47 protein-coding genes (1 of these 47 running past the window's edge) are annotated in these 57,671 nt (G+C 53.9%); 37 read left to right on the top strand and 10 right to left on the bottom strand.

Annotated features, from left to right (window positions below):
* Positions 1–507, bottom strand: partial view of a SpoVR family protein gene (locus tag AAIR21_RS00235; RefSeq protein ID WP_020883440.1) — the 5' portion only. 1,026 nt of this gene lie to the left of the window's left edge; 507 of the gene's 1,533 nt are visible here — the first part of the coding sequence; the start codon lies at positions 505–507; its stop codon lies off the left edge, out of view.
* A gap of 321 nt (positions 508–828) precedes the next feature.
* On the opposite strand from AAIR21_RS00235, the gene AAIR21_RS00230 reads away from it, so the two are divergent.
* A complete protein-coding gene (locus AAIR21_RS00230; protein WP_020883441.1) occupies positions 829–2,127 on the top strand; it encodes a D-amino acid dehydrogenase in 1,299 nt (432 codons plus the stop codon).
* A 9-nt stretch (positions 2,128–2,136) separates the two neighbouring features.
* Positions 2,137–3,207, top strand: coding sequence for a catabolic alanine racemase DadX (dadX, locus tag AAIR21_RS00225; RefSeq protein WP_434679529.1), 1,071 nt, complete (start codon positions 2,137–2,139; stop codon positions 3,205–3,207).
* Between the two features lie 60 nt (positions 3,208–3,267).
* Here the strand turns inward: dadX and AAIR21_RS00220 are convergent, their stop codons facing one another.
* Together AAIR21_RS00220 and ldcA are read right to left on the bottom strand one after the other, a co-directional pair.
* Positions 3,268–5,001: a potassium/proton antiporter gene (locus AAIR21_RS00220; RefSeq protein WP_014170573.1), complete on the bottom strand. Its 1,734-nt coding sequence runs from the start codon at positions 4,999–5,001 to the stop codon at positions 3,268–3,270.
* Positions 5,002–5,097: 96 nt separating this feature from the next.
* Positions 5,098–6,012, bottom strand: a complete 915-nt coding sequence (ldcA, locus tag AAIR21_RS00215; RefSeq protein ID WP_014170572.1) for a muramoyltetrapeptide carboxypeptidase — start codon at positions 6,010–6,012, stop codon at positions 5,098–5,100.
* 107 nt (positions 6,013–6,119) lie between these two features.
* Between ldcA and emtA the strand changes: the two genes are divergently transcribed.
* Positions 6,120–6,731 carry a membrane-bound lytic murein transglycosylase EmtA gene (gene emtA, locus AAIR21_RS00210; protein ID WP_014170571.1) on the top strand — a complete coding sequence of 204 codons (612 nt, stop codon included), beginning with the start codon at positions 6,120–6,122 and terminating at the stop codon, positions 6,729–6,731.
* A 37-nt stretch (positions 6,732–6,768) separates the two neighbouring features.
* Here emtA and ycgR read toward each other — a convergent pair whose 3' ends face one another.
* Positions 6,769–7,500: a flagellar brake protein YcgR gene (gene ycgR, locus AAIR21_RS00205; protein ID WP_020883443.1), complete on the bottom strand. Its 732-nt coding sequence runs from the start codon at positions 7,498–7,500 to the stop codon at positions 6,769–6,771.
* A gap of 207 nt (positions 7,501–7,707) precedes the next feature.
* Between ycgR and AAIR21_RS00200 the strand changes: the two genes are divergently transcribed.
* The gene (locus AAIR21_RS00200) at positions 7,708–7,962 is read left to right on the top strand and encodes a GlsB/YeaQ/YmgE family stress response membrane protein (protein WP_010432765.1); all 255 of its coding nucleotides are present in this window, start codon (positions 7,708–7,710) and stop codon (positions 7,960–7,962) included.
* A gap of 111 nt (positions 7,963–8,073) precedes the next feature.
* Positions 8,074–10,176 (top strand): TonB-dependent siderophore receptor, encoded by a 2,103-nt coding sequence (locus AAIR21_RS00195; RefSeq protein WP_183516246.1) that lies wholly within the window; start codon positions 8,074–8,076, stop codon positions 10,174–10,176.
* Between the two features lie 72 nt (positions 10,177–10,248).
* On the opposite strand, the gene AAIR21_RS00190 is transcribed toward AAIR21_RS00195, so the two are convergent.
* Positions 10,249–11,934 (bottom strand): alpha,alpha-trehalase, encoded by a 1,686-nt coding sequence (locus tag AAIR21_RS00190; RefSeq protein WP_025203879.1) that lies wholly within the window; start codon positions 11,932–11,934, stop codon positions 10,249–10,251.
* A 362-nt stretch (positions 11,935–12,296) separates the two neighbouring features.
* Positions 12,297–13,253: an AraC family transcriptional regulator gene (locus tag AAIR21_RS00185; RefSeq protein WP_063156550.1), complete on the bottom strand. Its 957-nt coding sequence runs from the start codon at positions 13,251–13,253 to the stop codon at positions 12,297–12,299.
* 115 nt (positions 13,254–13,368) lie between these two features.
* Between AAIR21_RS00185 and AAIR21_RS00180 the strand changes: the two genes are divergently transcribed.
* Positions 13,369–14,556, top strand: coding sequence for an MFS transporter (locus AAIR21_RS00180; RefSeq protein WP_032678410.1), 1,188 nt, complete (start codon positions 13,369–13,371; stop codon positions 14,554–14,556).
* A gap of 70 nt (positions 14,557–14,626) precedes the next feature.
* On the opposite strand, the gene gap is transcribed toward AAIR21_RS00180, so the two are convergent.
* Together gap and AAIR21_RS00170 are read right to left on the bottom strand one after the other, a co-directional pair.
* Entirely contained in the window at positions 14,627–15,637 is a 1,011-nt protein-coding gene (gap, locus tag AAIR21_RS00175; RefSeq protein WP_040017756.1) for a type I glyceraldehyde-3-phosphate dehydrogenase, read from the bottom strand.
* A gap of 78 nt (positions 15,638–15,715) precedes the next feature.
* On the bottom strand, positions 15,716–16,696 hold the full coding sequence (locus tag AAIR21_RS00170) for a GlxA family transcriptional regulator (RefSeq protein ID WP_183516247.1): 981 nt from the start codon (positions 16,694–16,696) through the stop codon (positions 15,716–15,718).
* Between the two features lie 165 nt (positions 16,697–16,861).
* Here AAIR21_RS00170 and AAIR21_RS00165 point away from each other — a divergent pair, with 165 nt between their 5' ends.
* The 4 genes from AAIR21_RS00165 to rdrB all read left to right on the top strand — a co-directional run bounded on the left by AAIR21_RS00165 (position 16,862) and on the right by rdrB (position 23,839).
* A complete protein-coding gene (locus AAIR21_RS00165) occupies positions 16,862–17,833 on the top strand; it encodes a fatty acid desaturase (RefSeq protein WP_183516248.1) in 972 nt (323 codons plus the stop codon).
* The gene (locus AAIR21_RS00160; protein ID WP_113655990.1) at positions 17,826–18,617 is read left to right on the top strand and encodes a phosphate/phosphite/phosphonate ABC transporter substrate-binding protein; all 792 of its coding nucleotides are present in this window, start codon (positions 17,826–17,828) and stop codon (positions 18,615–18,617) included. The genes AAIR21_RS00165 and AAIR21_RS00160 overlap by 8 nt, the downstream gene beginning before the upstream one ends.
* 132 nt (positions 18,618–18,749) lie before the next feature.
* Positions 18,750–21,287 (top strand): antiviral RADAR system adenosine triphosphatase RdrA, encoded by a 2,538-nt coding sequence (gene rdrA / locus AAIR21_RS00155; protein ID WP_113655989.1) that lies wholly within the window; start codon positions 18,750–18,752, stop codon positions 21,285–21,287.
* A gap of 8 nt (positions 21,288–21,295) precedes the next feature.
* Positions 21,296–23,839, top strand: a complete 2,544-nt coding sequence (rdrB, locus tag AAIR21_RS00150; protein ID WP_113655988.1) for an antiviral RADAR system adenosine deaminase RdrB — start codon at positions 21,296–21,298, stop codon at positions 23,837–23,839.
* 56 nt (positions 23,840–23,895) lie between these two features.
* On the opposite strand, the gene AAIR21_RS00145 is transcribed toward rdrB, so the two are convergent.
* Positions 23,896–24,801, bottom strand: coding sequence for a LysR family transcriptional regulator (locus tag AAIR21_RS00145; RefSeq protein WP_113655987.1), 906 nt, complete (start codon positions 24,799–24,801; stop codon positions 23,896–23,898).
* A gap of 23 nt (positions 24,802–24,824) precedes the next feature.
* Entirely contained in the window at positions 24,825–27,113 is a 2,289-nt protein-coding gene (locus AAIR21_RS00140) for an FdhF/YdeP family oxidoreductase (protein ID WP_183516249.1), read from the bottom strand.
* Between the two features lie 1,002 nt (positions 27,114–28,115).
* Between AAIR21_RS00140 and AAIR21_RS00135 the strand changes: the two genes are divergently transcribed.
* The 27 genes from AAIR21_RS00135 to AAIR21_RS00005 all read left to right on the top strand — a co-directional run bounded on the left by AAIR21_RS00135 (position 28,116) and on the right by AAIR21_RS00005 (position 57,474).
* Positions 28,116–28,610, top strand: a complete 495-nt coding sequence (locus AAIR21_RS00135) for a hypothetical protein (RefSeq protein ID WP_014170557.1) — start codon at positions 28,116–28,118, stop codon at positions 28,608–28,610.
* 23 nt (positions 28,611–28,633) lie between these two features.
* Positions 28,634–29,137, top strand: a complete 504-nt coding sequence (gene tssJ / locus AAIR21_RS00130) for a type VI secretion system lipoprotein TssJ (protein WP_014170556.1) — start codon at positions 28,634–28,636, stop codon at positions 29,135–29,137.
* A 28-nt stretch (positions 29,138–29,165) separates the two neighbouring features.
* The gene (gene tssK / locus AAIR21_RS00125) at positions 29,166–30,509 is read left to right on the top strand and encodes a type VI secretion system baseplate subunit TssK (protein ID WP_020883454.1); all 1,344 of its coding nucleotides are present in this window, start codon (positions 29,166–29,168) and stop codon (positions 30,507–30,509) included.
* 17 nt (positions 30,510–30,526) lie between these two features.
* A complete protein-coding gene (locus tag AAIR21_RS00120) occupies positions 30,527–31,765 on the top strand; it encodes a DotU family type VI secretion system protein (RefSeq protein ID WP_014170554.1) in 1,239 nt (412 codons plus the stop codon).
* A 2-nt stretch (positions 31,766–31,767) separates the two neighbouring features.
* A complete protein-coding gene (gene tssM, locus AAIR21_RS00115; RefSeq protein ID WP_183516250.1) occupies positions 31,768–35,388 on the top strand; it encodes a type VI secretion system membrane subunit TssM in 3,621 nt (1,206 codons plus the stop codon).
* Between the two features lie 16 nt (positions 35,389–35,404).
* A complete protein-coding gene (gene tagF / locus AAIR21_RS00110) occupies positions 35,405–36,121 on the top strand; it encodes a type VI secretion system-associated protein TagF (protein ID WP_020883457.1) in 717 nt (238 codons plus the stop codon).
* An 11-nt stretch (positions 36,122–36,132) separates the two neighbouring features.
* On the top strand, positions 36,133–37,149 hold the full coding sequence (gene tssA, locus AAIR21_RS00105) for a type VI secretion system protein TssA (RefSeq protein WP_121339487.1): 1,017 nt from the start codon (positions 36,133–36,135) through the stop codon (positions 37,147–37,149).
* Between the two features lie 75 nt (positions 37,150–37,224).
* Entirely contained in the window at positions 37,225–37,749 is a 525-nt protein-coding gene (gene tssB, locus AAIR21_RS00100; protein ID WP_059312799.1) for a type VI secretion system contractile sheath small subunit, read from the top strand.
* Between the two features lie 3 nt (positions 37,750–37,752).
* Positions 37,753–39,252 carry a type VI secretion system contractile sheath large subunit gene (gene tssC / locus AAIR21_RS00095; RefSeq protein WP_014170549.1) on the top strand — a complete coding sequence of 500 codons (1,500 nt, stop codon included), beginning with the start codon at positions 37,753–37,755 and terminating at the stop codon, positions 39,250–39,252.
* Between the two features lie 65 nt (positions 39,253–39,317).
* Positions 39,318–39,824 (top strand): type VI secretion system amidase effector protein Tae4, encoded by a 507-nt coding sequence (locus tag AAIR21_RS00090; RefSeq protein ID WP_020883459.1) that lies wholly within the window; start codon positions 39,318–39,320, stop codon positions 39,822–39,824.
* A complete protein-coding gene (locus AAIR21_RS00085) occupies positions 39,821–40,246 on the top strand; it encodes a T6SS amidase immunity protein Tai4 family protein (protein WP_434679512.1) in 426 nt (141 codons plus the stop codon). The genes AAIR21_RS00090 and AAIR21_RS00085 overlap by 4 nt, the downstream gene beginning before the upstream one ends.
* Positions 40,247–40,426: 180 nt before the next feature.
* On the top strand, positions 40,427–40,909 hold the full coding sequence (locus AAIR21_RS00080) for an Hcp family type VI secretion system effector (protein WP_014884229.1): 483 nt from the start codon (positions 40,427–40,429) through the stop codon (positions 40,907–40,909).
* Positions 40,910–40,968: 59 nt separating this feature from the next.
* The gene (locus AAIR21_RS00075) at positions 40,969–41,460 is read left to right on the top strand and encodes a type VI secretion system amidase effector protein Tae4 (RefSeq protein WP_020883461.1); all 492 of its coding nucleotides are present in this window, start codon (positions 40,969–40,971) and stop codon (positions 41,458–41,460) included.
* Positions 41,457–41,810: a T6SS amidase immunity protein Tai4 family protein gene (locus tag AAIR21_RS00070; protein WP_032678399.1), complete on the top strand. Its 354-nt coding sequence runs from the start codon at positions 41,457–41,459 to the stop codon at positions 41,808–41,810. Before AAIR21_RS00075 ends, AAIR21_RS00070 begins: the two co-directional genes overlap by 4 nt.
* A 479-nt stretch (positions 41,811–42,289) precedes the next feature.
* Positions 42,290–42,682, top strand: coding sequence for a hypothetical protein (locus AAIR21_RS00065; RefSeq protein WP_183516252.1), 393 nt, complete (start codon positions 42,290–42,292; stop codon positions 42,680–42,682).
* Between the two features lie 133 nt (positions 42,683–42,815).
* Positions 42,816–44,600, top strand: a complete 1,785-nt coding sequence (gene tagH / locus AAIR21_RS00060) for a type VI secretion system-associated FHA domain protein TagH (protein ID WP_183516253.1) — start codon at positions 42,816–42,818, stop codon at positions 44,598–44,600.
* Positions 44,597–45,394 carry a PP2C family protein-serine/threonine phosphatase gene (locus tag AAIR21_RS00055; protein WP_014170545.1) on the top strand — a complete coding sequence of 266 codons (798 nt, stop codon included), beginning with the start codon at positions 44,597–44,599 and terminating at the stop codon, positions 45,392–45,394. The genes tagH and AAIR21_RS00055 overlap by 4 nt, the downstream gene beginning before the upstream one ends.
* 16 nt (positions 45,395–45,410) lie before the next feature.
* The gene (locus AAIR21_RS00050) at positions 45,411–46,397 is read left to right on the top strand and encodes a hypothetical protein (protein WP_183516254.1); all 987 of its coding nucleotides are present in this window, start codon (positions 45,411–45,413) and stop codon (positions 46,395–46,397) included.
* A gap of 9 nt (positions 46,398–46,406) precedes the next feature.
* A complete protein-coding gene (locus AAIR21_RS00045) occupies positions 46,407–47,219 on the top strand; it encodes a type VI secretion system accessory protein TagJ (protein ID WP_041162721.1) in 813 nt (270 codons plus the stop codon).
* Positions 47,212–47,775: a type VI secretion system baseplate subunit TssE gene (gene tssE / locus AAIR21_RS00040; protein WP_010432861.1), complete on the top strand. Its 564-nt coding sequence runs from the start codon at positions 47,212–47,214 to the stop codon at positions 47,773–47,775. The genes AAIR21_RS00045 and tssE overlap by 8 nt, the downstream gene beginning before the upstream one ends.
* 2 nt (positions 47,776–47,777) lie before the next feature.
* The gene (gene tssF, locus AAIR21_RS00035) at positions 47,778–49,649 is read left to right on the top strand and encodes a type VI secretion system baseplate subunit TssF (protein WP_434679508.1); all 1,872 of its coding nucleotides are present in this window, start codon (positions 47,778–47,780) and stop codon (positions 49,647–49,649) included.
* Positions 49,646–50,689, top strand: coding sequence for a type VI secretion system baseplate subunit TssG (tssG, locus tag AAIR21_RS00030; protein ID WP_183516255.1), 1,044 nt, complete (start codon positions 49,646–49,648; stop codon positions 50,687–50,689). Before tssF ends, tssG begins: the two co-directional genes overlap by 4 nt.
* A 34-nt stretch (positions 50,690–50,723) precedes the next feature.
* The gene (gene tssH / locus AAIR21_RS00025) at positions 50,724–53,339 is read left to right on the top strand and encodes a type VI secretion system ATPase TssH (protein ID WP_183516256.1); all 2,616 of its coding nucleotides are present in this window, start codon (positions 50,724–50,726) and stop codon (positions 53,337–53,339) included.
* Positions 53,340–53,363: 24 nt separating this feature from the next.
* Complete coding sequence (locus AAIR21_RS00020; protein ID WP_059305778.1) at positions 53,364–54,800, top strand: serine/threonine protein kinase; 1,437 nt, start codon at positions 53,364–53,366, stop codon at positions 54,798–54,800.
* Between the two features lie 36 nt (positions 54,801–54,836).
* Positions 54,837–56,255, top strand: coding sequence for a hypothetical protein (locus tag AAIR21_RS00015; protein WP_020883471.1), 1,419 nt, complete (start codon positions 54,837–54,839; stop codon positions 56,253–56,255).
* 35 nt (positions 56,256–56,290) lie between these two features.
* Positions 56,291–57,013, top strand: a complete 723-nt coding sequence (locus AAIR21_RS00010) for an ankyrin repeat domain-containing protein (protein ID WP_194372989.1) — start codon at positions 56,291–56,293, stop codon at positions 57,011–57,013.
* Entirely contained in the window at positions 56,989–57,474 is a 486-nt protein-coding gene (locus AAIR21_RS00005; protein WP_224212625.1) for a hypothetical protein, read from the top strand. Before AAIR21_RS00010 ends, AAIR21_RS00005 begins: the two co-directional genes overlap by 25 nt.
* The last annotated feature ends 197 nt before the right edge of the window (positions 57,475–57,671 follow it).

Raw genomic sequence — 57,671 nt, 5'->3', positions numbered from 1 at the left:
CACTTCATCGACGCCGTAGCGCTCTTCGCAGTCGGTAATGTATTTACGGGCGAAGATCAGGTAATCGACGATCGAACTGGCGTCCGTCCAGCTGCGGAAAAGATAGTTATTCTTGAAGAAAGAGTTGTGCCCGTAGCAGGCATGCGCCATCACCAGCGCCTGCATGGTAATGGTGTTCTCTTCCATCAGGTAAGCGATACACGGGTTGGAGTTGATGACGATTTCATACGCCAGCCCCTGCTGGCCGTGTTTATACAGCCGTTCCGTTTCAATAAATTTCTTACCAAACGACCAGTGCGGATAATTGATCGGCATCCCGACGCTGGAATAGGCATCCATCATCTGTTCGGAGGTTATGACTTCAATCTGGTGAGGATAGGTATCCAGGCGATAGAGTTTTGCTACCCGGTCGATTTCAGCGAGGTAGACATCCAGCAACTCAAAGGTCCAGTCGGGTCCATCGCTGAGACGTGTGTTGTCCTTGTTCAGGGAATCAATAGTAGCCATTAGCGCGCCCTCGTTGTGGGTGCTCTCTCTGTCTGGAGAGCCTCCTTTCAAGCATAGATCAACGTGTTAAAAAGCGTGCTGGAGCAGAAATTTTTTCTTTACGATTTCCCGTTTTCAATACGGTAAAAAAAGCGGTTCACGCAGAGTTTTATACTGGTTAAAAATAACGCGCAGCAGGAGATCCCAAATAAGTCCTTTCCCCGCCAGTAGGGGAAGATGTGAGATAAGTCACCATAAAAAAGTCGTATGTTGAATAATATTTTCAACTAGGTTATCAATCTGTAATTAGAAGATTGTTCTTTTGCACATTATGGAGTGGCTATGCGTGTTGTCATACTGGGAAGTGGTGTGGTTGGCGTAACCAGCGCCTGGTATTTAAGTCAGGCGGGGCATGACGTAACCGTTATCGATCGTGAGCCAGGCCCTGCGCTGGAAACCAGCGCGGCGAATGCCGGGCAAATCTCTCCGGGCTATGCGGCACCGTGGGCGGCTCCCGGCGTGCCACTGAAGGCGATTAAATGGATGTTCCAGCGCCATGCGCCGCTGGCCATTAGCCTCGACGGCACGCAGTTCCAGCTTAAGTGGATGTGGCAGATGCTGCGCAACTGCGACACCCGCCATTACATGGAAAACAAAGGGCGTATGGTGCGTCTGGCGGAATACAGCCGTGACTGCCTGAAAACCTTGCGCGCCACCACCGGCATTGAGTACGAAGGCCGTCAGGGCGGTACGCTGCAGCTGTTCCGCACGGCGCAACAGTACGAAAACGCCACCCGCGATATCGCCGTGCTGGAAGATGCCGGTGTTCCGTACCAACTCCTCGAGGCCAGTCAGCTGGGACAGGTTGAACCGGCGCTGGCGGAGGTGTCCCACAAACTGACGGGCGGCCTGCGTTTACCCAATGATGAAACCGGCGACTGTCAGCTCTTTACCCAGCGTCTGGCGCAGATGTGCGAGCAGGCAGGGGTAACATTCCGCTTTAACACGCCCGTCGATAAATTGCTGTCGGAAGGCGGTAATATTTACGGCGTGAAATGCGGCGAAGAGGTGATCAAAGCGGATGCCTACGTCATGGCCTTTGGCTCTTACTCCACCGCCATGCTGAAGGGCATTCTGGACATTCCGGTCTATCCGCTGAAGGGGTACTCCCTGACCATCCCGGTGAAAGAGGACAGCGGTGCACCCGTCTCCACCATTCTGGATGAAACCTATAAAATCGCCATTACCCGTTTCGACAACCGTATCCGCGTAGGCGGCATGGCGGAGATTGTCGGCTTCAACACCGAGCTGCTGCAGCCGCGTCGTGAAACGCTGGAGATGGTCGTGGGCGATCTCTTCCCACGCGGCGGTTTTGTCGAGCAGGCCACGTTCTGGACCGGTCTGCGTCCAATGACGCCAGACGGCACGCCGATTGTGGGTCGCACTCCGTTCAAAAACCTGTGGACGAATACCGGACACGGCACCCTCGGCTGGACAATGGCCTGTGGCTCAGGTCAGCTGTTGAGCGACTTGATTTCCGGGCGCACCCCGGCAATTCCGTTTGACGATTTAAGTGCCGCGCGCTATCAATCTGGGTTCACCCCCTCGCGTCCACAGCACCTGCACGGCGCGCATAACTAAGGAGTTGTCATGTCCCGTCCTGTTCTGGCTCAGCTGGACTTGCAGGCCCTGAAGGATAACCTGCAGATTGTTCGCCGTGCTGCGCCAGGTTCACGCGTCTGGTCGGTGGTGAAAGCGAACGCCTACGGCCACGGTATTGACCGCATCTGGAGCGCGCTCAGCGCGACCGACGGTTTTGCGTTACTGAATCTGGAAGAGGCCATTCTGCTGCGCGAGCGTGGCTGGAAAGGCCCTATCTTATTGCTGGAAGGGTTCTTCCATGCCGACGATCTGCCGTTGCTGGATAAGTACCGGCTGACCACCAGCATTCACAGCAACTGGCAGGTTAAAGCTCTGCAGGACGCCAGACTGCATGCTCCGCTCGACATTTATCTCAAGGTGAACAGCGGCATGAACCGCCTGGGCTTCCAGCCCGAGCGGGTACATACGGTATGGCAACAGCTGCGCGGCATCAAGAATGTGGGCGAAATGACGCTGATGGCGCACTTTGCCGACGCGGAAAAACCCGATGGCATCGCCGAGGCGATGGTGCGGATTGAGCAGGCGGCTGAAGGTCTGGCGTGTTCGCGCTCGCTCTCTAACTCGGCGGCCACGCTGTGGCACCCGGAGGCGCACTACAGCTGGGTACGCCCGGGGATCATTCTGTACGGCGCGTCACCGTCAGGGCAGTGGCAGGATATTGCCAACAGCGGCCTGAAACCGGTGATGACCCTGCGCAGCGAAATCATCGGCGTACAAACGCTAAAGGCCGGTTCCACGGTGGGCTACGGCAGCCGTTACCGGGCGACAGGCGAACAGCGAATTGGCATTGTGGCGGGAGGCTATGCCGATGGCTACCCGCGCATCGCTCCGACCGGCACGCCGGTGTGGGTGGATGGCGTTCGCACGGGTACCGTGGGGACGGTCTCAATGGATATGCTGGCGGTAGACCTCACGCCGTGCCCGCAGGCGGGGATTGGTTCACCGGTTGAGCTGTGGGGAAATGAAATTAAAATTGACGATGTGGCCGCTGCTGCAGGGACCTTTGGCTATGAGCTGATGTGCGCTCTGGCGCCGCGCGTACCGGTTGTGACGGTGTAACTATGCGATGTGCCGGGGGGCGATAACGCCTTCCCCGGCCAGTAAGACATGAAACCTAAACTACTCTGACTCTTCTTCCATCGGCCTTACGCCGACTTTGCGTACCGCGTTATCTTCTTTCTCGGCCACCGTCCAGATCATCCCGGCAAACTCGACCTGGTCACCAACAACGGGTGCTGCGCCAAGCAGTTGCTGGATAATTTCCCCCAACGTTTGCTGCTTATCGCGATACTCCAGCCCTTCATCCAGACCGTAAATCAAGGCAACATCTGCAAATTTGGCGCTCGCTTCCAGAATAAAATCGCCGAAGAAACGCTGATCCAGCGCCACCGGTGGCGACTGGCTGAACAATTTACCCAGTGCGGGCAGGTCGCGCTCGCGGCCAATCACGCACAAAATATCCCCTTCACGCAGACGGGTGCTGCCGGTAGGGTGAAGCAGAACATTGTCGCGGAACAACGCGGCAATCCGCGTTTCGGCGGGCATATGCAGATCGCGCAGCGACGCGCCCACGCACCATTTGTCTTCGCTAAGTTGATACACAAACTGTTCCCACGGGTTTTCCGGATGAATATCCAACCCGACGCGGGAGACGGGCCAGCCAACGGGGGGGATCACCACTTTTGCCTTTTTCGCCGCCCAGCCGAGTGACGTGCCCTGGAACAGGAGTGAAATCAAAACAACGAAGAATGCGACGTTGAAGAACAGTCGGGCGTTATCGAGACCCGCCATCATCGGGAACACGGCAAGGATAATCGGCACCGCGCCGCGCAGACCCACCCAACTGATAAAGATACGCTCGCGCAGGTTAAAGCCGCGAAACGGCAGCAGGCCTGCAAACACCGACAGTGGACGGGCGAAGAAGATCATCCACGCCGACAGCATCAGCGCCGGTACGGCGATAGGCAGCAGGTCTGAAGGGGTAACCAGCAGGCCAAGCACCAGGAACATGCCAATCTGCGCCAGCCAGGCCAGTCCGTCGAAGTTCTGCAAAATGGCGTGACGGTTGCGAATAGGGCGGTTACCCATCAGGAAGCCGCAGAGGTAGACGGCAAGAATGCCGCTGCCATCCAGCGCGGTGGTGACGGCAAAAATCAGAATGCCCCCGCTCAGCGCCAGCAGAGGGTAAAGCCCGGCGGGAAGTGAAATCCGGTTGATCATCTGCTGCAGCAGATAGCCGCCGCCGAGGCCAAGAATAATCCCCAGACCAAACTGCTGCAGGATATGCCAGGCAAACATCCAGCTCAGCCCGCTTTCGTGCTGCTGGATCATCTCAATCAGCGTGATGGTGAGAAACACCGCCATGGGATCGTTACTGCCGGATTCAATCTCAAGCGTGGAGCCAACACGTTCGTTAAGCCCTTTACCGCCAAGCAGGGAAAAGACCGCCGCCGCATCGGTTGAACCGACAATAGCGCCAATCAGCAAGCCTTCCATGATATTGAGATGGAACAGCCAGGCGGCCATCATCCCGGTCAGGCCGGATGTGATTAATACGCCTACGGTCGCGAGCGACAGCGCCGGCCCTAAGGCGACGCGGAACGAGCTCGCCTGAGTGCGCATCCCGCCGTCCAGCAGGATCACTGCCAGCGCGAGGTTACTCACCATGTAGGCGAAAGGGTAGTTATCGAAAGGGATACCGCCGATGCCATCGATGCCAGCCAGCATGCCGATAGCAAGGAAAATAACGAGAATAGGTATGCCGAGACGCGATGAAAATGAACTTAATAATATACTACAGGTTACAAGCACAGAACCCAGAATGAAAAGGCTGATTATCGCTGCGGCATCCAATGTTGTCTTACTCCCACCTCAATGTTAACGCTGTTACTAAAACCCTAACATATTAACCACGGCAACAGCGTTTTATTAAGGGGTTTAACGGCTTTTTTATGCCTTTATGACCGGATGACCGCTTATTGTTAACCGACTGCCTGAATCATCATGTATCAGGGACGCATGTGCCCCCAGCGCAAGGGTTACGGTTTGTTGCTCATGGCCAAAATCCAGACCGGTGATAACCGGGATATCGAGACGGGAACGGATGAAATCAACCATCGTTTCAAGGGAGTAACCGGCGTCGTAATCATTGGGTGCCGCACCGCTAAAACTGCCCAGCACGATTGCTGACTGACGTTCAAGGATCCCGGCATGATAAAGCTGCAATAACATGCGCTCGACGCGGAACGGATGTTCGTTAATATCTTCCAGCACCAGAATGCCGTCTTCGATGTCCGGCAGCCACGGCGTACCGATGAGCGAGACCAGCATTGCCAGGTTACCGCCCCAGAGTTGGCCTTCACAGGCCCAGTGCGGCCCCTGGCCTTGCCACGTTATGCTGTAGGTTGGGTTTCGCAGGGCGCGCCAGAAATGCTCAAGGGTAAACGCATCGAGCGCCGGCGCACCAAAATTTCCGGCCAGCATCGGGCCGCTGAAGGTTATGACGTTATGCAGCGCCAGCAGCCCAAGCTGGATCACCGTGAAGTCGCTGTGGCCGCATATCAGCAGCGGGTCCTGCTGTTGACGCTGTGCCAGACCTTGCCAGTCAATGCTCTCCAGTAACCGGCTCGCACCATAGCCCCCCCGCACCGCAAGCACGATCCGATCCTCACCCTTTAGGTTCACCAGGCTGTTGATATCATTCAGTCTCTGGGCCTCGGTTCCGGCAAAACGCTGCTGGCGGCGAGGGATAATCGTCTGATTTTCTACCTGGTGGCCGAAGCCCAGTAAGCGCTGAACGCCCCGTTGTGCCGCGTCCTGATTGATGCAGTAGCCCGACGGTGCGATAAGATGAAACTGAGACATGGCAATTCCTTGCTGAATGAGAAACTAATTGTCTATATCATGCCGCTTATACGCTGCCTGCTTCAAGGGGCGGCGCACTGCGATGACCGGCTATAAGGATAGATGACGTGAAATTGAGATGGTTTGCTTTTTTGATTGTGTTGCTTGCGGGCTGTAGTTCCAGACATGACTATCAAAATCCGCCCTGGAACCCGGAAGTGCCGGTGAAACGGGCCATGCAGTGGATGCCGATCAGCGAGCAAGCCGGGAAGGCGTGGGGCGTCAGTCCGCGTCTTATCACCGCGATCATTGCCGTTGAATCCGGCGGTAATCCCACGCTTGTCAGCAAATCAAACGCAGTGGGGCTGATGCAGCTCAAAGCGTCTACCGCAGGTAAAGAGGTCTACCGCTACATGGGCTGGAGCGGTCAGCCGTCGACCAGCGAGCTGAAGAACCCGGAGCGTAATATCTCCATGGGGACAGCCTATCTCAGCATTCTGGAGCATGGCGTACTGAAGGGCATCGACGACCCGGAAGTGATGCAATACGCGCTGGTGGTCTCTTACGTCAACGGGGCCGGGGCGCTGTTGCGAACCTTCTCCTCTGACCGTAAAGAGGCGATAGAAGAGATTAACGGCATGGACAAAGATGAATTCGTTGAACATGTGGCGAAAAATCATCCGGCACCACAGGCTCCGCGTTACATCTGGAAAGTACAGAAAGCGATGGATGCCATGTAATGCCGCAGGCGGGCGGCGGTCACGCTGCCCGTTTTCCTCACAGAACTTTATTCGCACGTTCCCGTGCTTCGCGCTCCAGTGCAAAGATAATGCGCTGCAGTTCGCGCTCTGAACCGGGTCCGACGTTCAGGAAGCGGAAACTCAAACGTGGCGTGGTAATCGTTTCGTTTTTGCTGTCCACCACCTTCCGCTCGCTGATGGCAATCAACTGGGCATCAAAATAAAACCGTCCCCAGCCGGCCATATCCAGTTCAATTTGCGAGAATCGCATGCCTTCGACCAGTCCGTCAGGTTTCGGCGTATCCATCAGCGCGCCCATACCGCCCAGCGACAGGTCGAAGAGGCGGAAACGGAGCTCTTTTTTGTCCGGCATTTTAGCCTTACAAAAATAGGCAGGGTGAAGGGGGGCGCTGATGCGGAAATATTCCCGGCGCTGCACAAACCACAGGTTGGCAGGCAGCGGTGTGACAAACGCGGGAAGACCCTGGTATTCGCTCATCTCAAGGCGCGGGAGCACAAATTCCACTTTTGCACCGTGGGTCTCTGCCATCACCGCGAGTTTCTCTGCTTTCAGTGCAGCGCGGTTTTCATACTCCTGACTGCCCAGATCGATAACCAGTCGCTCCTGCGAGACGTCGAGGATCTTGCTGATGAACTGATTGTTTGACCAGCTGATGCGCAGCGGCACTTCACCTTTTTGCAGGTCACGCAATACCCCTAATACAGCCAGCGGATTTTGCTTGAGGAACTGCTCACTGTAATTACTCACGCCGGATGGCTCCTTGATAGATGACAGACTGTCTTTGCGTTATCGGCACTGCACAATGAAACTTAATACAAACCGATGAGTTTTTTTTCAGATTGCAGAGAAGATAAGTCGGTGAGATGAAATTAGTTTTCCAGGGATGACCTATACTTAAGTTACCTGCGCAGAAGGTTTTCTGCGCATGCATTAAACCTGCAAGAGGGCATCGCTATGGGTATTATCGCCTGGATTATCTTTGGTCTAATTGCTGGCGCTATCGCTAAACTTATCATGCCGGGAAATGATGGCGGCGGCTTCATACTGACGTGTGTGCTCGGTGTCGTGGGGGCGGTTGTAGGCGGCTGGCTGGCGACGATGTTTGGCTTTGGTGGCAGCATTAGCGGTTTTGACCTGCACAGTTTCCTGGTGGCTGTCGTGGGTGCCATTGTGGTGCTGGGCATTTTCAGGTTACTGCGACGGGCATAACTTCACTAAAACGGCTCTCAAGGAGGGCCGTTTTTTTACGTGCATATTGATTTGCTAATCGAAATGATAATAATTGTCGTTCCTGATTACATTTAATCACAAGACGACTTTATGAACCCCTCTCGTTTCACGTTATGCGCGTTGGCAGGAGCCGTGACGCTGGCATTGCAGGTACAGGCGTTTGCCGAAGAATCAACCATCGTAGTTACGGGCTCAGAGCAGGGCAGCGTACTGCCCGACTGGACGAACAGCGCAACCAAATCAGCCGTTGCCGAGAGTAAAACCCCGCAGGTGATCAATACCCTGTCGGCACAGGAAATCGATAAGCGTCACGCGAACTCCGTGAATGAGATCCTGCGCTATGCACCGGGTGTGTCGACCGAGGTGCGCGGAAACACCTCCTACATGAGCGAATATAAAATTCGCGGATTTACCGTCGATCAGGAGTTCTACAACGGGCTGCAGTTACCCTATAACGTCACCGGCAATACCAAAGCGCGTATCGATCCGCTGTTGGTTGAAAGCGTTGATATTCTCAAAGGTCCCTCATCGGTACTGTACGGCGGTGCCTCGCCGGGTGGGCTGGTGAATATTCAGAGTAAAAAACCGCAACAATCCGCCCGGACCGAACTGGGTTTTAACACCGGCAACCGTAACCTGAAAGAGGGGTATCTGGATTCGACCGGGCAAATTGCCGATAGCGACTGGAACTACCGTCTGCTGGGGAAAGCGACGGAAAGTGACGATCAGCCGCACACCTCCCGGTATGAAAACTACCTGGTTGCGCCGTCTGTCACCTGGCAACCGGACAACAAAACGCGTCTCACCCTTGATGCGCTGGCGCAAAACTCCCCAAGCCTGACGCCGTCTAACCCGCTGCCGCTCGCCTGGCTGCGTTCGAAATATGCGGGCAAGCGGGATTATGCCGGCGACGAATGGAGCGGGTTTAAACAGCGCCAGTGGATGCTGGGTTACAGCTTTGAACATGAATTTGACAGCGGCTGGGGCTTTAACCAGAAGGCACGCTATTTTGACATCGATACCCACCAGCGCAGTATTTATGCAACCGGGCCGGGCAGTGAAGTCAATCAGCTTAACCGCTTTGCCTACACCACGGATGAAGATCTCCGGAGCGTCAACATTGATAATCAGGTGACCAAAACCGTTGCGCTGGGTGAGTGGAAACACCATCTGCTGGCCGGGTTTGACTACCAGAAGTTGAATTCCCACTTCCACTACCGCTATGCCTCGACAACACCGGGGATTGATATGCGCAATCCGGACTATTCACAGGTCCATGAGGATGCGCTGGGGCTGTATACCGCGCAGAAAAACCGTCTGAGCTATCAGCAGAATGGGTATTACCTGCAGGATCAGGTGGAGTTTGGCGGCTTAAATCTGTTGGGCAGCCTGCGCTATGATGATTATCGCTCCGTCACCACCGATTATCTGCATAACGGCGACAAGGCGTGGGTATCGCAGGATCGCGTTACCAAACGACTGGGTGCGCTCTACGCCTTCGACAACGGTCTCTCTCCGTTTATCAGCTATTCAGAAGGGTTTGCCCCGGTCTCGCCGCAGGGAACCCTGACGGCGAAAGAAGTCAAGCCGACCACCAGCAAGCAGGTGGAGGGCGGGGTGAAATATCTGCTGGCAGAGTACGCCACCACCTTTACCGCCTCAGTGTTTACTATTCGCCAGAAGAATGTCGTCACCTCCGATCCCGGCTTCCTGAACTATCGTCAGACCGGCGAAGTGGAGTCTAAAGGGGCGGAGTTGTCTGTGATTGGCCGTCCGACAGACAATCTGAACCTGATTGCCAACTACGCATACACTCACGCCATCAATACGCAGGACGATAAGTATCAGGGCAAACACCCTACGCAGGTGCCGGAAAATGCATTCAACCTGTGGGGGGATTACACCTTTGAGAATACGCCACTGAAAGGATTGATGCTGGGAGCCGGGGCGCGCTACACCGGGCCGATGGAGATTTCACCGGCGAACGACGCGGGTAAACTCGGTGGCACCACGCAGTACGATCTGGCGGCATCCTATCGGATGGGCGAAATTCTGCCTTCGCTTGAAGGGCTGACCCTGAAAGCGAGCGCGCAGAACATCACCAATAAAGAGACGTTGACCTGTTACGATGCGACCAACTGCTGGATTGGGCGTGACCGAACCTATCAGTTAGGCGCGAGCTACAGCTTCTGACGCCCTGTTAAACCCCGTAAGACGGCCCATTCACCCTCTCCTGGTGGGAGAGGGTGAGGGAATGCGGCCGCTTTATTGCGCCGTACTTTTCGCCGGCGCGACAGCATCGTTTGCCGCCGGCTGATTCTCCGGCACGCTGTCGCACGGTTTCTCTTTCGGACACACCAGATCCAGCATTTTCAGCGTCACGCCGTTGCTCCAGCCGAAGCCATCCTGCAGCGGATATTCGCCGCCGCCGCCCCCTGTACCGGTACTCGAAACGTCGTACTTCTCTACCAGCTTCTGTTCGCGGTCATAGGTATGCTGAACATTTTTCAGGAAGCGCCAGGTCACATCCATTGCCACCTTATCCTGCCCGTAATTCTGCAACCCTTCCGTCGCCACCCACTGCAGCGGTGCCCAGCCGTTAGGTGCATCCCACTGCTGGCCGCTGTTGATGGTGGTGGTGGAAATGCCGCCCGGCTTGAGCAGGCGTGACGATGCCGCTGCAGCGACCTTATCAGCGCGATCCTGCGAAGCCGCCTTCACATAGAGCGGATAAAGTGCGGCTGCCGTAAGCTGATTACGCACCTTTTTGCTCTTAAGATCGTAATCCGCGTACCAGCCCTCTTTATCATTCCACAGATGGCTCTCGATCGCTTTCTGACGCGCGGTCGCCAGCGCGTCATACTTGCTGGCAGCGGAGGTATCGCCGGATGCCTGGCTTGCCCTGGCCAGCAATTTTTCCATCTTATACATCAGGGCGTTAAGATCGACAGGCACAATGCTGGTGGTGCGGATCGTGCCCAGTTTTTGCGGATCGTCCATCCAGCGGGAGCTAAAGTCCCACCCCGAGGCGGCCGCTGAGCGTAAATCGCGGTAGATCTCCGTGGCCGGTCGGTTAGGATTGCTTTTAGCGGTGGTCATATCATCGAGCCAGGATTCAGGACGCGGCGTATCGCGGTCATCCCAGTAGCGGTTGAGCACTGAGCCATCGTCCAGCTTCACCACACGTTTGTTGGCTTGTCCGGCCTGCAGCGTGTCGGCCCCCTCCATCCAGTAGGCGTACTCTTTCTCCATTTGCGGACGGTATTTCTTCAGCGCATCGCTGTCATGGGTCGCCAGTAACTCGACCATCAGCGCGAAGAACGGAGGCTGGGAGCGGCTCAGGTAGTAGCTGCGGTTGCCGTTCGGGATATGTCCCCAGCTGTCCAGCTCGTAAGCGAAGTTGTCCACCATATCGCTGATTTTGTCCCAGTGGCCACTCTCAGCCAGCCCTAACATGGTGAAATAACTGTCCCAGTAGTAGACCTCGCGAAAACGTCCGCCAGGCACGACATAGGGTTTAGGCAGCGGCAGAAGGGAATCCCACTTATTACTCGCTTTATCGGTGGTGCGGGTCAGTACGGGCCAGAGGTCATCAATGTGTGCACGTAAAGTTTGCCCGGCAGGCGGGACGTATTTTTCACCCTCCGCTGGCAGCGTAAAGTTCATTTCCACAAAGTGCTTCAGATCGAAGCCAGACTGGGTGCGCTGCATACGATAATCCGCCAGAATCATCAGCGGATCGCTTTTTGGCACGGCGTCAGCAAAGGTCTTTTGATCGGGAAACAGTTTGGCACTTTGCACATCATTAAAGAGAGGACCAAGTAAAATATCGGGGGAGCTTGTCTGGGTGGTGAGTTGTTCTTCCGCATAACCCCATGTTGTCACACCGAGTAACGCGCCGCCCAAAGCCAGGTGCAAAAGAGCAGGGCGTAGTGTACGAGGTCTTATCATCAGTTCATCTCCTGTATTCGCTGAGCAGCGTTGCCGCTGTTATCAATCACCTGAAAACCTTAGACGAATATTGGCCGCTTCGCGTGTCGAATATCCCATTTTGCGCATAACCAGACAATTTACCGTCTGGTTATGCGCCGGAAGGAATTGGGAGAATTTGCTATCTCGATGAAAGGTAATTCTTTTTTATGATAAATAATTATATTGCTTTTAATTTAATCAATGGGAGCAAATCATGGCGCGATAATAAAATGCGCGGAATGCTCTTTTATTCTGTAATAGCGCCAGGTGCTCCCTTAGAACGCCCCATAATTAAATCGCGAAAGGCGACTGGCAAAAAATACGTAGCGCTAACGCCTGGCTCAGACCTCTTCCGGGGTCTGGCTGGTCTCGCGCAACGTGCCCGGTGCATGCCCAATAATGCGCTTAAATGCCCGACTGAACGCGGCCAGTGAACCGTACCCCAGACGCAACGCGACGGTTTCAATGGGCTGATTTTCGTGGCGGATGTATTGAATGGCCAGCCGCATCCTCAGTTCGCTGAGATATTTTGCCGGTGTGGTTCCCGTGGCTGCCAGAAAACGTTCAGCAAACACGGAGCGGGAAGTGCCCGCTTCTTTCGCCAGATCCGCCACGCTCCAGTTCAGGCCTGGCTGCTGATGCATGGCGTAAATGGCCCGGCTCAAACGCGGGTCGCGCAATACCTGCACCCAGCCGGTAGCTTTGCCGCAGCCTCCTTCAACCCAGCCACGCACGATCAACGCGGCCACCACGTCGGCAAGTCGCGCGAGGATCCCGGCGAATCCGGCCTGGCGGGTCATTGATTCCCGCTCCATCGCTGCCAGCAGCGGATGAATTTCCGGCCATGTGGACATCAGTCGGCTCACCATCATCACTTCCGGCATCGCCTTGATCAGCGGCTGCATCCCGCCCAGTTCAAAATCCATGCATCCACTGAAGATGATGGTGTTCTCGCTTTCCGGACACGGCTCACAGGTGATCGCACAGACCGAACCGCAGATAGGCTCGCTGGGGAACGCACTGACCGGGGTAATGCTGGCGTGCTCGTCAGAGAGCAGGGCATGGGCGTTGCCGTTCGGGATAAAAAGGGCGTCGCCGCCATTCAGCGTGAAGGTGGCGCCACTCTCCATACGCAAAAGGGCGCTGCCGTGGCTGACAAAATGGAACTGGGCTTTGCCGGGCGCCTGGTGAAACGCCACGCCAAACGGCGCGCTGGCCTCAATTCGACGGTATTTCACGCCCGACAGGCGCATGCCGCGCAAAAGTTCGCTGATCAAATCGGGTGACTGAGCGGTCATGTCGCAACTCCGGACGAATAATCAATAAGTGGAGATTATATGTCATAGATCGTCCAGGGTGAACCCACTATGCTTTTGCGACAGTTGTCACATTTTTATAACGGGAGAACAACAGATGAATTCATGTGTCGTGGCGAGAGAGGCGGTCACGCCTGCAAAACCCGCCTGGCGAGCCGTCTACTCACTGGGGCTTGGCGTATTCGGCCTGATCACAGCAGAATTCCTGCCCGCCAGTTTGCTGACGCCGATGGCCGCGAGCCTGGGGGTGTCCGAGGGGATGGCCGGACAAGCGGTGACGGCCACGGCGCTGGTGGCGCTGGTCACCGGGTTGCTCATCACGCCGGCCACCAAAAATATCGACCGTCGCTGGGTATTGATGTTCTTCTCGGTGCTGCAGATCATCTCCAGCCTGCTGGTGGCTTTTGCGCCCACGCTGCACGTCCTGCTGATGGGCCGGCTGTTGTTGGGTGTGGCGATCGGGGGATTCTGGGCGATGTCGACCGCCACGGCGATGCGCCTGGTGCCCGCCGATAAAGTGCCGAAAGCGCTGGCGGTGATCTTCTCCAGCGTCTCGATTGCGACGGTGGTGGCGGCGCCGCTGGGAAGCTATCTGGGTAGCCTGATTGGCTGGCGTAACGTCTTTATTCTCTGCATTCTGCCGAGCATGCTGGCGCTGCTATGGCAGCTCTGGGTACTGCCGTCCATGAAGCCGGAAAGCAGCGGCAGCCTGAGTACGCTGTTCCGCGTGCTGCGTCGTCCGGGGATGATTGGCGGCATGCTGGCGACCATTCTTATCTTCAGCGGCCACTTTGCCTTCTTTACCTACCTGCGTCCGTTCCTTGAAACGGTGGGGCAGGCGAGCGTGGAGAGCATCTCGCTGATCCTGCTGGGCTTTGGGATTGCCAACTTCATCGGCACCTCCGTCGCCGGGCATCTGCTGGCGCGTAATCTGCGCCTGACGCTGGCACTGGTACCGTTCGCGATGGGCGTGCTTGCTCTCACCATGGTGGCGTTTGGTCATCTGGCGATGCTGGACGGGTTACTGGTCGCGCTGTGGGGCTTTGCGTTTGGTCTGGTACCGGTGGGCTGGTCAACGTGGCTTGCCACCACCGTGCCGGATGAAGCCGAAAGTGCGGGTGGTTTGCTGGTGGCCTCTATCCAGCTGGCGATAAGCGCCGGTGCGGCAGTGGGTGGTGCGGTATTCGACCTCAACGGTGCCAGCGGCGTCTTCGCGGGCAGCGGTTTCCTGCTGGTGACAGCCATGGTAATTGTGTTTATGGGCGTGAAAGTCAAAGCAGAGTGACGAACGCGTGCCCGGTCAGCGAAAGGCTACCGGGCAGCGATACCCACTCAGAGTGGGAACGGGGGGAAGGTTACAACCCTTTCTTATCCATCAGCACCGCCAGATCCACCAGACGGTTTGAGAATCCCCACTCGTTGTCATACCACGCCAGGATCTTCACCATTTTGCCGCCAATCACGAGGGTGGAGAGCCCGTCGATAATTGACGAGCGCGGGTCGCCCTGATAATCACTGGAAACCAGCGGTTCATCGCTGTAACCCAGAATGCCTTTCAGGGGGCCACTGGCAGCGGCTTTCCGGAAGGCGTCATTCACCTCCTCGGCGGTAACGTCACGGCTCAGGGTTACCGTCAAATCCACAATCGACACCACCGGAACCGGCACGCGCAGGGAATACCCGGTCAGTTTACCGTCAAGTGAGGGGATCACTTTCCCCAGCGCTTTCGCCGCACCGCTGGAGTAAGGCACAATCGACAGCGCTGCCGCACGTGCACCGCGCAGATCCTTCTCTGGCTGATCGTGCAGTGCCTGACTGTTGGTATAAGCGTGCGTGGTGTTCATCAGGCCATGCTCAATACCGAACTGCTGATGCAAAACCTGAGCGGCGGGGGCCAGGCCATTGGTCGTACAACTGCCGTTACTCACTACGTAATGCTGAGCCGGATCGTACTGTTCATGGTTGACGCCCATGACCACCGTCAGGTCATCGTTTTTGCCGGGGGCAGAGATGATGACGCGCTTAGCCCCACCGTGCGTGATATGCACGGCTGCTTTTTCCCGCTCCGTAAAGAAGCCTGTGGCTTCTATAACCACGTCAACGCCGGCATCACGCCACGCGATATTCGCCGGATCGCGTTCGCTAAAGACGACGATCCGCTGGCCATCGACCTGCAGCGCACCGTCCGCGGCTTCAACGGGAGCCGGCAGCGTGCCGAGAAGGGAATCATGTTTGAGCAGATGGGCGAGGGTTTTGCTGTCCGTCAGATCGTTAATTGCCACAATCTGCACATCCGGGTTACCCAGCGCCGCGCGCAGGAAATTACGTCCGATACGGCCGAAACCGTTAATGCCGACCTTAACCATAGTGCACTCCTTATCTCTGTTGTCTGGCGTCACTGTAGGCGTCAGTCCGGATGGCGTAAACGACAAAAAAGGATCACATTATGCCATTTTGCGACAGTGGAAGCGCTGACGATACTCGCCAGGCGTGAGGTGGAGTTGTTTCTCAAAGACGCGACGCAAATTGATGCTGCTGCCAAACCCGCTCTGCTCAGCAATGCGTTCGAGAGGGTTGCTGGTCTGTTCAAGCAGTTGCCGGGCGGCGGCAAGGCGTGCTTCGGTGACATAACGCGCCGGAGAGGCGCCCGTTTCACGGGTGAACACGCGGGTGAAATTGCGCGGGCTCATCGCCGCTTTTTGCGCCAGATTTTCCACGCACAGGTCAGCGGTCAGGTTCTCCAGGATCCAGGTTTGCAGGTCGCTTATCGGGCCGGAGGTGCCGGGCTGCTGAAGATTATAGCGACTGAACTGCAGCTGCCCGCCGGGGCGGCGCAGATACATCACCATATCCTGCGCCACCTCGCGAGCGAGGGTAAAACCGTAATCGTCTTCCACCAGCGCCAGGGTCAAATCAAACCCGGAGCTAACCCCACCGGAGGTCCAGATGGGACCGTCCTGAATATACAGCGGGCCACCTTCCACATGGATGGCCGGGTACTGGGTTTGCAGGGTCTCCAGCAGCCGCCAGTGGGTGGTCGCCCGGCGTCCATCAAGCAGGCCAGTCTGGGCCAGCAGCATCGCGCCGCCGCAAATGGAGGCTATCCGCCGCGCGTGTGGCGCAGCCAGGTGCAGCCAGTCCCCCACCGCCGTGCTCTCCTGCTCGTTCATTCCGCGGCCGGTGATAATAATCGTATCAAGCGGTTCACGCGGATCCAGCTCCGGCAGGCGATAATCCGCCAGCAGATTGAGGCCGGACTGGCCGTGGATCACCTGGTGAGGCTGGGTGGTGGCGATGATAATGCGGTAACAGGGATGGGCTAGGCCTTCCGGATGCAGCCGGTTCGCCTGCATCAGAATGTCTGCGATACCGGCGGCTTCAAACAGCATGCCGCCGTCAGGGACGATAATCAGGATCTTCTTCATGTCCTGAAAAGTACCTTTATTGCAAAATAAGTCAAGTTGCGAACGAGAGGGAGATCTCGCGCTGCCCGCGTTTCTGGCAAAGCAAAGCGATATAAGTTCTTTGTTATTTCAGGCGTTTTCCCCGATCGTCAGGGCATTCTCTCTGGCGAAACGGCGTCTGAAGGCATGGGTAAACGAAGCTCCCTCTATTTACATCCGCAACAACGCGATCAAATTCACCACCTCGCCTCGGGGTTTTTGTGGCGAAGCGAACTGCCCACGTGGATCGTCATCATCACCCTTTACAGTGGCTGGTTTGCCACGCTGGCGTACTGGAAAACGCTGGGATTGCTGCCCGCCACGCTGCTGCTCATCGGATTTACCACCTGGTATATGTCACTCCAGCATGAACTGATCCACGGCCATCCCACGCGGTTTGCCTGGCTTAACGCGCTGTTTGGCACGCTTCCGCTGGCGGTGTGGTATCCGTATGGTCTGTACCGGGACTCTCATCTTGCCCATCATCGCCACGATAGCCTGACGATCCCGGTGGATGACCCGGAGTCGTACTATTTTACCGAGGAGAGCTGGGCACGTTTTTCGCCCTGGCACAAGCGCGTGATCCATGCACGGAATACCTTCTGCGGCCGGCTGTTGCTGGCACCGCTGCTGGATATCCTGCAGACGCTGGCCAGCGCCGTAACGGCGTTTCGCCATCTTCACCTGCGCGCAATGGCAATGTGGCTCGTCCACGCGGCGCTGCTGGCAGCGCTGTTTGCCTGGATGATGCACAACGGTTTCTCACCCGTCTGGTTTGTGCTGGCGGTAAGTTATCCGGCGCTGGCGCTGACCAAAGTGCGCTCCTTTTATGAACATCGCGCGGCGGATGATCCGCTGGCGCGTTCTGTCATCAACGAAGCAGGGCTGTTCTGGCGGGTGCTGTTTTTAAATCTTAACTACCATTCAGTCCATCACGATTTACCGGGTGTTCCGTGGTATGGGCTAAAAAGCGTCTATCTGCAAAACCGGGCGGCGTACCAGAAGCGTAACCATGGCTTTGTGGTCAGGGGCTACGGCGAATGGCTACGCCAGTTCTTGACCCGGCCAGTGGCGGTCACCGCTCATCCCGGAAAACAACAAGAGGAAGGATATGAATAACCTGCTGGCGTTTCCCATGTATGCCGTGGATCGCGCCGACACTCGCGCGCTCTGGCTGGCGGTGCAACAACTTCTGGTCGACCGGGGCGTGTACGTCGAGCGTGTCCCCGGCTGGCCGGAATCGGACCTGCTGATCCACTGGCAGCAGCCAGAGCTTATTCTCAGCCAGACCTGCGGCTACCCGCTGGTCACGCAGCTCCCGGAGGTGCAGGTGGTGGGCTGTTTTCACTACACGGCAGCGGGATGCGAAGGGAGTCACTACCGCAGTTTTCTGGTGACGCGTGCGGAGGAGCGGCATCTTACGCTGGCGGATTTCCGCGGACGTCGGGCTGTGTGTAATTCTCCTGACTCGCAGTCCGGCTATCACGCGCTGCGAAAAAAAGTGGCACCGTGGGTGACCAGCGCCTCTTTCTTTTCGCAAACGTCATTCAGTGGCAGCCACCGTCAGTCGCTGATTGACGTCAAACGCGGGAAGGGGCATATCGCCGCTATCGACTGTGTCACCTGGGCACTGCTGCAGCGTCATGAGCCGGAAACGTTGGCGGGTCTGACGTTGATTGACCAAACTCCGCTGACGCCGGGCCTGCCCCTGATCTCCGCAGGCGCTACTTCACCCACGACGCTCAATGCCATCCGCGATGCACTGACGACGCTGGTCAGCGCAGCGGAATACCGTGCCGTTTGCGAGGCGGTACTCATTAACGGTTTCAGCGTGGTTGAGAGGCAGGGCTATTCTCAGTTGCTGAACAACGTCGTTCCCGAAGCGTTCCTACATTACATATAGGCTTATGAGGTGTATCTCTCCATTTTGTAAATAAGAATTGTCTTTAAAAGTAGTCATGGGCGTAAGTAATTGATAAGATAAAGTTGCAATAAAAACCATTCTAATGTTGATTATTATATTTTGTGAGGGACTATGCCAAGCAGTATTATACTTAATCTTGATGCACCTGAATATAAAGATGACTTTCACTCAGCAGATGAGAACAATGAGCAAAGTGAACTATGGCAACAAGATGCTAACATTCGATTGATTTCTTTATTAGATAAAATGGGTAGAGAGGCTAGAAAATATAAAAAAGAGCATGAATCGAGATGTACGCAATATCCCAGTAAACTGCATAGCTATCATCATGCAATTTTCGTTAGTGGAGCCAGAGGAACCGGTAAAACTGTATTTTTACGTAATGCACAAGCAATCTGGTCTAAAAAGGGGAAAAGTCAAAATGATACCCCTAACCTTCACTTTATAGATGTTATCGATCCTACTCTGTTAAACATTGGTGACAGATTTTCTGAGGTCATTATCGCTTCGGTCTATGCTTCTGTAGAAAAAGTATTAAGGAGGCCTGAAAGTAATCAATTACATAAAGATAATTTCTTTGAAGCTTTAAAAAAACTCTCTGGTTCACTTGGGGAATCAGCAGAGCTAAATGAATTAAGAGGAATAGATAGGATTCAGAAATACCGCTCTGGAATACATATTGAACGCTATTTTCATGAGTTTTTAATTGCAAGCGTAAATTTATTAAATTGTGATGCATTGGTATTGCCGGTCGACGACGTTGATATGAAAATTGATAACGCATTCGGTGTTCTTGATGATATCAGATGCTTATTGTCTTGCCCATTAATACTTCCTCTGGTGAGTGGTGATGATGAATTATATAGACATATTACCACAATGCAATTTGAAAATGCCTTAGCAGCAGGAAGAATGTCAACGAGAGTTAAAAATGCCGCAGAGCAACTTTCTTCAGCCTATCTGACCAAAGTTTTTCCATTCCACGATCGCTTGCCATTGCTGCCGGTTCAGCAACTCCTGCCAAATTTAGTGATAAAATATGGAATGCAGCAGATAAGCTATCCGGGTTATGAAAAACTGATCAAAAGTGTATTTTATCCACTTTGCAACGGTAACGAACGTAGTACCATTTGGCCGCAGCCCGATAGCGCACGTACCGTTTCGCAACTTGTCAGATTACTCCCTCCTGAAGAACTTTATTCGAGTAAGGAAAAATCAGAATCTCTGTGGAGTAACTTCTTTGTCTGGGCTGAAGATCGTCGAGATGGCATTGCAATCACTAATGCTGAATCGTATCTGAAAATTATGGAAATGTCCTCAGCCAGTCAGCTAGATTTTCACAATTTATCGGCGTTTAATCCATTATTACAAAAAGAACGATATACCTGGGCCGATAAGGATTTTTATTCTCAGCAGTATGCCAAAATAAAAGAGCTACGGGCCCATGATACAAACTTTGAAATTTTAGAAACAGTTTTCCCTCAGGCAATGGTAGGTGCTTCTTCAGAGGAAACTAATATCCTGAGGAGTATGCCAGAGTTAGAGTTTATAATGGAACCAATGTTTATTAGTAAAACGACGGCTGAAAATAAACATGGTAATAAGGAATTACTCGCAATTTATACGCATAGGGATTACTATAGTCAGCAACAAAATCGAAGGTATCATATATTTTTTAGTCGTGCTTTTGAATTATTATCATGGTCCATGTTAGCTATTACAAATAACTTACCTGACGTTTTTCTTGAAGAAGGGAAATTCAAGGAGAGTTTTATGTCAATTTTTTCAAAAGCGCCTTTTTATTCAATTTTTGCTGTTAATCCAACAAAAGTTATTACTGAAGATAGCAGTGAAAGTGGAACGGATGATAATTTGGTTGAGTATGATGAAACTGTTTCTAAATTTGCCAGTGAATTATATGAATGGTTTAATGATAATCGGTTGCCTTCACTTCAGGGTCTTAATTTAATACCACTAATCAGTATGGTGTTCAATAAGGTATTCTCACAGCTTAATGTGCTAAAGTTAAACTTGTTGGATAAGAAAAAGATTAAGGATGAACATCTTTCTGATTTGGCTCGTAGATTCCAGTATATTTATATTAATGCACTAACAACCTTCCTAAAAGAAGGTTTAATCATTAATGCTAACGTCGCGACGGGTGCCCGTTCTGATGTTGTGAGAAAATTCTCGGAATTTTCTAAAGCTGATCGAACGTTGTTCAGAAACATATCTGGAGTAGTTTCAGCTAGTGGGAATACAGCCCTTACTATCAAACTATTAACTGATTCTGATTATGCAAAATTAATACAAGCGATGTGGTGCAACCCGATATTTTTTTCTTCGGATGTTAATGAATACCCTATCGGTGATACTATTTTTGAGGGGGATGCGAGTCATAGTTTAAAGAATGATTTTTTATCTGCGACATCTTTTGAAGAAATTAGAATTCTGTATGGAATGGATTCAGGGAATGAAAGTATTATAACTGCTGAAGTGGTTGAGTGGGCCAGGGATAAAATAGATATTGCCAATGTAATCTTAGATAAAATAATGAGCAGTTCAAAAATGAAATCAAAGATTCAAGGTAATAATTTTATTGCCAGAATGTACAATGGTCTTACATTTGCAATTGAACATTACCGTTAGGGGATAATATGTTTAATCAAGATCCTTATTGGTTGATCCCTGTGACGACATTGTCTTCAGATCGCCTTTTTTATCACCATTTGATGAATCATGCAAATCAACATTCAACTTATACAAATGGTCAACAAAATGAGAACACTATACTTGCTTCAGCCGCACGTGATTATCAACATTATCATGGAGGGCGGCTTCGAAACGAAGACATTGTCAACAATATTAACCATTGGTGCTATAAAGAGTCACATATCAATGTGTTAGATATTCTTACAGAATTGGCCAACCATTTTTTACTGTGGCAGGGAGATTGTTTTGAAGTTAAGGGAGAACGACTCGAATCATGGTTGATGATCTGTTCTTTACTGGATCCAGCCTGGATAATATCCACCGCGTATACTCAATTAGTAAAACAGAAAGTTCTATCAGAGGATGATCTGATATCACTACTGACGGGAAGACAATGTCCTTTTGCTTTTCCAGGAGAAAGGAACGATACTGTTTATGCCGATAATCACGTTCATTTTAATGGGCATGGATATACCTCATTATCAATGCTCAGTTTCATAGATGGTGATTTCAAACTTAATAAAAAAATTAAATGGCCGAGAAGAGAAGAGTATACTCTTTTTGAAAGTGGACTTTTAAATAAACAAAAAATCCCAGATTATTTGTCTGGTTATGTATCCTGCATTATTAAGTTTTTATCTCATTCTGATAAGAATAAAGCTATAGAATATAGAGTGCTAGAAGATGCTTTACATGGTTCTTCTAATAATGAAGATGTGTGGAATATACAGCAAGTTAAACAATTTCTGCCTTTTGTGACTATGCAGCAAAGGTTGTTACATGCATCTGTTAACGAGCGTTTTCGTGGGCATCACCGCTGGTTACTATTTTGTATTGCCGTTCTGACTGATACTCACAATACAGACTATCGGAATTGTTTAATGAATTTCGTTCGCTGCAGCAATGTCTTGCGAAATTATATGGTTGTATCTTCTGTTGGATTAGGGCAATTTGTAGAGTATTTTACCTCAGGTGTCAGACGAGCAGATAAAAAATATTTTGAAAGCGAAGGGATGAAGTATGATTTTCTTGAAGGGGTTTGTCGAGAATATCGTGTATCCCCTGATTACGTTCTTGGTAAAAATAAGCCTAATATTTACCATAATAAAATCATGGACTTCTATGCTAGGCATGAAAAAGAAAACATTCTCGAAAAATCGCATTTAGTTGTTCATTTTACTCGTGGTTACCCCGATAAAAAACGACCAAACGACAAAAGATTAGAAAGTTATAGGGCTAATCTTTTGAGCCAAGTGCGTGGTCTTGAAATGTTTAATTCTTCTGTGACTTTGCAGGAAGAGGCATACAAAAGTAATATTGGCGATATGCCCCAAACAGTAGATGTCAGGCGCTTAGTCCGGGGATATGATGTAGCGGGAAATGAAAATGAATTACCAATAGAGGTATTTTCCCCAATACTTAGAGTGCTTAGGGCAGGAAAACATCCAAAAGGACTTTCATTATCAACACGACTCCAGCGTCCCTTTATTACAGTACATGCCGGTGAGGATTATAGTCACTTGCTAAGCGGACTTAGGGCTTTGGATGAAGCCGTCGAATATTGTTTACTAAGCGTAGGTGATCGGTTAGGGCATGGCCTTGCGCTTGGTGTTAAACCAGCGAGTTGGGCAAAACGTCAACGGCGAGCTTATTTGACAGCGGGACAACACCTCGATAATTTAGTATGGGCTTATCATCAAGCTGTTCAGCTTTCACAACTTACGGTTGAGCATATTCCTGTGATGCATGAGTTACGTGATAAAATTCACTACTGGTCGCATCGACTTTACAACGCCGTTTCGACACCTGGCTTGTTATATCAGGCGTGGCTATTAAGACGAAACTGGCCCGATTTCAAGACGATGCAACCTGAACTTGCTAATTTTTATGAGTGGGTGCCCGATGCAGATTTGTTAATGAATGATGATGATCATAAAGATTTGAGTCCGAAAACGCTTTGGCAACGGTATCTTGATAGTGGTCTCGAAGAGAATAATCCTTTTAATCATATAATATCAGTAAATTGTCAGCCAGATGGTGGTGATAAATTCGCTGGTGGACGTTCCGACACTGATGTCATTTCTTGTGGAGAATTACGATTATATGAGGCTATTCAGGATTTCTTGATGGAAAAATATTCAAGAAAAGGGTTGGTGATTGAAGCTTGCCCGACATCCAACATATATATTGGGCGGTTCGAAAAATATCAGGAGCATCCTTTATTTCGCTGGAATCCACCCAACCCGGATTGGCTAAAACCCGGTGAGCAATGCAATCGTTTTGGGTTAAGAAGCGGTCCATTAGCGGTGTGCATAAATACTGACGATAGTGCGCTCATGCCAACCACAATCGCAAATGAGCATCGCTTAATGAGAGAGACAGCCATCCAAAGTTTTGGTATTGGATCATGGATGGCTGACATGTGGATAGATGCTATTCGAAGGAAAGGAATTGATATATTTAACAAAAACCATATGAATCAATATTGAAAACCATTGTGGTATATAATTAACTTTAAGGAGAGATATGCTATTAATGTTTCTCCTTAGCAACAATTGCCTTCATGAACAGGGCTATAAATCGCCTGCGCATCGGTAAAACAGCGCAGCGCGAGTGAGGAGAGGGGTTTCTGCTTGCGCATTATCAGGCCAATGGGCGCCTCAATATTCGCGTCGGCGATGGGGACAATCCTGAAATGGCTGTTCAGCGTCTCAAGCCCGTTGTTCAGCGGCATCACGGCACAGCAGACGCCGCTTTGTACCGCCTGAATGATCTGGAACGTGGAATCGCTTTCAAAGACAGACTCGGGATTAATGCCGGCAGATTTAAAGCTCACCTCCATATGCTCGCGATAATGCATCCCCTTGGTCAGAAACCCCAGCGGAAATGCCATCAGTTCCTGCCAGGTCAGCGTCTCCTGATCCAGCTGGAAATGGCGGATATCGTGCAGCAATCCCATTTCGGTTTTTGGCAGCTGGATAATATCAAACGGACGGGTGTCGATGCTGTTCAGGTAGCAAATCCCCAGTTCAAGCTGATTCCGGCTGACGCCGTCGGCAATTTGTTGCGAGGACATTGAGTAGAGGCTGTAGGTCAGCTCCGGGTATTTTTGCGTCAGCTGGCGGATAAAGATCATCGGATCCACGCTGGCCAGCGGCACCATTCCCAGACGCAATTCACCCACCACTTGCCCTTTGCACAGCGAGGCTTCGGCCTGCAGGCCGTCGTGAGCGGCCAGCACCGCGCGCGCCCATGCCAGAATGCGTTCGCCTTCGGGCGTAAAGCCTTCAAAACGTTGCCCGCGAGTAATCAGCACCAGGCCCAGCTCCTCTTCCAGGCTGCGAATACGCATGGAGAGGGTCGGCTGGGTGATGTTGCACTGCGAGGCTGCTTTACCAAAATGCCGGGTCTGATCGAGTGCGATTAAGTACTTTAACTGTTTTATATCCATCGTATTTCTCTGAGTTGAAAGCCTTACAGCACGCGGATCTCTTTCGAACGCAGGATGAGGCGGACCGGAACCGATTTATAAGACGGCGTACCGCTGTCCTTATCCAGATAATCAAGCGGAACCAGTACGTTGGCCTCCGGGTAGTAAGCTCCGACGGAACCCGGCGCAATGCTGTAGGCCACAACGGTAATGTCTTCCAGACGCTGAACGCTCCCCGGCAGGGCGGTTTCGATATCCACGCGATCGCCATGCTCCAGGCCTGACTGCGCCATATCGTCTTCATTCATAAACAGCACATCGCGACGGCCAAAGACGCCGCGGTAGCGGTCATCAAGGGCGTAAATGGTGGTGTTGTACTGGTCGTGGCTGCGCAGCGTGATCAGGCGCAGCACATTATCGCCTTCACCACTGGCGTTCTCATTGACGCCGTCGAAAACCGAAAACATCGCTTTGCCCGTCGCCGTTGGCCAGATACGTTCTGTGGGCGGCAGCGGCATGCGAAAACCACCAGGAATGCGGATCCGTTCATTGTAATTCTCGAAGCCCGGAATGGTCTGCTCAATCAGGTGGCGGATACGGTCATAATCCTCAACCAGCGTCATCCAGTCCACGCGGGTCTCCCGCAGGGTGGCTTGCGCCATTCCGGCGACAATGGCCGGCTCAGCGCGCAGGCGCGGAGAGGCGGGTTTCAGCTTGCCAGAAGAGGCATGCACCATCGACATCGAGTCTTCCACGGTAATAGACTGGCGTCCGGTGGCCTGGACATCCAGCTCGGTACGACCGAGGCACGGCAAAATAAAGGTCTCTTTACCCACCAGCAAATGGGTGCGGTTGAGCTTGGTACCGATGTGCACGCTCAGATCCAGCGTATTCATTGCCGGAAAACCGTTCTCGTGATCGGGCATCGCTACCGCAAAATTTCCCCCCAGACAGATCAGCGCTTTTGCACGTCCGTCGATCATGGCCTGCGTTGCCTGCACCGCATCATGGCCGTGGTGAGCAGGGGGCTCAAAACCGAATACCTCCTTCAGGCGGTTGAGAAATGCCGGTGTCGGTTTCTCGCTTATGCCCACGGTGCGGTTACCCTGAACGTTCGAGTGGCCGCGCAGTGGGCATATCCCCGCGCCGGGTTTGCCAATGTTACCGCGCAGCAGCAACAGATCAGCGATCAGGCGGACATTCGCGGTGCCTTTATTATGCTGGGTGATGCCCATCCCGTAGGTGATGATGGTGGCATTCGATTTTGCGTAGGCCTCGGCCACGGATTTGAGCGCTGCCCGGCTCAACCCGGATTCACGCTCAATGGCCTCCCAGTCGGTTTGCGCAATATCCGCAGTAAACGCCTCAACGCCCAGGGTGTGTTCAGCAATAAAGGCGCGATCGAGCACGTTTCCGCGTTCGTTCTCCATCTCCAGCAGGTGTTTTGCGATCCCTTTTAACGCAGCGGCATCGCCCCCGGCTTTCACCTGGAAATAGGTGGAGGCGATATCGGTAGAGCTGTATGTTGCCATCTCAATAACGCTTTGCGGATCCGCGAAACGTTCCAGCGCGCGCTCGCGCAGGGGATTAAAGACGATAATCGGTACGTTGCGGCGAGCCAGCTCATGCAGCGTGCCCATCATCCGCGGATGGTTGGTACCAGGGTTATGACCAATGGAGATAACCAGCTCCGTTTTATCGAAGTCATCAAGTGAGACGGTCCCTTTCCCGATACCAATGGAACGGGGTAAACCGACGCTGGTGGCTTCATGGCACATATTCGAGCAGTCGGGGAAGTTATTGGTACCGTACTCGCGGGCGAACAGCTGGAACAGATACGCTGCTTCGTTCGAGGCTCTGCCGGAGGTATAAAATTCGACCTGGTCAGGCTCAAGCCCGCGCAGCACCTCACCGATACGCTGGAAAGCGTCGTCCCATTCCACTGGCTGGAAGGTATCACTTGCCCGGTCATAGCGCAGAGGATGGGTGAGACGACCGTAACCTTCCAGCTCAAAGTCAGATTTAGCCAGCAGCGAGGACACGCTGTTTTTGGCGAGAAAATCCGTGGTGACGCGTTTATTGGTGGCTTCCCAGGTGACGGCTTTCGCCCCGTTCTCACAGAACTGGAACGTGGATTTGTGTTCTTTATCGGGCCACGCACAGCCAGGGCAGTCAAAACCGTCAGGCTGGTTTGTGCGCAGCAGAGTTGTGGGGGCATCCAGCGTATCCATTTGGGTACGTACCGCAATGGCCGTCGCCTTTAACGCCCCCCAGCCACCGGCTGGGCCGTCATAGTGCCTGATACCGGGAACTGAGCGTCTTTTCTTATTCATACCAACTCCTGACTTGTGCGGTCATAACATCACCTGCGCCCATAAACCACCGGGTTTGCCAATAAGCGAAAACAATGATGGCGTCTGTTACCAGAGGCCAGAGCAAAGTTAAATGCATTGAATTGAATGGCTATATTTTACAGTGGCTTACAAGCTAATCGGCGTAAACATTTAAAGAAATTATAACGAAATTTTATCATTTTTATAATAAATCTTATCTATCACCTGTTCACTCTGCGCTATGGCGAAAGCGAAGCGATGATGAAGTCAGCGTTAAATTTCAGATGAAGGTGGCTGAAGGGCAGGGCGACGAAGACCCCTGCAGACAGGAGGAATCGGTGCAAATTAATCGTCGCTTTAACCAGGAATATGTAGCTGTGCTTAATTGTTAATATCGGAAAATTACCAGATTAAATCCGAAAGGGAGATTAAAAGACAAACTTATTTTGAGGTGTAAAATTAACTTTTCTCAGTTTCCCTGAAACAATTTCATATATTGAGACAGGTCTGGCTGAAATTGAAAGTTACCTCGATAATGCAACAAATAATTCATATTGGATATATTTTCTTCGCCCCCCATAAAGCCAGATTCTACTAATTATGGTAGTAGCAGTAATAGGGTTATTGCGTTAATGAAAGTGATTCTCTTTTGTGTAATTTCATTTTAAATCATATGGATATGTGATTTTGGCTTGAGGGAAATAGACGATTTTAGCTAAATCGTATTTTTTTCTCAGATTAATCCTATAATGTCTCGAGTGCTTCATTAACCATCAGTTATGAAGCGGTAAATATTGAATTGGTGGCAAGCTCATGTAAACTTGCTTACCGTTTGTCAAAATATGTCAGGAAGACGCTGGGCCTTATTCTGAAGGGCTCGTGCGGTAGCTATGCCCTTAAATAGTAACGCCCCGAAAATATACTGACTATTTTAACAATAGCACCTAAGTCAAACTTCATCCCCTTTATCTCCATCATCGAAATATCGCTACGGAAAAGCATATGAAAATGCGCGTACTGTTTTCACTTCTGTTTGTAATGGCGGTGGCGGGCTGTAAAGCGCCGCAGAAACCTGTGATCAACGACGACACGATCGTGACCAGCCAGGTCAATGGCGTCACGTTAACCCACCGTCATGCTGTTTTACCTCCAGCAGAGTTTACTCAGCTCAATGAGCCGTATCGTGCCATGTATCCGGCCTCGCTGATGAGCCGTCCTGACTTCGGCGGAAAGGTTATCCGTACCCTGGAAACCGGTAAAACGTATGTGGTCCTGGGTCAGGTTGAGCACTACTGGATGGCGCTTGCCGATGAGGGAAATGATCAGCTGATTGGCTACGTCCCGATGCGTGCAGTGATCAAAGCCGATCAGTACGAAGCGACCGTCCGTAAGCAGGCCCAGCGTGCGAAAGTGCGTAAGAAGGCAACCTGTGTTGATGTGGACGGTAACAGCAAAGCCTGCAAAGACAGCGCTAACGGTACCTGGATCCTGAACTAAACCGCGTCCCTGAGCGTATTTTTATGAATAATAAAAATTTTCATTGGTTGTGGTCCGTCTTTTACGCGGCGATTTTCGCCCTTGTCAGTGGTTGTACGTCGTCTTCACACAGCGACCCTTCCCGCTACAATCTGCAGTTTCAGGCTCATCCACAAATCAATGAATCTGCGCCGCTAAAAGTCAGAGTGCTGTTGCTGAAATCCGATGCGGATTTCATGTCCAGCGACTTCTATTCCCTGCAGAACAACGCGTCAGCCACGCTTGGCGCGAATCTGCTGAACAGCGATGTTTTCTTCCTGATGCCGGGTCAGCTCTCGAAAACCCTGAGTGGACAGAGCTCTCCCGACGCCCGCTACATTGGTGTGATGGCGGAATATCAGATGCTGGATGGCAAAAAATGGCGCGTTTCACTCCCTCTGCCTGTGCCAGGCGAAAACCATATCTACCAGTTCTGGAAATGGTCAGCGGATGAACTCCAGGCCAACGTTTTTCTCGACGTGAATGGCATCCGGGTCATCAGCCAGTAACGCGCTTCATAACAGGAATTACATCATCATGACGAAAGCAGAAAAGGTCGTCTGGACCGAAGGCATGTTCCTGCGCCCACACCATTTTCAGCGGACTGAAAGCTATCTGCTCAACCACGTTCGTGAATGGGGTGCGCTGCAGCGTTCATACCTTTGGGGCTTTCTCGACGTTGAGCTGGACGAAGCGATGCTGCGCCAGGGATGCATTGCCCTGAGTTACTGCAGCGGACTGCTGCCTGACGGAACCTTTTTCCAGGTGCGCAATGGCCGCAATGGTCCGGTGCCGCTGAAAATCCCTGACAATCTCACCAATGAAAAGGTGGTGCTCGCACTGCCGGTTCGCCGTGGAGAGAGAGAAGAGGTGATCTTCAGTGAAGAGCCGGCCTCGCTGGCGCGCTTCATCGCCTTTGAGCAAGAGGTGGAAGACGACAACGCCATGTCGGTAGGCGATGCCACCGTACAGTTTGGCCGCCTGCGTCTGACCCTGATGCTGGAAAAAGATGTAACGGCAGAGTGGACCGCTATCGGCGTGGCGTTTGTGACCGAGAAACGCAACGATAACCACGTGCGTCTCGATAGCAGCTACATTCCGCCGATGCTGAACGCCAATAACAGTCCGCAGATCTACAGCATGATTAACGATCTGCACGGCTTACTGGTGCAGCGCAGCCAGCAAATTGGCGGTCGTCTGCGCCAGCCTGGCCGCTTTAATACCTCGGAACTGATTGAATTCACGCTGCTCTCACTGGTGAACCGTCATCTGGGCGAGGTTTCGCATTTAAAAACGCTTCCGCTGCTGCATCCGGAAACACTCTGGCGCAGCTGGCTGCCGTTTGCGACCGAGCTCGCCACCTGGGCGTCTCAGCGTACCGCTGAAAGCGTGTTGCCAATTTACGATCACGACGACCTCGCGGGTTGCTTCAGCAAACTGATGATGCTGCTGCGTCAGGGGCTGTCTCTGGTGATGGAAGACCATGCCATCCAGCTGCCGCTTAACGAGCGTTCCCACGGTCTGAACATCGCGACCGTGCCGGAAACCAGCATGGTGCGTGAGTTCGGTTTCGTGCTGGCAGTCAAAGCCAACGTGCCGGGCGAACACCTGCAAACCCATTTCCCTGCCCAGATGAAAGTGGCGCCGGTCTCGAAAATTCGCGATCTGGTTCAGCTGCAACTGCCTGGCATTATGCTGCGAGCCATGCCGGTCGCACCGCCGCAGATCCCCTGGCATGCAGGCTACAGCTACTTCGAGCTGGAGAAGGGGAGCGAGCTGTGGCACGAGATGGATAAGTCCGGCGCTTTCGCCCTGCATCTCGCAGGCGAGTTCCCGGGACTTGATATGGAGTTTTGGGCCATCCGTAGCCCGACTGAATAATAAAGCGAGCGCTTAATATGCAGGAACGACAGGATACCGGCAGTGATGCCGCGTTTACCGGAGCCAGTAGCAACAATCAGCTGGTGGCGGCCGCCAATCCGCTGCTCAATGCGATTCCGCAAATCCGTCATTCGGTATCACATGACGATCAGGTGGCGTTGCGCCAGCGCCTGATCGATGAGATCCGCCGGTTCGAAGTGCGCTGTCAGCAGGCCGGTCTGGCCTATGAGGTGATCGTCGGGGCACGTTACTGCCTGTGTACGGCACTTGATGAGGCCGCCGCGCTCACCCCCTGGGGCAGCAGCGGCGTCTGGTCCAGCAATGGTCTGCTGGTGACGTTTCATAACGAAACCTGGGGCGGCGAAAAGTTCTTCCAGCTGCTGGCGCGTCTGTCGCAAAACCCGCGCGAACATATTCTGCTGCTGGAGATGATCAACTACTGCCTGCTGCTCGGCTTCGAGGGGCGCTATCGGGTGCTGGATAATGGCCGCACCCAGCTTGAAACCATCAAGCAACGGCTGTGGCAGATGATTCGCGGCGTGCGTGGCAGTTACCCGCCACAGCTCTCACCGCATCCGGAAGATCGTCCGGTACTGCGCAAGCTATGGCGACCCATGGTACCTCTGTGGGCCTGCGTGGCGCTGGCCGGGTTTATCGCCTGCCTGTTCTATATCGTGCTTAACTGGCGGCTTGGCGATAGCACCAACCCGGTATTAGCAAAAATTTATCAGTCACAGCTTCCCGAAACGACTATCCAGCAACCTGCCCGCCAGCTGCCTGCGGTGCTGAACCTGCGTGGTTTCCTGAAGCCGGAAATTGAAGCCGGTCTGGTTGCGGTAAAAGATGAAGCGGACCGTAGCGTGGTGATCCTGAAAGGGGACGGCCTGTTTGCTTCCGCCTCAACCGTGGTACGTGACCGTTATGAGCCGGTGATAAACCGTATTGCACAGGCCATGAATAACGTCAGCGGTAAAATTCTGGTGGTGGGCTACAGCGACAACGTGCCAATTCGCAGCGCGCGCTTTGCCTCTAACTATGAACTGTCGCTGGAACGTGCCCGGTCAGTTCAGAAAATGCTGCAGGGAAGCCTCTCTCAACCTGAACGTGTGAAAGCGGAAGGCCGCGGCGAGATTAATCCAGTGGCACCTAACAATACGCCGGAAAACCGTGCCCGTAACCGCCGGGTGGAAATTACTCTGCTGGTGTCGCCTGAAAATACCCAGGCTGAGCTGAACGGATTGCCGCAAGGAAACTAAGGATGCTGACTACTCTTCTTTCCATTTTGACCAATCGCATTCTGTGGAGCTTCCTGGGCGTCACTGCGCTTGCGGCGGTTATCTGGATGATTGGCCCATTGTTGTCCATCGTGGACACCCGACCGCTCGAATCTGAACAGAACCGCATCATCAGTATTGCGGTGGTTTATCTGCTCTGGGCGCAGGGCCACATTCTGCCGCGGCTGTACAATGCCTGGCTGAACCGCAAGCTGATGGACAAACTCAATGAGAACACCACCAGCCCGGAAGCAGCGGATCCGCAGAAGCGACTGAACAACGAGGAGCAGATCCTCGCCAGCCGTTTTGACGAAGCCGCACAGATGCTGAAAAAAGCGCACTTCAGCAAAGCGGGACAGGGTGCCCAGTGGACGCAGCGCTTTAGCACACAGTATCTGTATCAACTGCCGTGGTACGTCATCATCGGCGCGCCGGGCAGCGGTAAAACCACGGCGCTGGTCAACTCCGGGCTGCAATTCCCGCTGGCCGACCGCTTCGGTAAGACCGCGCTGCGCGGGATCGGCGGCACGCGTAACTGCGACTGGTGGTTCACCAACGAGGCCGTACTGCTGGACACCGCGGGTCGCTATACCACCCAGGAGAGCGAACAGGTTCAGGACGCCGGTGAATGGCTTGAGTTTATGGGGTTACTGCGTAAGTATCGCCGTCGCCAGCCGATCAACGGTGTGATTATTACCATCAGCATTTCTGACCTGCTGACGCTCTCGCCTGAAGCGTCACGCCAGCAGGCGGTCAACCTGCGCCAGCGTCTCTCTGAGCTGCATGAGCAGCTGGGTATTCGCTTCCCGGTGTATGTCATGGTGACCAAAGCTGACCTGCTTAAAGGCTTCCGTGCCTGGTTTGCCGATTACGACAAAGCGCAGCGCGACCAGATCTGGGGCTTCACGCTGCCGTGGGAGCAAACCAAACACGCTGATTACGACCTGATGGGTAACTTCCAGCAGGAATTTTCCCTCTTACAGCAGCGCCTGGATGCCGGACTGCCGGAAACCCTGCTGCAGGAGCATGATGCAAAAGCGCGCGCGGAAGCGTATCTCTTCCCGCAGGAGTTTGCCGCACTGCGTCCGCTGCTGGCTGACTACCTGAGCACGGTCTTTGCCCGCTCTAACTTTGAAACCGAATTCTCCCCGCGCGGGATCTATTTCGCCAGTGGTACCCAGGAAGGTATGCCGTTTGACCGGGTGATGGGCGAACTTAACCGTGCGCTCTCCTTGCCGGAAGGTGAAGAGGGAAATCGCTGGGACTCCGTCAGCAAAGAGGCTCCGATTCCGGGGGCGAAAGGGCAGAGCTTCTTCATCAAGAACCTGCTGCAAAACGTCATTTTCCAGGAAGCTGGCATCGCCGGGGAAAACCGCTGGTGGGAACTGCGTAACCGCGCCGTCATTTGGTCCGGCTATGCGGCGCTGCTGGCCCTGCTGGTGATCCTCGGTGGACTGTGGCTGACCAGCTATGCCAGGAACAAGGCTTATCTGGAAGAGGTGGACGCAAAAGTGCCGCTGCTGGATCAGCAGAGCAAGGCGCTGCAGAATCAGCCTCAGCGCGATCTATTTGACCTTCTGCCCTTGCTGAATGGCCTGGTCGATCTGCCGAAAAGTGACGCGTTTGATGTTAACGATCCGCCTGTCTCACGCCGTATGGGGCTCTATCGTGGGGATGACGTCAGCGATGCATCGCAGTCTCTGTACCAGAAAGCGCTGGACCAGATGCTGCTCCCTGCCGTGGCGATGCATATCACCACCTGGCTGCGCAACGATAACGGCAGCGATGTGGAATACAGCTATGAAGCGCTGAAGGCCTACCAGATGCTCTATCAGCCGAAGCACTATGACGGCAAATTCCTGCACTCCTGGGTAATGCTCAATCTGCAGCGCAACCTGCCGCAGAACGTGACTCAGGCGCAGCTTCAGCAGCTTGAGTGGCACCTGACACAGCTGCTTGAGCCGAAAATTCAGGCCTCGCCGTACGCGCAGGATGAATCCCTGGTCGCGCGTGAAAGGGCGCTAATCAACCAGCAGCCGCTTTCCACCCGGGTGTATGGTCGTCTGAAGCGTCTGCTGGAGCATGATGAAAACCTGAAACCGGTATCGCTCTCCGACCTGGGCGGTCCGCAGAGCGAGCTGGTGTTTTCACGCAAAAGCGGCAAGCCGGTGAGTGAAGGCGTACCGGGTCTTTATACTCCGAACGGTTACTGGAAAAGCTTCAACGGCCAGATTGACAGCGTCACCACTGCTCTGCATGAAGACGATGCGTGGGTGCTGGGGGCGACCTCAGCCCAGGAAGATAAACAGCAGATCGATAACGCCGTGCGCCAGCTCTACATGCGCGACTTTATCGCCAACTGGGATCGCTTCCTCGCCGACATTCAGCTTAATAACAGCGCCGATCTCTCCCAGCGCATCAATACCGCGCGTCTGCTCTCCGGGGCAAACTCGCCGCTGCGCCGTCTGGTGCTGAACCTGAGCCAGGTCCTGACGCTTTCACGTAATGCGCCAGCCCCGGATGATGCCGGTAAAGCGCAAGCGCAAAGCAACCGTGCCACCCGCACGCTCGAAGCGTTATTCAGTAATAATGACAATGCCCCGACGCAAGCCGCGGTGGTCACTCAGGCACCTGAACAGCTGGTAACCGATCACTATGCTCCAATGATTGAGCTGGCGCAGCCGCTGGAGAAAGGCGGGAAGACCATCGTCTTTGATGATTTTCTCAAGCAGGTTGATGAACTTTACCGCTACCTGACTGCCGTTCAGGACGCGGCCAACAGCGGCATGCCTGCTCCGGGAGGCGAGGCGATTAGCCGTCTGCAGGCCAGTGCCGGTCGTCTGCCGGGCGGTCTGCAAACCATGTTCAGCAATATGGCGGTGGGGGCCAGCAGTGATACCCAGCGTCGCGACCTCGAAAACGTGCGTAAGCGGATTAACGTCGAAGTCGGTGGTTTCTGCCGTCAGGCAATCGCTGGCCGTTACCCGCTGGTGCGCAGCGCCAGTACGGAGGTCACGCCGGACGATCTCGCGCGCATGTTTGCGCCAGGCACCGGGCTGATGGACACCTTCTTTCGTGACAACCTGACCAATAAAGTCGATACCACGCAGGCGAACTGGCGCTTTATGCCGGGCATTGATGGAAAAACGCTGCCGGGAAGTGAAGGTCTCCTGAGACCGTTCCAGCAGGCCCAGTCCATTCGCGATGCTTTCTTTGCTAACGGTGCCACCACGCCATCTTACAAAGTGACGGTGCGCACCGTCAGAATGGATAACACGATCCTTAACCTGACGCTGGATGTTGACGGTCAACTGCTGCGCTACAGCCACGGTCCACAGGCTGTGCAGATCATGAACTGGCCGGGGCCGGGCGGGACTAACCAGGTGCGTATGCAGCTGGGTCTGGCTAACGGCAGCACGGCTACGCTGGTGACGAACGGTTCCTGGGCGCTGAACCGCTTTTTCGATAAAGCGCGTACCAGCCCGGGGGCGGGAAGTCTGAGTCGCCAGGCGACCTTCAACGTAGACGGACATCAGGTTACGCTGGAATTTGCGCCAAACAGTATTCGTAACCCGTTCCAGCTTCCCCGTTTCTCATGCCCATAACCGCAAGGACAGCCGTATGACGAATACCCCTGCGATGAACCGCTACAGCTGGTATGGCAAACTGCCCAGCGCCGGAGATTTTTTGCAGCGTCGCTTTCCTGACACCCTGCAACGCCAGTGGTCACACTGGTTCCAGGTCGGCCTGCTGGCCTGGCAGCAGGAAGAGCAGCGCAGCGGTGAGCGCCCGTTTAACAAAGCGCCGGTCTGGAATTTTGTCGTACCGCCGATGCTGGGCAGCCAGATGATTCAGATGGGCTGCCTGCTGCCGGGACGTGACAGCGTTGGTCGACAATATCCGGTCTGCATTCAGCTCAGCTTTGCCCCCGCGGACTGGTCATCACGTCTGCTCAGTCAGGCTGAAAGCTGGTATCAGCAGATTGGCCGGCTGGGCCTGCATGCGGTACGTAACAGTTTTTCTGCCTCACAGCTCGATGACATGCTGATGTCCATTCCGGCACCGCAGCCCGTCGAGCCGCAAAAGCGCTCAGATATTCTCGACGTGATTGGTTATGACGAAGACGGCCAGAGCACGCTGGGCTGGCCTCAGGCAGCAGAGTGCTTTGACCCGCTTCGCCAGACCAGCTACTGGTGGACCAACCGCTGCGACGGCTACCCGCTCTACACCCATGTTCACAGCGGGAACTTCACCGGGCAGCTCTTTACGCTGCTGTTCGACCCGGCAGGTGGCGCCCGCCCGGGCCGTCACGGTCTCTATCCGCCTATGTTTGAATAAGCAGGGATCTTATGAATATCGAAGAATTTCTCGCGCCAATAAGCCCCGACAAGCCCTGCGGCGAAAACCTGGAGTATGACGCTGATTTCCAGCTCATGAATCAGGCCAGCCAGGGCAAAGCAGAGCAGCAGTTTGGCGACACCATCATTCCGGCAGAACCTGCTGACTGGAATACGGTGGAAAAATTCGCCACCATCCTGCTGAGCCGCACCAAAGATCTGCGCGTCATGCTGGCGTTAACGCATGCATGGACACGTCGCCGCGGCCTTGCGGGCTACGCCGACGGGCTGTTACTGGTGCAGGAGGCGATCACGCGTTACTGGGAGCCGCTCTATCCGCTGCTGGAAGAGTATGGCGAAACCGACCCGTTTTACCGCATTAACGCCCTGGCCGGGCTGAGTGATAAGTCTGACCTGACCGTCGCCGTGCGTAACGCCTCGCTGCTGCGATCAAATGGCGATGAAATTTCACTTCGCGACGCTCAGGCACTGCTGGATGGCAGTAAAACCGAATGTCCGGATTACCCCGGTGGCCGTCCAAGACTGATTGACGAGCTGGCCCGCGGCGATCAGCCGGGCACGTCGGCGGTGATAGTGATTAACGAACGGCTGCTGGCCATTCGTGAGTTGCTCACCGGCCATCTTGGTGAAAGTGGCGTTCCGGAGATGGAACAGCTGCTGAAAACCGTCGGGCTGGTCGCCAGCGCCTGTCAGGTGACCGACATCAGCAAGCTGCTGCCCAACCGGGAGGCACAGGCTGAGCTCAGCGCTGAACCTCAACCGGCGGTCGCACAACCCGTTCAGCAGGTTACAGACTGGCGCAGCGTGCAGGTCACCAGCCGCGCCGATGCACAGCTGATGCTGGAGAAAGCCAAACAGTATTTTGCGCAGTACGAACCGAGCCACCCCGCACCGTTGATGATTGAACGGGTGCAGCGGCTGTCAGAACTTAACTTTATGGACATTATTCGCGACCTGGCGCCAGACGGCGTTAACCAACTGGAAAACATCTTTGGACGCCGCGAATAACGCGTCCTGGCATTATGACGACAGGCATGGAGCCTGCCGTTTCACCTTCACCGCGCATCTTTGATGGAGAACATCATGGCAATGAGTAACAGTGGGCAGAAATTCATCGCACGTAACCGTGCCCCCCGCGTGCAGATCGAGTACGACGTAGAGATCTACGGTGCAGAACGTAAAATTCAGCTGCCGTTTGTGATGGGCGTCATGGCCGATCTGGTCGGCAAACCGGTGGAAAACCTGCCGGCAGTCGATGAGCGTAAATTCCTCGAAATCGACATTGATAACTTTGACGAGCGCATGAAAGCGCTGAAACCTCGCGTGGCGTTCCAGGTGGATAACACGCTGAGCGGCGAAGGTAAGCTCAACGTTGATCTGACCTTCGACAGCATGGACGACTTCCTGCCGGACGCGGTAGCCCGCAAGGTTGAGCCGTTGAACAAGCTGCTGGAAGCACGTACTCAACTCTCCAACCTGCTGACCTATATGGATGGCAAAAACGGCGCGGAAGAGCTGATCGCTAAAATTCTGCAGGATCCGACGCTGCTCAAATCTCTGAGCCAGTTGCCGAAAAATGACGAAAGTGCGAAAGGTAGCGAGGAATAATCGATGAGCAACCAGACTCAACAACACGAGCAGCAGAGTGGTCAGGCGTTCAGCCAGGATGAATTCAGCGCGCTGCTGAACAAAGAGTTCCGCCCGAAAACCGATCAGGCGCGCTCCGCGGTGGAAAGTGCGGTAAAAACGCTGGCGCAGCAGGCGCTGGAAAATACCGTTACCTTCTCCAGTGACACCTACCGCACCATTCAGAACCTGATTGCCGGTATCGACGAGCAGCTGTCTCAGCAGGTGAACCAGATTATTCACCATGAAGAGTTCCAGAAGCTGGAGAGCGCCTGGCGCGGTTTGAGCTACCTGGTGAACAACACTGAAACCGACGAGATGCTGAAGATCCGCTTTATGAGCATCTCCAAGCAGGAGCTGGGTCGTACCCTGAAACGCTTTAAGGGCGTGGGCTGGGACCAGAGCCCAATCTTCAAGAAAATCTACGAGCAGGAGTATGGTCAGTTTGGTGGCGAGCCGTTTGGCTGCATCGTCGGCGACTACTACTTCGACCACAGTCCGCAGGACGTTGAACTGCTGGGCGAGATGGCGCGTATCGGCTCGGCGGCCCACTGTCCGTTTATCACCGGTACCGCACCGGGCGTGATGCAGATGGAGTCCTGGCAGGAACTCGCGAACCCGCGCGACCTGACCAAAATCTTCCAGAACACCGAGTATGCCGCGTGGCGTTCACTGCGTGAATCCGAAGATGCACGCTACCTTGGCCTGGTGATGCCGCGCTTCCTGTCGCGCCTGCCGTACGGTATTCGCACTAACCCGGTCGACAGCTTCGATTTCGAAGAGCAGACCGATGGCGCGAACCACAACAGCTACTCCTGGGCGAACGCAGCGTATGCCATGGCTGCCAATATCAACCGCTCCTTTAAAGAGTACGGCTGGTGTACCTCAATCCGCGGCGTGGAGTCCGGCGGGGCGGTTGAAAACCTGCCGTGTCATACCTTCCCGAGCGACGACGGCGGCGTGGACATGAAATGCCCGACCGAAATCGCCATCAGCGACCGTCGTGAAGCCGAGCTGGCGAAGAACGGCTTTATGCCGCTGGTTCACCGCAAAAACTCTGACTTTGCCGCCTTCATCGGCGCGCAGTCTCTGCAGAAACCGGCTGAGTACCACGACCCGGATGCGACCGCTAACGCGCGTCTGGCATCCCGTCTGCCGTACCTGTTCGCCTGCTGCCGCTTTGCCCACTACCTGAAGTGCATCGTGCGCGACAAAATTGGCTCCTTCCGTGAACGTGAAGAGATGGAACGCTGGCTGAACGACTGGGTGATGAACTATGTGGACGGCGACCCGGCTAACTCCTCACAGGAGACCAAGTCCCGTAAACCGCTGGCGGCTGCCGAAGTGCAGGTGCAGGAAATTGAAGATAACCCGGGCTACTACGCCGCGAAATTCTTCCTGCGTCCACACTACCAGCTGGAAGGTCTGACCGTTTCTCTGCGTCTGGTTTCTAAACTTCCGTCACTGAAGACGAAAGACGCGTGATGATGATTGCCGCCGGGAGGCCTTACCCGGCGCCTGCTTTATAGCATGGAAATGTGAGAGGAAATATGACCGCGAGACCTTCGTTTGTTGCTGCCTGGGCGGCGGCAACACGTATTTACGATGCAAATGATTCTATCGGCAAAGTTAAGCAAATTATCGGCGGCAAGGTTAAGCACAACTTCGAAATACCGCAAGATCAGGGTGGGTGGTCAAATAGTTGTGCCGTACGCATGAGTTATGTTCTGAACTATACCGGGCATCCCGTCCCGCGTATTGCAAATCTCACGGTATCCGGTGCTGATAATAAATGGTACTTCTATCGGGTAAAGGATGTTATTGCCTGGTTGACGCGTCAGTGGGGTAAACCTGACATGGTCGTGAGTTATCCTTCCTTACCCGTTCAACAATTAGCCAACAAAAAGGGCGTAATTCTGTTTGAGGTACAGGGCTGGAGTGACGCCGCAGGTCATGCCACATTCTGGAATGGTTTAACCTGTTCGGATCATTGTTATTTTAATGCACCGGAGACGAATTACACGACGACCAAAGCCAATTTTTGGGAGTTGCCATGAAAAAAATAATTGCTAGTCTACTGTTGCTCACCAGTTCCGCCTCTGTTTATGCAACTGACGATCCGGTGATGTTTGTCAAAAAAATGCCTTATAAGCAAGTTGTTAAAGACGTTGTTTTTTCTCGCTGTCTGGCACAAGTTTCAGATGATAAAAGCCAGTTTTCTCTGGATGCAGCCCGTAGCAGTAGTGCATTACTGGAATGGATGCCTTTCGATATTGAAAATGGCAATGATAAAATTAATGCCCTTATTGATAAATATAAAGGCGCAACCAATGTCTTTCATTCTGAGATAAAACCCGATGTCAAAGGCGTAACGTTAAACTGTCTACGTCTTTATCATAGTGACGAACTTAATAAACTTGTACCTCAATTAATTATCGGTAATCCTGACCGTACCTGGCTTCAGGATAATCCGCAGTAGTAAAGACTTTACATTCTTTCCTTTCATTCAGGGGGAATGTCAAGACTGTCAAATGACACGGGTCATTTGATATGAGGCAGAGGTAAAATATGGACGGTTTTATTCAGCCCCATGCTTTCCTGTTTGCCATATAAGTGCTTTTTCGAAAGCAATATTGTTCATCCACGAAGAGTAGATATTATGGCTATTGATATGTTTCTGAAGGTCGAGGGTGTTACGGGCGAATCTAAAGATTCTAACCACACCGGCTGGACTGATATTACCTCCTTCTCCTGGGGCGCTTCCCAGCCAGGTAATATGAGTGTTGGTGGCGGCGGCGGTGCCGGTAAAGTTAACTTTAACGATCTGCACGTTAACGCTCTGATCGACAAATCCACTACAGCAATTCTCAAACACTGCGCAAGCGGTAAGCACCTGACTAAAGTTGAACTGTCCGTGTGCAAAGCGGGTGGTCAGCAAGTTGAATATACCCGCATCACACTGGAAGATGTGCTGGTAACTTCTGTTCAGTACACCGGTGCGGACAACGGCGACACCGTTGGTGTGACCTATGCATTCCAGGCTGCGAAAGTGAAACAGCAGTACTGGGAGCAGACCACTGCTGGTGGTAAAGGTGCTGAAAGCAGCGCTGGCTGGAACATCAAAGAAAACAAAGAAGCGTAATGATAGTGGGCCCGAAAGGGCTCACTTTTACGTGACCTTCTTAGGGTGGAGAAAGAAGAATGTCTGCTATGCGTCCTGCTTTTGGTGCTGCCTGGAACAGATTCAGAGAAGTTAACGTTAATGTGGAACAGGTTGGCAAATTATTGGGTGGAAAAGTTCAGCATAATATCGATGCTGGTATTTTTAAAAATGCCTGTCCCATTCGTATGAGCTATGTTTTGAATTATTGTGGTATACCTATTCCGTCTAATAGCAAATACGCGACAGTGACCGGAAATGACAAAAAACGCTATATGTTCCGCGTTAAAGATATGATTGCATTTCTTCCTACTGTTCTGGGTCATGCAGATATGTCAGTCGCCTCTCCTACACCAGCACAATTTTCAGGCAAGCAAGGCATTATTATCTTTACCGGCCATGGGTGGCGTGACGCAACCGGACATGTAACACTCTGGAATGGAAATATTTGCTCTGATGATTGCCATTTCCTTGGATCACCCGGCAATGGTTCGTTTATTCCTACGAATGCAACATTCTGGAGCCTGAAATGAAACGTTTATTACTGCTCGCATTAGCATTAAATGCCACCGTTGTTTATGCCCAAACATTGCCTGATGTCAGTGCTTTTACTCAACAACAAATTTTTGAAAACTGGGTGCAAAATCGTTGTATCAGTAAGATTGCGGACAGTAAAAGTTTAAAAGATGATGCAGAGGCCAGCGCTGCCGCATGGCTCGAAGCAAGCAATCTACCTGCAGAGAATTTTGAAAAAGCGGACAACATTATTGTTTCCTTACTTAAAGAGAAGGTAGGCGGTAGCGAACCGGGCCATTATCAGGTGTTGAAGTGCAGCTTAATCACCAACAGCGACGCAATTCGAAAGCTAAACACCCAAAAATAGAGTCATTTGGTGGTCATGTAGAAGCTTGCAGGCAAATGAATAATTTTAATATTACGTGAAGAATGATGTGAGTTCGAATATGTTCTCCACGTTATAATTTTTTTTGTTCTGGTGATGAGTTCTTATATATTGATTGTCTAAACCATTCAAGTGAGACTCCGTGAGTCTATCAGCCATTAACGCAAACTGGGTTGCTACGAAAAGAAGATTCCCATAAGTATAATGGCACTCCGTCTGGTTCTGAAATAGTCTGGCTCTCTTCACATAACGAAAAGATTATTTTCACGGTGGCTTTTTTAATGTTTTAATTTTGAAAGGTATTAATTGATTCTGAGTGTTAATTAACTTTACACCCAAACGTCGCTGCTGGGCGGTTGTGATTTTATGCTCCATTGGGCGCGGCACGGATAAAAGCTTCAAAATGAGTAGCTAGATTTGCCAAAGGGATTAGCAAATTGACTTGTTCGGGAGGTAAGTAAATGTCTGAATTAATGCGCTTAATCTTGCTCTCATCAGTATTCTTAGGGTTGTTTATTTCTTTGGTGTTGTATATTTATTTTTATCGAAAGTACTCGCAAGAACTTACAAAAGCATTTCACCTTCTAAGTAGTAAACAGTACTTAGATATAAATGATTATCTTTTTTATAACCAGCTTGGTTTACCTGGCTTTGCTCATCGTGTTTTTTTAATGAGAAGAATAATTGCGTGCAAGCCGATTAAGCCAGATGATAAAAAGCAAATCACCCCAGAAGCCGGAACATGTATATTATCAATATTTCGATTCCCCTGGATTGAAACGTTTCACAAATTAACGATTTTTGTGGTGATTTTAATGTTATTGTTATTTGTGCTGGTTGCTACTGGGCAATAGTCATGCCATTCCAAAGGATGTTTACTTTTTTATAAATTACTTAAAATGTTCTTTGCCTTAACCCCCAAACGCCGCCGTTCTCGCCCCGAGAGCGGCAGCGTTTGAGCGCTAATCATACCAGCAGGAATACGCCATGCGATTCACGATTATTTCTACAAAACCCGGTCATCAGCCGCCGCAGAGCAGCTGTGATTTTTATGCCCCGGGCGGCACCATTGGGCGCGGTACGGATAACAATCTGGTATTGCCGGACAATGACCGCACCATCTCGCGTTTGCAGGCCATTGTTCACGTTGACGCCCAGGGCGAATGCCGCGTCACTAACCGTGGCAGCGTCACCCGCGTGGTATTAAATGACATTCCGCTTGAGCGCGGGCGCCAGGTTGAGCTGCAGGATGGGGACATTCTCGGTATTGATGATTACCGCATCGAAGTGACCGAACTGATTCATGATACGCAGCCAGTCAGCCGCATGGCGGCGACCATGCAGCAGCAGGCGCGTCCAGCCGCGGCCCCTGCGGCAGCCCCGCAGCCAAAGCCTGCGAGCGCCGCCCCGCGCGGGAAGGCGGAACCGACTGCTGTGCCGTCGGAAATCTGGGATAGCCTGATGCAGGAGTTCTCTATCTCCGACAGCATTTCCAGTTCTCGGGCGAAGCCGCAGCCGGCAGCGTCGCACGATCCGTTCTCCCAGCCTGTCGCACCTGAGCGTAACGCTGAAGATCCGCTGGCGATGTTCAATGACAGCGATCCGAAGCTTGAGCGTAAGAACGTGGATCCGGATACGCTGTTCAGTGACGAAGCATTGTTCAAAAAAGAGAGCATTTTTGACGACGTCACCCCGTCTACGCTGGTGCCGCCCAATGAAACTAAACCTGCACAGCCACAAGAAGAGCAGACGGATGAACTCGATCCGCTGGCACTGTTTGGCGGTAATGCCAGCGCACCTGCCGCACGAAATGATGACCCCCTCGGATTGATGGGCGGGGCACCGTTAACCCATCCGGATGAGATTGTCGGCGATAAGCCAGAGGCCGTCGTTGAGCCAGAACTGACGCCAGAGCCGGAAGCAGAACAGGAAGAGGACGTCCTTGCCGCTTCTCCGCTGTTTGCTCCTGAGCCGCAGGTGCCGCCGCGCGCGGAAGAAGAAGAGCCGGCGCGACCGGATTATGCCGGCTTCACCATGCCAACCCCGCAGGCCGTGGCGCGCAGTAATGCCCAGGCACCTAAAGGGCGTTTGCGTATTGACCCGGTCAAAAACGCGGCGTCGCCAGCAGCCCATAATGGCGAAAAGGGTGAAGTACTGCAGGGCGAATTACTTGAGGCACTGCTGGAAGGGATGGGGCTCAGCGAAATGCAGCCCGTCCCGCAGTTTGACCGCGAAAATATGCGTCAGCTGGGGCAAATTCTGGGCATGTTCTCTCAGGGCACCGTGGCGCTGCTTTCTTCGCGCTCCATTCTCAAGCGCGGCGTAAAAGCCGATATGACCATGGTACTTGATGATGCCAACAACCCGTTCAAACTGTTGCCGACCGGGAAAACCGTTCTGATCCAGATGTTCGGTACGCCAATGCCGGGCTTTATGCCGCCGACAAAATCTGTGCGTGACGCGCTGATCGATCTGCAGGCGCATCAGCTGGGTATGATCTCCGGTATCCGCGCCATCATTGCCGCCATGCTGCAATCCTTCAACCCGGAACAGCTGGAAGAGCAGGCGAAGCAGAACGGGATGACCTCCCGACTGGCGCTGCCGGGCAGCCGCAAAGCCGCACTGTGGGACTACTTTGTCCGCAGCTACGGTGAAACGGCAGGCGAGATTGAGGATGACTTCCACACCCTGTTTGGCGAAGCCTTCCTTCATGCTTATGACATGGAGGTAAATCAGTACAAAGACTCACAGAGCGGATCGGAAGAAAAATGAATATCGCAACGGCTTCTCTCTCCCGCCAGGGGACGCGCGCCAGCAACCAGGATCAGACGGGAGAAACCATAGGGGAACGTTCAGCCTGCTTTGTCGTCTGTGATGGTATCGCTGGTCTGCCGGGCGGTGAGGTGGCCGCTGAACTGGCCCGCAACAGTATTATCTCCCGCTTCGATGGCGACAAGCACCTGAACGCGCAGCATATTCGCGACTATGTGCAAACGGCGAATCGCACCATTCTCAGCGAACAGCAGGCGGTTCAGGATTATCGCCGGATGGGCACCACGCTGGTCAGTCTGTTTATCGACAGAGATTACCGGCTGGCCTACTGGGCACATGCCGGGGACAGCCGCCTGTATCTGTTTCGCCGGGGCTGGCTGTGGCATGTCACCACCGATCACAGCCTGGTTCAGCAGATGAAAGATGCAGGGCACGACACCGATAACCTCAACAGCAATCTGCTCTATCTGGCGCTGGGTATTGAAAACGGTGGGCCAGAAGCGAGCTACAGCGATGTGGTGCAGGTCGAAGACGGAGATGCATTTCTACTCTGTACGGACGGTTTCTGGCACGGCGTCAGCGAAGAACAGATGAAACAGTCGCTGCACATGGTTAACACGCCACAAGAGTGGCTGACCTTAATGAACCAAATCATCCAAAAGAATGGCGAACAGGAGGGGAATGCTCAGGATAACTATACCGCCCTGGCGGTATGGATGGGCAACCCTCAGGACACCACTTTGCTGCATACGCTTTCTGACGCAGCACAATTTCTTCCCTGCGGAACTGATTAGACACACAAGGAACGATATGAAACTTTGGCTATCGGGTTTAGCACTTCTGGCGGTGGCGTCCACCGCGCAGGCTGAGAATTTCCGCATCGTGCAGTCTCCTGCGCAGAAGCTGGATATCTGGATTGATAACATCAAAGACAACACCCCACAGAGCTGGTGTAAGTCAGAGATTGCGCTGCGTATCGTGGCGAACGGCAACAAAGACGTTTCGGTTCTGGAGAACTTTGTCCCGCGTCTGGGCTCGCTGCTGGAACACCAGTGCAGCAAAGTCAGTAAACTGAGCTGGACGCTGAACGATCCGTCCGGGACGACGCTGGCGCAGGGGACAGCAGGCAAAGCGCAGGACTGGGCGCTGGTGGTAAAACAGCAGCAGACTGTGCCAGTGAGTACTCCGGCCAGCGGTGCGTTGCTGCCGCCGGACCAGAACGCGGAAACCCACACGGTTGCTGCCGATCGCACGCCGTGGCAGGAATTTACCCTTCAGGACGGCTGCCATCTGCGTACCTTCTGGGAAGGGGGCTCGTCTGCTCCGGCGCTCTTTATTCCGGATTCAGACACCACCCGCTGCGGAAACGGGAGCTGGCTGAGTGGACACACGGTTATCTCCCAGTCCCGTAGTGGTGGACAAAAAGAGATACCGGTGACCTACATTCACGGCTTCCCGGTCATGGGACTGAATCAAAGTGCCGACCCGGAAAACGCGCTGATCACCTCCGTCAACAAAGAGCGCATGGTTTTCAGCACCTCCAACAGCGACCAGAGCTGGATGATCCTGCCTTACGACAGCAGCCTCAACGGCTGGAAAAGCAACGGCACGGTGGCCGTGGAGATTTCACGTGAGACCGCCAGCGACGATGCAAAACTGCAGGCGCGTATCGCCGCGGTGAAAAAAATCTGGGGCGCCTGGGTTACCCCTGGCACAACGCTCAATATCGTCCTGATTGACACCCTGCGCCCTCAGCTGCGCGATCCGGCAGTCGGCGCCTGGCGCGCGGCAAACTAAGGAATGGCTATGAATACGCTCTATCAACACCTGGCGGGTGAATCGCTGAGTGACGCGCTGGTGCGTCTTGAAGCTGAGATCAAAGCCCGTCCGGCCGATGCCGATCTCCGCGCCGCGTTTGTGCAGTTTTTGACCCTCAGTGGTAACTGGACGCGTGCCCTGACTCAGCTGAAAAGCTGGCTGGCACTTAAGCCCCAGGCTAAACCAACCGTTACCCTGCTGGAGCAGTCCATCCAGGGTGAGCTGCAGCGCGCGCAGGTGATGGCGGGGCAGGCTCGTCCTGCCATGCCTGAAACGCAGTGGCCGTGGCTTACCACGCTTGCCGCCGCGCTTAATGACGCGGGAGAGCGTGCTCAGGCGCTGCGTCTGGAAGCCCTTGAGCAGGCGCAGGCAACGGCGGGTCAAATCACGCTTGAGAATGACGAGACGCAGGCATTCGCATGGCTGATGGACGGCGATGCTCGTCTGGGGCCCGTGTGTGAAACCATCGTCAACGGCCGTTATTTCTGGCTGCCGTTTAACGCCATCGCCGAGATCCGTTTCCAGGCGCCTGCCAGCGTGACTGACCTGGTGTGGCGTCATGCGCTGGTGCGCCTGACGGACGGTACCGAACAGGTTTGCCAGATCCCGGCGCGCTATCCTTTCGCAGCGGATGCGTCTGACGCGGTTAAGCTCGCGCGCACCACCGAATGGCTGCCGCTCGACAATGACGGCACGCTGTATGAAGGCATGGGGCAGAAAGCCTGGCTTAGCGAGCAAAGCGAAAGCCCGTTGCTGTCGTTGAACCTGGTGACGTTTGCTGCGGATGGAGCCCATGAGTAATCCCGCTGGCGAAGGCGATCTGCTGCGCAGCGGCTGGCAAGCCCGCAGCAAGCAGGAGAAGGTGGGGGCGCGCGATAAAATGCAGCCCTCGCTGCTGGATCGCCTCACCGATAACGATCCGGAAAAAAAACGCGAGTCCGCCAACAGTAATCTGATTACCCACGCCGCCCTGCGCCGCAACGTGCTGCGGGATCTGCAGTGGTTGTTTAACACCATCAACCATGACGCATCCGGTGACCTGAGCGCGTTGCCGCATGTGAACCGCTCGGTGGTTAATTTTGGCGTCGCGCCGCTGGCCGGGAAAAGAATGTCAGACATTGAATGGCACGACATTCAGCGCAAGCTTACCGAGGCCATCATTAACTTTGAACCGCGTATTTTGCCGCAGGGACTGCAGGTCCGCTGCGTGTCAGACACCTCGTCACTGGATCTGCACAACGTGTTGTCCATTGAGATAAAAGGGCGTCTGTGGTGTGTGCCGTACCCGCTGGAGTTTCTGTTTCGCACCGATGTCGATCTGGAAAACGGCCATTTTGAACTGAAAGATGCGGGGTGATCATGGAAAGTAAACTGCTCGAATATTACAACCGTGAACTGGCCTATCTGCGTGAAATGGGCGCTGAATTTGCCGAGCGCTATCCCAAAGTCGCGGGTCGACTGGGCATGCGCGGCATCGAAGTGGCGGACCCGTATACAGAACGCCTGATGGAGGGGTTCGCGTTCCTGACCTCCCGCGTGCAAATGAAAATGGATGCGGAGTTCCCGCGCTTCTCCCAGCGTTTGCTGGAAATGATTGCGCCAAACTATCTCGCGCCAACCCCCTCAATGGCGATTGCTGAAATCCAGCCCGACAGCACGCGTGGCGATCTGAGCAACGGTTTTAAGGTGCCGCGCGGCACCATGATGGACAGCCTGGCGCTGAAAAAGACCGGGGTCACCTGCAGCTACACCACGGCGCATGAAGTTAATCTGCTGCCGCTGAAAATCGATAAGGTCGAGCTGGGCGGTGTGCCTGCCGATCTGCCGCTGGCGCAGCTGGGCCTGAGCCAGCGGGGGAGCAACAGCGCGTTACGGATCCGCATTGCCTGTGATGGCCCGCAGCATCTTGGGCATCTGGATTTTGACCGTCTGGAGTTTTTCCTTAGCGGCCCGGATATTGAAGCGCTCAAGCTGCTTGAGCTGGTCATGGAGCACCACGCCGGGATTGTCTGCCAGACCGTCAGCAAGCACCCGCAGCGACAGCTGCTCTCTGCGGATGCCTTACGACAGGAAGGGTTTGAGCCGGACCAGGCGCTGCTTCCGGATGACCTGCGCAACTTTGACGGCTATCGTCTGCTGCAGGAATACTTTGCGTTTCCGGCACGGTTCCGCTTTATCAGCCTCAGCGGTCTGGGCAAGCTTATCCAGCACTGTGAAAATGAAAAAGCGTTCGATATTTTCATCCTGCTGGATAAAAGCGATGAGCAGCTGGAGCGGGTGGTTGATGCCAGCCATCTTGCGATGCATTGCACGCCGGTGATCAACCTTTTCCCGAAAGTGGCGGCGCGGCAGAAGCTGAGCGAGAGCCAGCATGAATATCATCTGGTGGTGGATAACATCCGTCCCCTGGATTATGAAATTTATGCGGTAAACAAAATCTTCGGCAGTGCCGACGGCCAGCGTGATGACCAGACATTCCGACCTTTCTGGAGCACCTGGAGCGGTGATGCGGGCAACTACGGCGCCTATTTTTCCCTGCGCCGTGAGCAGCGAGTGCTCTCTGAACATGCCCTGCGCTACGGCACCCGAACCGGTTATATCGGCTCCGAAGTCTTTGTTTCGCTGGTGGATGAACAGCATGCACCCTGGCAGGAAAATCTGCGCTATATCTCCGCGGAAGTATTGTGCACCAGCCGCGACCTGCCGCTGATGCTTCAGCAGGAGCTCGGACAGTTCATCATGGCCGATTCCATGCCGGTGAAATCCCTGACCCTGCGAAAAGGCCCAACGCCGCCGCGTCCGGCTCTGGCCGAAGGGTTTAGCACCTGGCGATTGATCAGCCAGCTGCAGATGAACTATCTCAGCCTGATGGACAGCGAAAACGAAGAGGGCGCCGCCGCCCTGCGTCAGCTGTTGGGGCTGTATGCTAACCTGGCGGAGACGCCGGTTGCACGTCAGGTTGAGGGCGTTCGCCACTGCGTGCTGGAGCCGGTTCACCGTCGCGTCCCGGAGCCGGGTCCGGTGGTCTTTGCGCGCGGGATCGGCATTACTCTGACGGTGGATGAGCGTGCGTTTTCCGGCGCCAGCCCCTGGCTTTTCGGCAGCGTGCTGGAACGCCTGTTTGCCCGTCTGGTGTCCATCAACAGCTTTACTGAATTCACGCTGAAGAGTCAGCAGCGCGGTGAGATTGGCTACTGGGCACCGCGTATGGGGAAAAGGGCACTACTATGAGCGAAGTCGCCTCCGCGCCGCTGCGTGTCCATCGCCTGACGCCGTTGCCGGACGCTTTCTGGCGCGGCGTTCGCGAGACGCCGTGGCGCTACGATCTGTTCCAGCTATTAAGACGCATTGATGCCCAGGGCGGTGAACGTTATCCGCTGGGGCGCGCGCCGCTGCCGAAATTTGAACCGTTACGTATCGGTCAGCAGCCATCGATGAGCTTTGCGCCGTCAACCCTCGCGCAGGTGCGCCAGCGTGAAGAGAACGGGCTGCACGAGGTGTCTATCCTCAGCTTTGGTCTGTTTGGTCCAAATGGCCCGCTGCCCGTCCATATGACAGAGTACGCCCGGGAGCGTATTCATCATCATCAGGATACCAGCCTGAGCGCGTTTGCCGATCTGTTCCATCATCGCCTGACGCTGTTGTTTTACCGTGCCTGGGCTGATGCGCAGCCCGCCGTCTCTCTTGACCGCGCGGACAACAAACGCTTTGAGGGGTACCTGGCATCCTTGATCGGCATGGGCCAGCCGGGGCAGATGACCAAAGGCAGCCTGAGCGCACATGCCCGTTTTACTCACGCCGGACACCTGACCCGTCACGCCCGGGATCCGGAAGGGCTGGAGAAGATCCTGCGCAACTATTTTCACGCCCCGGTAAAACTGGTCACGAACGTGGCGCAGTGGATGCCGCTTTCGCCGCGGGAACAGGCGCAGTTGGGTGAAGGGCGTCGTCTGCCGCGGATGGGGGAATCCGCTTTTCTCGGCGTTGCGGTGCGCGACGTCCAGCACAAGTTTCGTATCGAAATCGGCCCACTGAGCGCGGAAGAGTACAACCGCTTCCTGCCAGGCGAAGCGTGGGTCACTGAACTGCTCGACTGGGTACGCCAGTACGCAGGGGTAGAATTTGAATGGGAAACTCGGGTTATTCTGCGCGCCGATGCGGTGCAGGGTGCCTCGCTCGGTAGCGCCGGGCGGTTAGGTTACAACACCTGGCTGGGCCTTCAGCCTCAGCCTGTCCCACGTGGCGATCTGGTGTATCGCGCAGAGCGATAATTTTTCTCACGCATTGTTATCAACGGAACCGAACATGTCAGAAATCAGCCGTGCCGTGCTTTTCGGCAAACTGGATACGCTGTTATTTACCTCACTGGAAAGCGCCACCGCGTTCTGCAAGCTGCGCGGCAACCCCTATGTTGAGCTGGTGCACTGGCTGCATCAGCTGATGCAGCAGCAGGATGGCGATCTGCAACAGGTGATACGTCATTTTGCTCTCGATGAACAGCAGCTGACGCGCGATATCGTGGCCGCACTGGATGCGCTGCCACGTGGCGCGAGTTCTGTTTCCGATCTGTCAGAACATATCGACAGCGCCGTGGAGCGCGCGTGGGTGTTTGGCTCGCTGAAGTATGGCGTCAGCCGTATTCGCGGCGGGCATTTACTGATTGGCATCCTGAAAACCTGGAATCTGGCTAACGTGCTGAAAAGCATCTCGGCGCAGTTCACCCGCCTTAACGTCGACGTGCTGATCGAGCAGTTTGATGCGATTTGCGCTCAGAGCAAAGAGACGCAGCAGGCGGCCGCTGCCGCGGATACGCCAGCCGGTACGGTGCCTGCCGCACAGGGGACGCTGGCCCAGTATGGTCAGGACCTGACCGCGCGCGCCCATGAAGGGAAGATTGACCCGGTTGTCGGGCGCGATGAAGAGATCCGCCAGATGGTCGATATTCTGATGCGCCGTCGCCAGAATAACCCGCTGCTGACCGGGGAAGCTGGCGTTGGAAAAACGGCGGTGGTGGAAGGGCTGGCGCTGCGTATCGCCGAAGGCGACGTGCCGGCACCGCTGCAGAATATTCAGCTTTGGCTGCTGGATATCGGCATGCTGCAGGCTGGCGCAGGCATGAAAGGCGAGTTCGAAGCGCGTCTACAGGCCCTGATTAATGAAGTGCAGTCCAGCGCTACGCCAGTCATTCTGTTTATCGATGAGATCCACACCCTGATTGGCGCTGGCGGTCAGCAGGGGACCGGTGATGCCGCTAACCTGCTAAAGCCGGCTCTGGCGCGCGGGCAACTGCGCACCATCGGGGCCACCACCTGGGCGGAATACAAAAAATACATTGAGAAAGACCCGGCGCTGACCCGTCGTTTCCAGACGGTACAGGTTCACGAGCCGGACGAAGCCAAAGCGATTCTGATGCTGCGCAGCACCGTGTCACCGCTGGAGACGCATCACCAGGTACTGCTTCTCGACGAAGCGGTCAGCGCGGCGGTCAAGCTTTCACATCGTTATATTCCGGCACGCCAGTTGCCGGATAAAGCCGTTGCGCTGCTTGATACTGCCTGTGCCCGCGTGGCGGTCAGCCAGAGCGCGCCACCGGCACAGCTGGAAGATTGCCTGCGCCATCTCGCGGCCCTGGATGTGGAGATCGAGATTGCCGGACGCGAAGCGCGCGTGGGTGCCGGCGATCCGGAGCGCGTCGCAGCCTTGACCGCCGAGCGCGATACATACGAAACAAAGCGCGAAGCCCTGACCCAGCGCTGGGAAGAGGAACGTGCTCTTGTGACTGAAATCATCCGCCTGCGTGCCGCGCTGTTTGCCGCGGGTGATGACGAGACCGGCGAACTGCGCAGCGCGCTTAACGCGCAGCAGCAGGCGCTCAACGCTTTACAGGGCGACGAGCCGCTGCTGTTTGCGGCGGTGGATGAAAACGTGGTGGCGGCGGTGGTCTCTGACTGGACCGGTATCCCGCTGGGCCGGATGGTGAAAAACGAGATTGATGCGGTGCTCAACCTGGCTGATACCCTCAACCAGCGCGTCATCGGCCAGCGTCACGGCCTGGATCTGATTGCCCGCCGCGTGAAAACCTCGCGGGCAAAACTCGACGATCCGAACAAACCTGTTGGCGTATTTATGCTCTGTGGGCCGTCCGGCGTGGGGAAAACGGAAACCGCACTGGCGCTGGCGGAGTCGCTTTATGGTGGTGAGCAGAACGTTATCACCATCAACATGAGTGAATTCCAGGAAGCCCACACCGTTTCCACCTTAAAAGGTGCGCCTCCAGGATACGTGGGTTATGGTGAAGGCGGGGTGTTAACCGAGGCCGTTCGCCGTCGCCCGTACAGCGTGGTCTTGCTGGACGAAATTGAAAAAGCGCACCCGGATGTACATGAAATCTTCTTCCAGGTCTTCGATAAAGGCTGGATGGAAGATGGCGAGGGCCGCCATATTGATTTCCGTAACACCATCATTATTCTGACGTCCAACGTCGGCACCGATCTGATCAGCGCCATGTGTGCCGATCCGGAACTGATGCCTGAGCCTGAGGCGTTAAGCGGCGCGTTGCGTCAGCCGCTGCTGGAGGTCTTCCCGCCGGCGCTGCTGGGCCGTCTGCTGGTGGTGCCGTATTATCCACTGAGCGACGAGATGCTGGGGCAGATTGTCCGCCTGCAGCTCAAACGCATTCAGCGTCGTCTGCAAGAGAATCACAATATTATTTCCGAGTTTGATGACAGCGTGGTGGAACAAATTGTTCAGCGCTGTACCGAGGTGGAGTCTGGCGGCCGCATGGTGGACGCTATTCTGACAAACACCTTGCTGCCTCAGATGAGCCAGATATTACTTACCGCCAGCCGCAGCGATGAGCAGTACCGACGTCTGCACGTCACCTGTGAGCAGGGCGAGTTTCACTGTCAGTTTGCCGCGTAATAATCATCAAGAGAACTGTAAAAGATGACGGATAATGATAACAATCGGACTGTCCCAAACGCGCTCCCGGTCGGGTATCGCTTCAACGAGTTTGAAATTAAAGAGGTGATCGGCGGCGGCGGGTTCGGCATCGTCTATCGCGCGTGGGATCATCAGCTCGAACGCACTATCGCTATCAAAGAATTCATGCCTGCCTCGCTCGCCGTGCGCGGCGACGATATGACGCTGGTACTGCGCAGCGAACGTTTTGGCAAAGCGTTTTCCGCCGGCCTGAACAGCTTCATTCAGGAAGCCCGCCTGCTGGCGCGCTTCAACCACCCGAACCTGCTTCACGTGCTGCGTTTCTGGGTGCAAAACGATACGGCCTATATGGGAACGCTGTTCTATAGCGGTACCACGCTCTCCCGTCTGCGCGAACAAAAGCCGGAGCTGATTAACGAAGCCTGGATCCGTCGTATGCTGCCCATGCTGTTCGGTGCCATTAAGACAATTCATGACGAAGGCTATCTGCACCGCGACATCTCTCTGGATAACATCCAGATTCAGGACAACGGCCTGCCGGTTCTGCTCGATTTCGGCTCAGCGCGCCGCACCATTGGTAATCTCTCTGACGAGACGGAAACCATGCTGCGCCCGGGCTTTGCGCCAATCGAGCAGTACACTGACGACAACGAAAGCGAGCAGGGCCCGTGGACGGATATTTATGCTCTCGGCGCCGTGCTGCGTACCCTGATTGTCGGCTCACCGCCGCCGGTCAGCGTGGTGCGCTCAATCCAGGACACCTGCAAACCGCTGGTGGAACTGCAGCCACAGGGCTATTCCCTCTCGCTGCTGCAGGCCATCGACCGGGCGCTGGCGTTGCACATGGAAGACCGACCGCAGTCCATCGATGAATTCGCGGCGCTGATTGAGATGCCGGTAGCGGGTATCGACGATGTACTGAGCGCGAAAAAACCGGGCACGATGCTGGTACCGGTAGAGGAAGAGGCACCGGCTTCTGCACTGGACTGGCACCGGTACAAAATCCCGGCAATGGTTGCTGCGGGCGTGCTGGTTGGCGTCGTCGCCGGAGCGATGCTGTTTAGCGGTGGCGACCATGATGCGCCAGAGCAGGCGGCGCAGGCCCCCGCTGAGACGCGCCCCGTTGAAACCGCATCGAACGCGCCGGAAGTGAAACCGGAAACGGCGAAAGCCAGTGAACAGACTGCACCGACTGCGACAGCGCAACCGGCCACCCCGCCGGTGGATGCCAGCCCGGTTGCACTGGTCTATATCCGTATTCTTGACGGTGAGACCCTGAAAGTGAACGGTGAGCCAAAAACACTGCGTCCGGCGAATAACGGTTATGCATCTCTCAAGCTACCTGCGGGCGAGGCCAGAATTGAACTGCAGGGCAACGGGAAAACGCGTACCCAGACGCTGGATATTGCGAAGCCTGGCACCTGGCTGGTGAATCCGTAAGTAAGGTAAGCAGGGACTGGTAACAGGACGGAGCGAATGTATAACCTCAAGTTTGTCTATCTTTTCAGCGAGAATGTCTCGCCAGCGCTTTTCGCGAAAATTATCCGCCCGTCCGTAGCCGGGCAGTGGATAATGTCAGTTCCCGACAATTCGCTGCGCTCGCTGTTTACGCGTTACGATTTGCTGCATTCCATCACCGGGGCGAATCCCTATCAGTCAGGACGCGATACCCGTAAGCTGATCGTGCAGGATCTCGATATCGGCAGGATCGTTGCCATCGACGAGAGTTTCCGTAACTGGTCATCGGTAACGGAGATATTTTATATCAATGCCGATGGCCGACTGCAGGCGGCCTCGCTTACCGGTCTGGGCTGGTATCCGGTAAGCACAATCGTCGATCGCTACGAAACCATGGTGCGAACCTACGGTGCCCGTCCTGCGCCGACGGTACTGCCGAAGCAGGTGGTGAAATCCAAAGCGGCACAGGTGCCGGATGAGGCCACGCCGGGCAAAGACGGTAAAACCTATGCTTCGCAGCTACAGCAGATGACCAAGGCGGAACGCTGGCAGGCGCGTAAGGATCTGATCGCGAAGGGCAGCAACAGCCTTTACCCGGATGCGCAGATCGCCGCTAAACGACTGGCGGCGAATAATATTGCGGTGGAGAAAGCGAAGCTTGCTGAGAATGTTTATAAGACAGTGAATCCGCTGGAGACAACGCCGGGGGTGCCAGAGGGCTGGAAGGATATAAGCAACGATGCATCGGTGCTAAAGAAGTTAGGTCTTAAAAGTAAAACACTTTATGACAAGAGTGAGGATCCTGATTTTCTGGCACGCGTCTATCAGCCTGACCCTGACGTTTTTGGTGGCGATATGAACCCTACGCTGGTGTTCAGAGGGTCGAGGCAACCAGAGTTTTTCCCCATGAAGAACATGACTGACTGGAAAAATAACGGTGCGCAGGGGCTTGGGTTGGAGTCGGATTATTACCGAAGAGCCGTAAGTATGGGCGAGCAGCTCGCCAAATCAGGTCAAAAAATAGACATTGCGGGGCACTCTCTTGGGGGAGGTTTAGCATCAGCCACCTCTATGGCAAGTGGTATGGCGGGATGGACGTTTAATGCTTCTGGCCTAAATTCCGGTACCGTCGAGAAATATGGCGGAAGCATATTGGGTAGCACGGATAACATTCAGGCTTACCGCGTCGAGGGTGAACTGCTGACCAGGACTCAGGAAGTAAATGTTTGGGAAGATTTTAAAATGGTAAAAGGGCACGTGCCAGCACTTATAGCGAAAGAAGAGATTTCTGCCATTATGCCCAATGCTGCCGGAATAGCTCACGACCTTCCTGGTGGAATGGGGAGTGCATTTGACCGACATGGAATAGATCAAGCGATAAACTGTATTGAACAACAGAAGGATGAGGATATCTCTATTATCAGGAGCCGTGCGTGAAATCACTAATTTTTGGCTGGGTAGCGCTTTGTTTAATGTTTATGGTTCAGGGGTGCAAGCAAAATATGGATTTACAACCAGATAATTACTTTAATGGTGACCAGCTCACATTAGCGCGCGCAATTGAGAATGGTGACGGCGATGAGGTGAAAAAGTTAGCTTCGAAAACTGATTTAAACAAACCCGGTAAAGAGGACATGACCCTGTTGTTTTGGGCGGTGATGAATTCACTTAACGATAAAAAAACGCCTGAACATTTAAAAATTATCACTACTCTGATTAAGGCTGGCGCAGATCCGCTGCAGCCGAGGCCGCAGGGAAAAAGTTCGCCTGCAGAATTAGTATTAAAAGCGGACAGCGACGTGTGGATAAAGGCGATGCTGGACGGCGGATTATCTCCAGATGCAAAAGACAAAACGTTTGGTGAGCCTATAATATTCGAAAGTATCGAAGCGAAAAATACCGAGACACTCAAGGCGATGCTTGACGGCGGAGCGGATATTAATATTACCGACTCACTGGGTAGTACATTGTTAGTAGCCGCGCTGGATTACCACGCTTACGATCACGTGCTCCTTTTGCTGAAACGCGGTACTGACCCTGAAATTAGGACTATCAATGGCTGGACGATGGGTAATCAACTTCAACGTTATCTGAACAGAACAGAAGAAGGCAGTGAAGAATATAAAAAACTAATTGAAATCAAAGAGACGCTTATTCAACATGGTGGTAAATGGCCGCCAGCACCAGTCAAGTAAAGGTTAGGGCGAACATGACCGCGAAAAATAAAATTTTCTATTTCTGGGGTGTTATGGATGTCATCGGGATTGTGTTTTATTCGATTGGTCCATACCATTTACTTGAGTCATGGTGGGTTTCCACCGGAGGAAATCCGGGTGTAATTATCTTTATGCTGATAGCAGGTGGCGTAAACGGAATAGTGACAGGTGCTTTTTACCTTGTTTATCTCCTCATGCCAGTTTCCTTGCTTTTTTCTGCCTGGTTTTTTTTCACAAAACATCGATATGCGGTCGGTTTTGCTCTTATACAAGAAGTGCTGCGCGTTATCATCTTCAGTTGCTCAGTGACACTTTTCCCTATGGCGATCGCTGGTTTAGGATTGAGCGTTATTTCCATTAATATTGCTTTATTTATATTATCGGAAATATTAAAGATTGGCTCTCTCATATATATAATCAAAACAGTTCGCGCTAAATAACCAATCTGACACTGCATAGTATTACCATGACACATTTAGTGCCGTGAGTCTTTGCATCGCATAAGCCATATGGAATAAAGTTATGCTCAACCGAATTACCGTTCAGCTCCCGGTGGAGGGGCTTCTGTTCTGGAAACTGACGGGTCGCGAGGCGATGTCCGAGTCGTTCGCCCTGACGCTGACCCTGCTTGGCACGG

The sequence above is a fragment of the Enterobacter sp. PTB genome (assembly GCF_051130085.1).
Classification (GTDB): domain Bacteria; phylum Pseudomonadota; class Gammaproteobacteria; order Enterobacterales; family Enterobacteriaceae; genus Enterobacter; species Enterobacter ludwigii.
This window is presented reverse-complemented; position numbering and strand designations above follow the sequence as displayed.

Excerpts from the sequence above, each read along its gene's own strand:
- AAIR21_RS00230 (WP_020883441.1), top strand. The coding sequence starts at position 829 with ATGCGTGTTGTCATACTGGGAAGTGGTGTGGTTGGCGTAACCAGCGCC.
- dadX (WP_434679529.1), top strand. The coding sequence starts at position 2,137 with ATGTCCCGTCCTGTTCTGGCTCAGCTGGACTTGCAGGCCCTGAAGGAT.
- ldcA (WP_014170572.1), bottom strand. The coding sequence starts at position 6,012 with ATGTCTCAGTTTCATCTTATCGCACCGTCGGGCTACTGCATCAATCAG.
- AAIR21_RS00200 (WP_010432765.1), top strand. The coding sequence starts at position 7,708 with ATGGGTATTATCGCCTGGATTATCTTTGGTCTAATTGCTGGCGCTATC.
- AAIR21_RS00195 (WP_183516246.1), top strand. The coding sequence starts at position 8,074 with ATGAACCCCTCTCGTTTCACGTTATGCGCGTTGGCAGGAGCCGTGACG.
- AAIR21_RS00190 (WP_025203879.1), bottom strand. The coding sequence starts at position 11,934 with ATGATAAGACCTCGTACACTACGCCCTGCTCTTTTGCACCTGGCTTTG.
- AAIR21_RS00185 (WP_063156550.1), bottom strand. The coding sequence starts at position 13,253 with ATGACCGCTCAGTCACCCGATTTGATCAGCGAACTTTTGCGCGGCATG.
- AAIR21_RS00180 (WP_032678410.1), top strand. The coding sequence starts at position 13,369 with ATGAATTCATGTGTCGTGGCGAGAGAGGCGGTCACGCCTGCAAAACCC.
- gap (WP_040017756.1), bottom strand. The coding sequence starts at position 15,637 with ATGGTTAAGGTCGGCATTAACGGTTTCGGCCGTATCGGACGTAATTTC.
- AAIR21_RS00170 (WP_183516247.1), bottom strand. The coding sequence starts at position 16,696 with ATGAAGAAGATCCTGATTATCGTCCCTGACGGCGGCATGCTGTTTGAA.
- AAIR21_RS00165 (WP_183516248.1), top strand. The coding sequence starts at position 16,862 with ATGGGTAAACGAAGCTCCCTCTATTTACATCCGCAACAACGCGATCAA.
- AAIR21_RS00160 (WP_113655990.1), top strand. The coding sequence starts at position 17,826 with ATGAATAACCTGCTGGCGTTTCCCATGTATGCCGTGGATCGCGCCGAC.
- rdrA (WP_113655989.1), top strand. The coding sequence starts at position 18,750 with ATGCCAAGCAGTATTATACTTAATCTTGATGCACCTGAATATAAAGAT.
- rdrB (WP_113655988.1), top strand. The coding sequence starts at position 21,296 with ATGTTTAATCAAGATCCTTATTGGTTGATCCCTGTGACGACATTGTCT.
- AAIR21_RS00145 (WP_113655987.1), bottom strand. The coding sequence starts at position 24,801 with ATGGATATAAAACAGTTAAAGTACTTAATCGCACTCGATCAGACCCGG.
- AAIR21_RS00140 (WP_183516249.1), bottom strand. The coding sequence starts at position 27,113 with ATGAATAAGAAAAGACGCTCAGTTCCCGGTATCAGGCACTATGACGGC.
- AAIR21_RS00135 (WP_014170557.1), top strand. The coding sequence starts at position 28,116 with ATGAAAATGCGCGTACTGTTTTCACTTCTGTTTGTAATGGCGGTGGCG.
- tssJ (WP_014170556.1), top strand. The coding sequence starts at position 28,634 with ATGAATAATAAAAATTTTCATTGGTTGTGGTCCGTCTTTTACGCGGCG.
- tssK (WP_020883454.1), top strand. The coding sequence starts at position 29,166 with ATGACGAAAGCAGAAAAGGTCGTCTGGACCGAAGGCATGTTCCTGCGC.
- AAIR21_RS00120 (WP_014170554.1), top strand. The coding sequence starts at position 30,527 with ATGCAGGAACGACAGGATACCGGCAGTGATGCCGCGTTTACCGGAGCC.
- tssM (WP_183516250.1), top strand. The coding sequence starts at position 31,768 with ATGCTGACTACTCTTCTTTCCATTTTGACCAATCGCATTCTGTGGAGC.
- tagF (WP_020883457.1), top strand. The coding sequence starts at position 35,405 with ATGACGAATACCCCTGCGATGAACCGCTACAGCTGGTATGGCAAACTG.
- tssA (WP_121339487.1), top strand. The coding sequence starts at position 36,133 with ATGAATATCGAAGAATTTCTCGCGCCAATAAGCCCCGACAAGCCCTGC.
- tssB (WP_059312799.1), top strand. The coding sequence starts at position 37,225 with ATGGCAATGAGTAACAGTGGGCAGAAATTCATCGCACGTAACCGTGCC.
- tssC (WP_014170549.1), top strand. The coding sequence starts at position 37,753 with ATGAGCAACCAGACTCAACAACACGAGCAGCAGAGTGGTCAGGCGTTC.
- AAIR21_RS00090 (WP_020883459.1), top strand. The coding sequence starts at position 39,318 with ATGACCGCGAGACCTTCGTTTGTTGCTGCCTGGGCGGCGGCAACACGT.
- AAIR21_RS00085 (WP_434679512.1), top strand. The coding sequence starts at position 39,821 with ATGAAAAAAATAATTGCTAGTCTACTGTTGCTCACCAGTTCCGCCTCT.
- AAIR21_RS00080 (WP_014884229.1), top strand. The coding sequence starts at position 40,427 with ATGGCTATTGATATGTTTCTGAAGGTCGAGGGTGTTACGGGCGAATCT.
- AAIR21_RS00075 (WP_020883461.1), top strand. The coding sequence starts at position 40,969 with ATGTCTGCTATGCGTCCTGCTTTTGGTGCTGCCTGGAACAGATTCAGA.
- AAIR21_RS00070 (WP_032678399.1), top strand. The coding sequence starts at position 41,457 with ATGAAACGTTTATTACTGCTCGCATTAGCATTAAATGCCACCGTTGTT.
- AAIR21_RS00065 (WP_183516252.1), top strand. The coding sequence starts at position 42,290 with ATGTCTGAATTAATGCGCTTAATCTTGCTCTCATCAGTATTCTTAGGG.
- tagH (WP_183516253.1), top strand. The coding sequence starts at position 42,816 with ATGCGATTCACGATTATTTCTACAAAACCCGGTCATCAGCCGCCGCAG.
- AAIR21_RS00055 (WP_014170545.1), top strand. The coding sequence starts at position 44,597 with ATGAATATCGCAACGGCTTCTCTCTCCCGCCAGGGGACGCGCGCCAGC.
- AAIR21_RS00050 (WP_183516254.1), top strand. The coding sequence starts at position 45,411 with ATGAAACTTTGGCTATCGGGTTTAGCACTTCTGGCGGTGGCGTCCACC.
- AAIR21_RS00045 (WP_041162721.1), top strand. The coding sequence starts at position 46,407 with ATGAATACGCTCTATCAACACCTGGCGGGTGAATCGCTGAGTGACGCG.
- tssE (WP_010432861.1), top strand. The coding sequence starts at position 47,212 with ATGAGTAATCCCGCTGGCGAAGGCGATCTGCTGCGCAGCGGCTGGCAA.
- tssF (WP_434679508.1), top strand. The coding sequence starts at position 47,778 with ATGGAAAGTAAACTGCTCGAATATTACAACCGTGAACTGGCCTATCTG.
- tssG (WP_183516255.1), top strand. The coding sequence starts at position 49,646 with ATGAGCGAAGTCGCCTCCGCGCCGCTGCGTGTCCATCGCCTGACGCCG.
- tssH (WP_183516256.1), top strand. The coding sequence starts at position 50,724 with ATGTCAGAAATCAGCCGTGCCGTGCTTTTCGGCAAACTGGATACGCTG.
- AAIR21_RS00020 (WP_059305778.1), top strand. The coding sequence starts at position 53,364 with ATGACGGATAATGATAACAATCGGACTGTCCCAAACGCGCTCCCGGTC.
- AAIR21_RS00015 (WP_020883471.1), top strand. The coding sequence starts at position 54,837 with ATGTATAACCTCAAGTTTGTCTATCTTTTCAGCGAGAATGTCTCGCCA.
- AAIR21_RS00010 (WP_194372989.1), top strand. The coding sequence starts at position 56,291 with ATGTTTATGGTTCAGGGGTGCAAGCAAAATATGGATTTACAACCAGAT.
- AAIR21_RS00005 (WP_224212625.1), top strand. The coding sequence starts at position 56,989 with ATGGCCGCCAGCACCAGTCAAGTAAAGGTTAGGGCGAACATGACCGCG.